The 57,671-nt window shown below is 42.9% G+C and carries 46 protein-coding genes (2 of these 46 running past the window's edge); 20 read left to right on the forward strand and 26 right to left on the reverse strand.

Features of this window, described 5'->3' with window-relative positions:
- From ACR63T_RS02235 to cysM, 4 genes are all read right to left on the reverse strand, one after another.
- Positions 1-270: the start of a RelA/SpoT family protein gene (locus ACR63T_RS02235; RefSeq protein WP_305899551.1), read on the reverse strand. Its footprint begins 2,274 nt before the window's first position; only the first 270 of its 2,544 coding nucleotides appear in the window; it begins with the start codon at positions 268-270; its stop codon lies off the left edge, out of view.
- A gap of 465 nt (positions 271-735) precedes the next feature.
- The gene (gene rlmD / locus ACR63T_RS02240) at positions 736-2,280 is read right to left on the reverse strand and encodes a 23S rRNA (uracil(1939)-C(5))-methyltransferase RlmD (protein WP_201571540.1); all 1,545 of its coding nucleotides are present in this window, start codon (positions 2,278-2,280) and stop codon (positions 736-738) included.
- Positions 2,281-2,433: 153 nt separating this feature from the next.
- The gene (locus tag ACR63T_RS02245; RefSeq protein ID WP_201571542.1) at positions 2,434-3,258 is read right to left on the reverse strand and encodes a 3'-5' exonuclease; all 825 of its coding nucleotides are present in this window, start codon (positions 3,256-3,258) and stop codon (positions 2,434-2,436) included.
- A 57-nt stretch (positions 3,259-3,315) separates the two neighbouring features.
- Positions 3,316-4,266, reverse strand: coding sequence for a cysteine synthase CysM (gene cysM / locus ACR63T_RS02250; RefSeq protein ID WP_472784636.1), 951 nt, complete (start codon positions 4,264-4,266; stop codon positions 3,316-3,318).
- Between the two features lie 291 nt (positions 4,267-4,557).
- Between cysM and ACR63T_RS02255 the strand changes: the two genes are divergently transcribed.
- The 5 genes from ACR63T_RS02255 to tsf all read left to right on the forward strand — a co-directional run bounded on the left by ACR63T_RS02255 (position 4,558) and on the right by tsf (position 12,895).
- A complete protein-coding gene (locus ACR63T_RS02255; RefSeq protein ID WP_472784637.1) occupies positions 4,558-8,220 on the forward strand; it encodes an ATP-binding protein in 3,663 nt (1,220 codons plus the stop codon).
- A 160-nt stretch (positions 8,221-8,380) separates the two neighbouring features.
- Positions 8,381-9,193 carry a crotonase/enoyl-CoA hydratase family protein gene (locus ACR63T_RS02260; protein ID WP_201571548.1) on the forward strand — a complete coding sequence of 271 codons (813 nt, stop codon included), beginning with the start codon at positions 8,381-8,383 and terminating at the stop codon, positions 9,191-9,193.
- A gap of 199 nt (positions 9,194-9,392) precedes the next feature.
- On the forward strand, positions 9,393-10,652 hold the full coding sequence (locus ACR63T_RS02265) for a multidrug effflux MFS transporter (RefSeq protein WP_472784638.1): 1,260 nt from the start codon (positions 9,393-9,395) through the stop codon (positions 10,650-10,652).
- 362 nt (positions 10,653-11,014) lie between these two features.
- Complete coding sequence (rpsB, locus tag ACR63T_RS02270; protein ID WP_201571550.1) at positions 11,015-11,848, forward strand: 30S ribosomal protein S2; 834 nt, start codon at positions 11,015-11,017, stop codon at positions 11,846-11,848.
- A gap of 162 nt (positions 11,849-12,010) precedes the next feature.
- Positions 12,011-12,895, forward strand: coding sequence for a translation elongation factor Ts (gene tsf, locus ACR63T_RS02275; protein ID WP_305899555.1), 885 nt, complete (start codon positions 12,011-12,013; stop codon positions 12,893-12,895).
- Between the two features lie 95 nt (positions 12,896-12,990).
- Here the strand turns inward: tsf and ACR63T_RS02280 are convergent, their stop codons facing one another.
- The 4 genes from ACR63T_RS02280 to hflX all read right to left on the reverse strand — a co-directional run bounded on the left by ACR63T_RS02280 (position 12,991) and on the right by hflX (position 16,839).
- Complete coding sequence (locus ACR63T_RS02280; RefSeq protein ID WP_201571554.1) at positions 12,991-13,806, reverse strand: lytic transglycosylase domain-containing protein; 816 nt, start codon at positions 13,804-13,806, stop codon at positions 12,991-12,993.
- 156 nt (positions 13,807-13,962) lie between these two features.
- A complete protein-coding gene (locus ACR63T_RS02285; RefSeq protein WP_227680336.1) occupies positions 13,963-14,649 on the reverse strand; it encodes an LrgB family protein in 687 nt (228 codons plus the stop codon).
- Positions 14,642-15,049: a CidA/LrgA family protein gene (locus ACR63T_RS02290; protein ID WP_472784639.1), complete on the reverse strand. Its 408-nt coding sequence runs from the start codon at positions 15,047-15,049 to the stop codon at positions 14,642-14,644. Before ACR63T_RS02290 ends, ACR63T_RS02285 begins: the two co-directional genes overlap by 8 nt.
- Positions 15,050-15,387: 338 nt before the next feature.
- On the reverse strand, positions 15,388-16,839 hold the full coding sequence (gene hflX, locus ACR63T_RS02295; RefSeq protein WP_472784640.1) for a ribosome rescue GTPase HflX: 1,452 nt from the start codon (positions 16,837-16,839) through the stop codon (positions 15,388-15,390).
- A gap of 354 nt (positions 16,840-17,193) precedes the next feature.
- On the opposite strand from hflX, the gene ACR63T_RS02300 reads away from it, so the two are divergent.
- Positions 17,194-18,009, forward strand: a complete 816-nt coding sequence (locus ACR63T_RS02300; RefSeq protein WP_472784641.1) for a lysophospholipid acyltransferase family protein — start codon at positions 17,194-17,196, stop codon at positions 18,007-18,009.
- A 109-nt stretch (positions 18,010-18,118) separates the two neighbouring features.
- Here the strand turns inward: ACR63T_RS02300 and ACR63T_RS02305 are convergent, their stop codons facing one another.
- Both ACR63T_RS02305 and ACR63T_RS02310 read right to left on the reverse strand, forming a co-directional pair.
- Positions 18,119-19,159: an aldo/keto reductase gene (locus ACR63T_RS02305; RefSeq protein WP_472784642.1), complete on the reverse strand. Its 1,041-nt coding sequence runs from the start codon at positions 19,157-19,159 to the stop codon at positions 18,119-18,121.
- Between the two features lie 54 nt (positions 19,160-19,213).
- A complete protein-coding gene (locus ACR63T_RS02310; protein ID WP_201571571.1) occupies positions 19,214-19,738 on the reverse strand; it encodes an FKBP-type peptidyl-prolyl cis-trans isomerase in 525 nt (174 codons plus the stop codon).
- A 245-nt stretch (positions 19,739-19,983) separates the two neighbouring features.
- Between ACR63T_RS02310 and ACR63T_RS02315 the strand changes: the two genes are divergently transcribed.
- Together ACR63T_RS02315 and ACR63T_RS02320 are read left to right on the forward strand one after the other, a co-directional pair.
- Entirely contained in the window at positions 19,984-20,301 is a 318-nt protein-coding gene (locus ACR63T_RS02315; RefSeq protein ID WP_201571573.1) for a hypothetical protein, read from the forward strand.
- Positions 20,302-20,439: 138 nt separating this feature from the next.
- Positions 20,440-21,102, forward strand: coding sequence for a DUF1294 domain-containing protein (locus tag ACR63T_RS02320; RefSeq protein WP_472784643.1), 663 nt, complete (start codon positions 20,440-20,442; stop codon positions 21,100-21,102).
- Positions 21,103-21,363: 261 nt separating this feature from the next.
- Here the strand turns inward: ACR63T_RS02320 and lspA are convergent, their stop codons facing one another.
- From lspA to ACR63T_RS02335, 3 genes are all read right to left on the reverse strand, one after another.
- Positions 21,364-21,897, reverse strand: coding sequence for a signal peptidase II (lspA, locus tag ACR63T_RS02325; RefSeq protein ID WP_472785215.1), 534 nt, complete (start codon positions 21,895-21,897; stop codon positions 21,364-21,366).
- 262 nt (positions 21,898-22,159) lie between these two features.
- On the reverse strand, positions 22,160-25,003 hold the full coding sequence (ileS, locus tag ACR63T_RS02330; protein WP_472784644.1) for an isoleucine--tRNA ligase: 2,844 nt from the start codon (positions 25,001-25,003) through the stop codon (positions 22,160-22,162).
- Between the two features lie 296 nt (positions 25,004-25,299).
- A complete protein-coding gene (locus ACR63T_RS02335) occupies positions 25,300-26,016 on the reverse strand; it encodes a GntR family transcriptional regulator (protein ID WP_472784645.1) in 717 nt (238 codons plus the stop codon).
- A gap of 141 nt (positions 26,017-26,157) precedes the next feature.
- On the opposite strand from ACR63T_RS02335, the gene ACR63T_RS02340 reads away from it, so the two are divergent.
- The 3 genes from ACR63T_RS02340 (at position 26,158) to ald (ending at position 29,676) form a co-directional block, all read left to right on the forward strand.
- The gene (locus tag ACR63T_RS02340) at positions 26,158-26,853 is read left to right on the forward strand and encodes an aspartate/glutamate racemase family protein (RefSeq protein WP_305899564.1); all 696 of its coding nucleotides are present in this window, start codon (positions 26,158-26,160) and stop codon (positions 26,851-26,853) included.
- 86 nt (positions 26,854-26,939) lie between these two features.
- Positions 26,940-28,295, forward strand: coding sequence for an NCS1 family transporter (locus ACR63T_RS02345; protein WP_472784646.1), 1,356 nt, complete (start codon positions 26,940-26,942; stop codon positions 28,293-28,295).
- Positions 28,296-28,560: 265 nt separating this feature from the next.
- On the forward strand, positions 28,561-29,676 hold the full coding sequence (gene ald, locus ACR63T_RS02350; RefSeq protein WP_472784647.1) for an alanine dehydrogenase: 1,116 nt from the start codon (positions 28,561-28,563) through the stop codon (positions 29,674-29,676).
- A 76-nt stretch (positions 29,677-29,752) separates the two neighbouring features.
- On the opposite strand, the gene ACR63T_RS02355 is transcribed toward ald, so the two are convergent.
- Positions 29,753-30,301, reverse strand: a complete 549-nt coding sequence (locus ACR63T_RS02355; protein ID WP_472784648.1) for a protein disulfide oxidoreductase — start codon at positions 30,299-30,301, stop codon at positions 29,753-29,755.
- Positions 30,302-30,392: 91 nt separating this feature from the next.
- On the reverse strand, positions 30,393-32,030 hold the full coding sequence (locus ACR63T_RS02360) for a nitrilase-related carbon-nitrogen hydrolase (RefSeq protein WP_472784649.1): 1,638 nt from the start codon (positions 32,028-32,030) through the stop codon (positions 30,393-30,395).
- Positions 32,031-32,492: 462 nt separating this feature from the next.
- Between ACR63T_RS02360 and ACR63T_RS02365 the strand changes: the two genes are divergently transcribed.
- Positions 32,493-33,122 carry a BLUF domain-containing protein gene (locus ACR63T_RS02365; RefSeq protein ID WP_472784650.1) on the forward strand — a complete coding sequence of 210 codons (630 nt, stop codon included), beginning with the start codon at positions 32,493-32,495 and terminating at the stop codon, positions 33,120-33,122.
- A 264-nt stretch (positions 33,123-33,386) separates the two neighbouring features.
- Complete coding sequence (locus tag ACR63T_RS02370) at positions 33,387-34,061, forward strand: BLUF domain-containing protein (RefSeq protein ID WP_472784651.1); 675 nt, start codon at positions 33,387-33,389, stop codon at positions 34,059-34,061.
- Between the two features lie 112 nt (positions 34,062-34,173).
- On the opposite strand, the gene ACR63T_RS02375 is transcribed toward ACR63T_RS02370, so the two are convergent.
- Entirely contained in the window at positions 34,174-35,694 is a 1,521-nt protein-coding gene (locus ACR63T_RS02375; RefSeq protein WP_472784652.1) for an FAD-binding oxidoreductase, read from the reverse strand.
- 297 nt (positions 35,695-35,991) lie between these two features.
- On the opposite strand from ACR63T_RS02375, the gene serA reads away from it, so the two are divergent.
- Together serA and uraH are read left to right on the forward strand one after the other, a co-directional pair.
- Positions 35,992-37,218, forward strand: a complete 1,227-nt coding sequence (gene serA, locus ACR63T_RS02380; RefSeq protein ID WP_472784653.1) for a phosphoglycerate dehydrogenase — start codon at positions 35,992-35,994, stop codon at positions 37,216-37,218.
- Between the two features lie 293 nt (positions 37,219-37,511).
- A complete protein-coding gene (uraH, locus tag ACR63T_RS02385) occupies positions 37,512-37,937 on the forward strand; it encodes a hydroxyisourate hydrolase (RefSeq protein ID WP_472784654.1) in 426 nt (141 codons plus the stop codon).
- Between the two features lie 222 nt (positions 37,938-38,159).
- On the opposite strand, the gene trhO is transcribed toward uraH, so the two are convergent.
- Positions 38,160-39,227 carry an oxygen-dependent tRNA uridine(34) hydroxylase TrhO gene (gene trhO / locus ACR63T_RS02390; protein ID WP_472784655.1) on the reverse strand — a complete coding sequence of 356 codons (1,068 nt, stop codon included), beginning with the start codon at positions 39,225-39,227 and terminating at the stop codon, positions 38,160-38,162.
- A 334-nt stretch (positions 39,228-39,561) separates the two neighbouring features.
- On the opposite strand from trhO, the gene ACR63T_RS02395 reads away from it, so the two are divergent.
- Positions 39,562-40,281 (forward strand): PmeII family type II restriction endonuclease, encoded by a 720-nt coding sequence (locus ACR63T_RS02395; protein ID WP_472784656.1) that lies wholly within the window; start codon positions 39,562-39,564, stop codon positions 40,279-40,281.
- Here the strand turns inward: ACR63T_RS02395 and dcm are convergent.
- The 4 genes from dcm to metX form a co-directional block, all read right to left on the reverse strand.
- On the reverse strand, positions 40,227-41,486 hold the full coding sequence (gene dcm, locus ACR63T_RS02400) for a DNA (cytosine-5-)-methyltransferase (RefSeq protein WP_472784657.1): 1,260 nt from the start codon (positions 41,484-41,486) through the stop codon (positions 40,227-40,229). The two genes, ACR63T_RS02395 and dcm, sit on opposite strands and share 55 nt — an antisense overlap.
- A 173-nt stretch (positions 41,487-41,659) precedes the next feature.
- Positions 41,660-42,241, reverse strand: a complete 582-nt coding sequence (locus tag ACR63T_RS02405) for a tetratricopeptide repeat protein (protein WP_201571633.1) — start codon at positions 42,239-42,241, stop codon at positions 41,660-41,662.
- Positions 42,242-42,593: 352 nt separating this feature from the next.
- On the reverse strand, positions 42,594-43,202 hold the full coding sequence (metW, locus tag ACR63T_RS02410; protein WP_201571635.1) for a methionine biosynthesis protein MetW: 609 nt from the start codon (positions 43,200-43,202) through the stop codon (positions 42,594-42,596).
- Positions 43,199-44,590 (reverse strand): homoserine O-acetyltransferase MetX, encoded by a 1,392-nt coding sequence (gene metX / locus ACR63T_RS02415; protein ID WP_472785216.1) that lies wholly within the window; start codon positions 44,588-44,590, stop codon positions 43,199-43,201. The genes metW and metX overlap by 4 nt, the downstream gene beginning before the upstream one ends.
- A 406-nt stretch (positions 44,591-44,996) precedes the next feature.
- Here metX and hemH point away from each other — a divergent pair, with 406 nt between their 5' ends.
- Positions 44,997-46,016 (forward strand): ferrochelatase, encoded by a 1,020-nt coding sequence (hemH, locus tag ACR63T_RS02420; protein ID WP_472784658.1) that lies wholly within the window; start codon positions 44,997-44,999, stop codon positions 46,014-46,016.
- A 110-nt stretch (positions 46,017-46,126) separates the two neighbouring features.
- Here hemH and ACR63T_RS02425 read toward each other — a convergent pair whose 3' ends face one another.
- From ACR63T_RS02425 to ACR63T_RS02445, 5 genes are all read right to left on the reverse strand, one after another.
- On the reverse strand, positions 46,127-46,468 hold the full coding sequence (locus ACR63T_RS02425; RefSeq protein ID WP_201571639.1) for a hypothetical protein: 342 nt from the start codon (positions 46,466-46,468) through the stop codon (positions 46,127-46,129).
- A gap of 245 nt (positions 46,469-46,713) precedes the next feature.
- Positions 46,714-47,502 carry an SDR family NAD(P)-dependent oxidoreductase gene (locus tag ACR63T_RS02430; RefSeq protein ID WP_305899575.1) on the reverse strand — a complete coding sequence of 263 codons (789 nt, stop codon included), beginning with the start codon at positions 47,500-47,502 and terminating at the stop codon, positions 46,714-46,716.
- A 101-nt stretch (positions 47,503-47,603) separates the two neighbouring features.
- Positions 47,604-48,059 carry a hypothetical protein gene (locus ACR63T_RS02435; RefSeq protein WP_472784659.1) on the reverse strand — a complete coding sequence of 152 codons (456 nt, stop codon included), beginning with the start codon at positions 48,057-48,059 and terminating at the stop codon, positions 47,604-47,606.
- 282 nt (positions 48,060-48,341) lie between these two features.
- Positions 48,342-51,242: a DNA polymerase I gene (polA, locus tag ACR63T_RS02440; protein WP_472785217.1), complete on the reverse strand. Its 2,901-nt coding sequence runs from the start codon at positions 51,240-51,242 to the stop codon at positions 48,342-48,344.
- A gap of 463 nt (positions 51,243-51,705) precedes the next feature.
- A complete protein-coding gene (locus ACR63T_RS02445) occupies positions 51,706-52,119 on the reverse strand; it encodes an Ohr family peroxiredoxin (RefSeq protein ID WP_201571671.1) in 414 nt (137 codons plus the stop codon).
- A 305-nt stretch (positions 52,120-52,424) separates the two neighbouring features.
- On the opposite strand from ACR63T_RS02445, the gene ACR63T_RS02450 reads away from it, so the two are divergent.
- The 3 genes from ACR63T_RS02450 to ACR63T_RS02460 all read left to right on the forward strand — a co-directional run.
- Complete coding sequence (locus ACR63T_RS02450) at positions 52,425-53,315, forward strand: hypothetical protein (protein WP_472784660.1); 891 nt, start codon at positions 52,425-52,427, stop codon at positions 53,313-53,315.
- A gap of 147 nt (positions 53,316-53,462) precedes the next feature.
- Positions 53,463-55,058 carry a peptide chain release factor 3 gene (locus ACR63T_RS02455; RefSeq protein WP_472784661.1) on the forward strand — a complete coding sequence of 532 codons (1,596 nt, stop codon included), beginning with the start codon at positions 53,463-53,465 and terminating at the stop codon, positions 55,056-55,058.
- A gap of 250 nt (positions 55,059-55,308) precedes the next feature.
- A protein-coding gene (locus ACR63T_RS02460) for a beta strand repeat-containing protein (RefSeq protein WP_472784662.1) crosses the window boundary here: on the forward strand, positions 55,309-57,671 show its start. Its footprint extends 6,808 nt past the window's final position; only the first 2,363 of its 9,171 coding nucleotides appear in the window; the start codon lies at positions 55,309-55,311; its stop codon lies off the right edge, out of view.

Here is a 57,671-nt window from a genome sequence, read left to right on the forward strand (position 1 = left end):
AGGCGAGGCTAGGTTATCTAGATTATTATTGACATATTTCTCGTTAAGTTTAGGGTTATGACTATGATAAGCATGACGCTCTGAGCGATCAAAAGTAGTATGCAACTTATGAGTGGTCAGTTGCTTTTTGATATCTAGTGGGATTTGGGCATAACTATTGGCGGACTTGTGAGAACGTTGACTGGCAACCAGCTGCGCTGCTAGTGAGGCGCTATCAGTCTCAGTGGTTTGCCCATCCATTAATGGCAATCCCTCACGGATCTTTACCATAGTTGACTCCTATTAACTATTTATCGCTATATAAACCCAACAACTCGCAAAGTGTTTATCAATATTGTATTTACCAAAACTATTAGTATCAAGATATACAGTTTAATTTAATAATTCTTATCTCTAACATTATGTCATCTCATAATCTCAGTACAAGCAAGGATCTGTAATAATTGGCGTTATAATAGTAACTTCAAAAATATTAATAAACATTAGTCATTTTTTGATGGCGCTCTATTATAATCTTTAACAGTATTTCGAAATCGTCCAACAGCCCTGATAATTCTTAATACCTAACAGCACTAAAACAGCTACACTTTATTACTGTTGTGAGTTTTACAGACAATAGGAATCTATTACCTGTAAAATTCACTTTAATTAGCAAGTAGCTGGCTTTTTATGCTCATGATTAGATTGAAGATATGGCTTAGAACACAGATTATCTATTTTCTGCTATTTTTGAGCTTATACTTTTTCAAAGCGAGCTATAGACTCCACATGGCCCGTATGACAGAACATATCCATAACCCCTGCATGCGTTAAGCGATAGCCTTGCTCAAGTAGAGCTTTAGTATCGCGGGCTAGGGTTGCTGGATTACAAGAGACATAAACAATGCGCTGGGCATTAAATTTTGGTAGATACTGCATAATATCCCAAGCACCAGAGCGCGGCGGATCAATTAATAGCGCATCAAAGCCTTGATTAGCCCATGGCTTATCTGTGCAATCTTGCGTTAAATCTTGGCTATAAAATTCAGTATTGTGAATGCCATTACGGCGGGCATTGTCAGCCGCTCTCAGCGTCATCGCTTCGCTACCTTCAACCCCAATAACTTTTCCTGTTGCGCCAACTAACCGCGCCAATGGCAAACTAAAGTTACCTAGTCCACTGAATAAATCTAGAACTCGCTCACCTGGCTTTAGGTCTAATAAGTCACAAGCCAACTTGGTCATTTGTCGATTTACCGATAAATTGACTTGGGTGAAGTCAGTTGGGATAAATTCAAAGGTTAAGTCGTACTCTGGCAGCTGATAATATAGACGACCAAATTGTTGGCTCATATCGTCATTAGGCTGTAGAGCAATGCGCTCAATACTATCGACACCTTTTGATTGTAGATACAACTGCCAATGACGCGCGGCAAAAAAGACTTTGAGTTTATCTAAGTCAGCATCAGATAAAGGTTCTAAGTTACGCACAATCAATGCCACAGGCTGATCGCCATCGGGCAACTCTGGGATATATTCACCCATCGCCAGCTCAAGTTGAGCGATTTTATCACGAGCATCGAGCGTGCTAATTAATGCTTTTAGGTTTTCAATCTCAAAACCTATGCGCGGATCTAAAATATGACACTCGTTAAGCGCTGCCAAAAAGTTACTTGAACGCTCACGAAAGCCAACTAACGCTGTCTGCTTCTTGGCGACATAACGGACACCCAGTCGAGCCTTAGTGCGATAGCCGAGACGATCACCGACTACAGGAGTAAGCCAAGTCTCAGGTGCGATATTGGCTTGATGTAACAACATCTCAGCGAGCACTGACTGCTTAAAGCTGATTTGCGCCTCTGGTTGCCAATGCTGTAAGTTACAGCCGCCACAAATGCCAAAGTGTGGGCAAGGCGGTGTGGTGCGTTCGGGGTTGGGGTCGGCCATGATTTTTATCGCATCGCCTTCTTCAAAGCTGGCACGGCTATTGGTAATTTTTACTTCGACGCTCTCACCTGGTAGTGCAAAGCTAACAAATACTTTTTTACCGTGTTTGTCCTCAGCATGACCATCATCAATACCAAAGCCGTCACCATAATTTGCCACCCCTCGACCATCATGAGATAGCTTGTCAATTTTGAAGGGTAGTGGCTCAGCATCCTTGAGGCGACGGCGTACTTTAGATGAAGGTTTTGACTTTTTCTTACTAGGTGCTACGGTAATTTGGCTACTATTGGTTTGCGCAATAGCATCAGTCGTTGCGTTAATAGTCACGTTAGAGTCTGAGTCGGTGGGTTGCATAAACCTGCCTATAAAATGAATAATATAAAGGAATTAAAATGAGTGCAATTTTAACATATAAAGCTAGTAACGTATGAGTTGCTATCAACTAAAAAATGGCAACCATAGTAAGCATAGTTGCCATTGAAATGTCGGCTATAGTTTTATCTGCACTTACAGCGCTGGTTTTGATGACCAATCCGCTAAAAAGTCTTGATGACGGACATTACCATCGGCTTGGGTAAAGCTCTTTAGATAATCTATACTTTGCTGTTGCCAATGATCAAACGAAGGTGAGGATAACTTACCAGTCAGACGCAGCCAGCGCAGATAGATCAGCCAAGTATTCATCACATCAGATTCACAATATATCGATAGCGTTTGCCAATCATCATCGGCAACCAAGGCACCGACCATACTACCATCGACATCCGTTTTGCCAGGTAAGCCATAGAGGCTAGCGACGACATCCATCGCCTCACGGCGACTGGCACCGTATTGGCTAAACCTATCCATTAGATCAAGATGACGAGTCTGAAAACGATTGACATAATTATCAAAACGCATGTTTTTTATACGCTCGCCTTCTTCAAATAGCCATGGCGCGGCTAAATCATACTGCATAGCCCGATAAATCAGCACAGGAATATCAAAACCTGAACCGTTCCAGCTGACCAATTGTGGTAGTTTTTCGACATCACTAAAGGCACGGAAAAATTTAGCTAGAATTTCTTTCTCACTAAATTTATCAGCCGTTAAAGAAAACAGCGAAAACTGACCGTCTTTGATGTAGAGTGCTGAGATACAGACGATACGCTGTAGTGGCAAACGCATGAAGTCATGGCCTGCCTCTTGCGTACGAATAGCAGTCAAAGCACTTAACGTATCGGCATCATTGAGCTTGGCCAATTGCGGATAAATACGCCGCGCGCCATCAATATCGGCAATGGTTTCTATATCAAAAACTAAAATAGGATTAGTAGGTAGTGCATGGGGCATAAGTAGCTCTCATTATGATGACTGAAACACTTTTAACTTTTCAACAGACCCTATTGTCTAGCTGACATTGTCGTCATCGATATTATAAAGCCCTGTCGATAGATAACGATCACCACGATCACAGACAATAAAGGCAATAACCGCGTCAGGGTTAGCTTTAGCAATCTCAATAGCTGCCCAAGTCGCTGCGCCTGAGGAGACTCCTGCAAAGATACCTTCAGACTTTGCCAGTTTACGCATATAGACCTCTGCAATAGTTTGATCAATATCCATGGTCTCATCGACTAAATCTGCCTCAAAAATGCCAGGCATATAAGCGGCAGGCCAGCGACGAATGCCCGCGATAGAAGCCTCTTCATCGGGCTGTAGACCAATAATCTGCACCGCTGGGTTTTGCTCTTTAAGATATCGCGAGACCCCAGTGATAGTACCTGTGGTGCCCATAGAGCTGATGAAGTGAGTGATTTTACCGCCCGTTTGTTGCCACAGTTCAGGACCTGTGGTGAGATAATGCGCTTGACTGTTATCAGGGTTATTGAACTGATCGAGCACGATACCTTTGCCGTCCGCCTGCATCTGTAGTGCCATATCGCGCGCCACTTCCATACCTTCATCAACTTCAATCAGAGTTGCACCATAAGCTAGCATGGCATCTTTACGCTCTTGAGTGGAGTTGGTTGGCATCAGCAGTATTATTGGATAGCCACGCATCGCGGCAACCATCGCCAAAGCAATACCCGTATTACCACTAGTCGCTTCAATCAAAGTATCACCAGGGGCGATATCACCGCGCTGCTCGGCCTGATAGATCATATTAAAAGCAGGGCGATCTTTGACTGATCCTGCGGGATTATTGCCTTCAAGCTTAGCTAACAGCTGCGCGCCATTAGTGATGCTTTCCTGCTCAGGTAGACGATGTAGCTTGACTAAAGGTGTCTGACCAATAACGTCGGCAAGGCTTGTAGTTTGGGTGATAAAGTTAGTGTCTGATATAGCCGTAGACGACATAAGGCATCCTTAATTATTATAAAATAGCGAATATTAAAAGATAAGTAGCAAATACGAGCTCAAGGTTATAGAGCTTAAGCTTGTAGAGCCTAAAACATAAAGATTTATTATATCATCTTGTTTTTGGCTGCGCCCAGCTCTACAGCAACGATTCGTAAACGTACTGAGTGACATGTATTGAGATATATAATACTTATTCGACACCCTCCAGCACCAGCTTACTGGTAAAATAACTCCAGCGTCCACTCTCTAACGCCAATAGCATCATTGTGAATAAGGATTCAGCTTAGCATGGCATATAAAAAACGTTTTGATACCAGTAGTGCTTATGGTCAACTGATTATATTGGTGTTTGTGCCGATATGTCTGCTGGCAGCGGTAGGCGGTATCTTGGTATTTTATGAGACTATGCGCGCCAGTAATTCTGAGCAAAAGGCTTTGGCAGAGGCGGTATTGATACGTTATAAGCCGATGGTAATAGAGCTGATACCGACGCTACTTGAGCAAGAAAGTCGTCAGTCAGTCGACAATACTCAAAACGTTCAAAAAATGATCAATGCTATTGAATCAGCAAAAAGAGCGGCGCTTGAGTCTAGTATTACTGTTAATCAACAGCCAAGCCTATTAGCACCTGTTAAGCAAAGTAGCTTTTCTAAGTCTCCTATACTCTCAGAGAAAAATTTAGAGGTAATTGACTCGCCATCGCTACAATCAAGTATTACAAGCGCTGCTTCTGGGAGCGATAATGAGGCAGCGACTCAAGGCGCGATGACTACTTTAGTTACCATTCGCGATAAACTTAGCCGAATGCAGTCTGAGCAGCATATTCAGCGTATCGCGATCATTAATGAAAATAATCAGGTGCTAGCAACGGTCGGTTTTGGCGTTGATGAGAGCTGGCCTATCATAGATACTACGCAAGGGTTTTTATCCAAACAGCCGACGCCTATCGGTAGTGCTTATGGCAGTATATTAGGCGAGTTTGACGGTCAGCGCCTATGGCTGTTGATCGACATGGATAATGAGCCGCTATATATCGCTCGCTACCGTATCGCTATGGCGCTCGCGATTACTGGCTTGTTTACTATTTTGATTTTGTTGCTCAGCCTTAATATATATGCCAAACGCTGGATTGCCCCTATTTATGAGCTGCGCTTGCAGCTACAGCGTACCCATGTTGATAATTTATACAAGCCTATCCCTGTTGAGTCTAATGGTGAGCTGAATCTATTACAACAAGATCTCGTCAAAACCCTTCGCCGCTTGCACTCAAGCTTTCAAGAGCTTCAAAATCACGCTGAGCAGACCGAAGATGACTTGCGCTTAGCTTTTGATGAAATGGAGATGCAGAACATCTCTATTCGTAATGCACGCGATGCCGCAATCTCAACCAGTCAAGCCAAATCAGCATTCTTAGCCAATATCAGTCATGAGCTACGTACACCTTTGAACAGTATCGATGGCTTTATTAATTTGCTGGCGCGTCATGGTGAGCTGAGCTCCGAGCAAGACTTATACGTCCAAACCATCCGTAAATCTTCAGCGCATCTATTAGCGCTCGTCAATGATGTGTTAGATTTTTCCAAAATTGAAGCGGGGAAACTGCTCCTTGATCGTCATGAGTTCGATCTATATGACACTATTTATGATGTGGTCGATATGCTCTCACCAGTTTCTGCCGAGAAGGGTTTGCGTACCGCAGTATTATTTTACAACGATGTGCCCATGCGAATTAATGGTGATGCATTACGTCTCAAACAAATTCTGACCAATATCGTCGGTAACGCAATCAAGTTCACAGATAGTGGTGGCGTGGTGGTAAGAGTAAGCTTAGATGACCATCAGGATAATTACCTGATGATAAGCGTACAAGATAGCGGTAAAGGTATCTCGCTTGCCGATCAAAAAATGCTATTTCAAAGCTTTAGTCAGGGCGACCCTTCGATTACTCGGCAGTATGGCGGTACGGGTCTAGGGTTAGTCATCTCCAAGCAGTTAACCCGATTGATGGGCGGTGACATAGGTTTTTATGATAACGCCCAAGAGAATATCGCTAAGCAGGGCGCGACGTTTTGGTTTCGGATGCCAGCTCATATCGAGGTATCGACTGCAATAACAGGCCAGGCAATTGCGCTACCTATCCTGCAATCCTTAGCGGGCGCAAAAGATGAGTTCCATGTATTGGTTTGGATCAACCATAATGCCTCTAGACAAGTGCTCAAAGCCAGCTTGCAAAATCTGCCTATCAAGCTGACTCAAGCCAATTCATTACCGGGGGTGCTCGAATCACTAAAAGAGCATGGCAACCATTGGGATTGGGTCATCGTCGATAATGATACCCAAGATGACATGATGGCGCTACTCAAACAGATTCGCTTGCATTATCAAGGAAAATTGGCCGTATTTGGCTATCAAGTCGCCGCCGATCAAGCTCTGTTGAACCGCTATCACGCCAATATATTGTACGAGCCACTCGATAAACGCCAGCTTTATGCGATGCTAGATACTCAGAAAAAGACAGTATCTGTCAAAGAGCAGCTGCCTATATGGCAAGGTGTCACAGTGCTAGCGGTGGATGACCACCTGCCGAATCTACTCGTATTAGATGCGCTACTAAGTGAGCTGGGTATCACTGTAATCACTGCCAGTAGTGGTTTTGAAGCGATTGAAATCATCACTCAGCAGCAAAGTAAAAGAGAGAAGAGCGCAAAATCCCAGTCTCAATTACAACCTAAGCCACAAAGCTTATCCAACAAAACGCAAATAGCCAAAGCCGAAACGCGTGCCAAAGTGAATAAAGACAAGCTAAATACGCAAGCAATTGATACAGAAGATAAAGCGCAGATTAAGCTAATATTTATGGATATCCAAATGCCACGTATGTCAGGTCGCGCAGCAGCCGAGCAAATCCGCAAAATAGAGCATGCTGATGACCATGTTCCTATCATCGCTTTGACAGCGCACGGGCTCGCTGATGAACGTGACAAGCTCCTTGCCAGTGGTATTGATGATTACGTAGGCAAGCCTATTAGTCAGCCGCAGTTGCTACAAGTGCTGCAAAAGTGGCTGGGTCGTGCTGATAATACACCTTCGACAATAATAAGTGCTGCTGATATCGCACCACCTGCTCAAGCACTTGAGCACAGCTTAGCTATAGATAGTGATACTAATAGTGATTCTAGGGATGACGATACTTATGCCAATAGGAGTGGGCTCAGTAGAAGGATTGTCGATAAAAAAAGTAGCGATACCAGCATGGCAACGAGTGCCAAGGATACGGTGATACAGGCTAATAAAAGAATGGTGCGGCCACTATCATTAAAAAAAATACGTGATGACTATTTAAAAAGCAACTTAAAAGACAATCATCTAAAAGATAGCCAGTCTAACAATAGTCAGTTGTATGACAATCAAGACCATTCGTTAGACATGCAAATAGTGGAAAATCAGGAACCACTATTACAAAATATTGATTCAATAGATGGGCTAGAAGATGAAGTAATAGCTAATACCTTAGATAGTACAGAAGCAGGACTAGAGAACCAATTAGATATTTTGAATTGGGATGATGCATTAATCCGTGCCGCCAATAAACCTGATCTTGCGGCTAAACTGATTATTATGATGCTTGATACTATCGCTGATGAAAAAGAGGCTTTATCGCAAGCATGGCAGATGCGTGATCGTCAGGAGCTGGCACAAATTGCGCATCGTATTTTAGGTGCTAGTCGTTATACAGGTGTGCCACAGCTACGTCAGACCAGCCAAGACTTAGAGGATAAGTGCTTGCTTAATTTACAACATACGACACCCGCTCAGTTTGCCATGCTAAAACCCTATTATGAAGCGTTACTACAAGCGCTGATAACTCTGCAAACCTTAGATTTATCTTCTTATGAACAGCTGAATTATCACCGATTAAATGAGAATGATATGAATTGGAAAATGATTTAGTGTCTATAATTGATAACTGGTACCAAAATCATTTTTGGAAGTTGAATGCAGGGTCAGTTATTGCTAGGACTGATGAGCCGACTGCCTGTTATGATTGACGACAGTTTTTGTAGCACTTTGAAAGTGTTGTTAATCATTTATTATAAAGCTAAGGATTACTATGCACGCAGTCGCCTCTTATGAATATCGGACTCTACAAGTCGCTGTAAGCGCAAACATCTTGACGGTTACCCTAAATCGTCCGCACAAAAAAAACGCTATGAGCTTTGAAGTCGTCAAAGAGCTTATCGCGGTAGCTGGACATATCAGCAAAGATAAAACCTTACGCGCCGTTATCCTCAATGGCGTTGGAGGCACTTTTTGTGCAGGAATAGATTTGGGTGATTTGAATAATCCATCGAACCAAGCTTACGCGTTATGGGAGCTTATAAAACCTTGGCAAAGCTCGTTTCAGCGCGTGTGCCTAGTCTGGCGTGAGCTACCCATTCCTGTCATTGCCGTACTAGAAGGGCATTGTATTGGCGCAGGGATGCAGCTGGCGCTGGCTTGTGATATCCGTATCAGTCATCCTGATTGTCAGCTGTCTATTATGGAGGCTAAGTGGGGACTGGTGCCCGATATGGGGTTGACTCAATCGGCATTGGGCGTCGTACCTGCCGATGTATTAAAAGAATTGGCAATGACGGCACGTATGCTTGATGGGGAGCAAGCTTGTGCGTTAGGATTAGTCAGCCATTGTCATGATACGCCACTGATTCAAGCGCAAGCCTTAGCGCAAGAATTAGTGCAGCGCTCACCTGATGCGGTATTAGCTAGTAAACGTATCGTCAACGCTATGTACCAGCAGTCAGCACTGACGCTCTATAGAGAGAAGGTATGGCAGATGAAGCTGATGCTAGGGCGCAATCGCAAGCTGGCGCTTAAAAAAGCCAAAATCGCTACAACTGAATTTACTAAGCGTCAATTTCGCTAATTGAAAATGCTGTCACAAGCTCTTAAAACAGATTCTTAAAATAGGTTTTAGAACTTATCATTGTTGAGTCATTGTTTCTTTAATATCTCAAGCCTATTGAAATAACGATAGACAGTACGATATAACAGAGTCTAGTTGTTTATGCGCAAAACTTACTGGTTTGCGCCCAAATAATATTCTTATATTAAACGGTTCTGTTATGTCTGCTCCAAAATCTAATCTATCTTCCCAAACGGCTACACCAACCAGAGTACGTTCAGCAGAGCTGCCTGTTGCTTGGATTATGATGCTCGGGCTAATTGTCGCCGTTGGACCCTTATCCATTGATATGTACTTACCTGCACTTCCTGCAATGGCGGATAGCTTTGGGGTTTCAACCGCTTTTATGGCGAACTCAGTGCCTGCCTACTTTATCGGCCTTGTATTTGGTCAGCTGTTTTATGGCCCGTTTAGTGATCGCGTAGGCCGCGTTAAGCCGTTATATTTTGGCATGACTTTATATATCATCGCCTCGATAGTATGCGCCACTACCAATAACGAATATGTGCTATTTGCAGGGCGTACATTGCAAGCATTAGGAGCTTGTGTTGGTGCGGTCGTGACTCGAGCAGCGATTCGCGATCGTCTAACCGCTCGGCAAACCGCTAAAGCCTTTTCTATTATGATTTTGGTAATGGGTTTAGCGCCGATACTTGCGCCCTCGCTTGGCGCGCTGTTTTTACGTTTCTTTGATTGGCATTCTATCTTTTGGTTCTTAGCCGCTTTTGGCGCCCTTAATCTATTACTGACTAAGTTTTTTTTCTTTGAAACCTTAACAGAAGAAAATCGCAATATTCGCCCTGCCAAAGAAGTATTGAGCCAATACTGGGATCTACTTAAAGACCCAACCTTTAATTATCCTGCGATCGGTGGCGGTTTATTGATGGGTGCGATGTTCGTTTATATTAGCGCCGCCTCTGAGCTGATCATGGATACCTATGGCATATCAGCGACCCATTTTGGCTGGATATTTGGTCTAAATGCGGCGGGATTTGTTGGTTTGACTCAACTTAATCAATGGCTGACCAACCGTTTTCGCATTCTTAGTATTTTGCGTTTTGGTGCAATGATGCAGGTTATCTCTGCTGGGGCACTTTTTACCATTGGGCTTATCTTTGGGGTAGATGCTTGGCTACCCGTAGTATTAGCCTGTATTTTCTTCTGTATTGCAGGTCTTGGCCTTACTCAGCCGAATGCATCGGCTATTGCACTAGCTTTTCAAAAGCGTCGAGCGGGTATGGCAAGCGCCTTGCAAGGCTCACTGATGTTCTCAGTAGGTATATTTGGTGGGCTGTTGTTGAATATATTCCCAGTGAATCCCGTACTCAAGATTGGCACTGCGATGTTTGTCTTAATGAGCCTTGGCTGCTATCTGATCTGGCAGATTGATCGTAACTTAAATTTGGATGATGCTGAATAACTCAAATGATAATGAGTAAAATTAGCGCAAAAATGAATACTAAGCACAAAAGCTCAGCATCGAATAGCGGCTTACAAGCATGGTAATAAGGCTAGTAGTGCAAGCATGTTTTATGATAAAATACAGCGCAGCTAATTTTTAGCGCTATTACTTTGAGTTATTAGCATAAATAATGACTCATTTTTATAAACCAACCAATGACACACACATCATGGCAAAAAATTGCTGGGTGTTTGGCGACTTGATTAATTTGCAGCGGTACAGTCTGGCATAATTTATGCTCACACTGTCAGCAAATGCGTGTTGCTAGATAGGCAGTTTTTGTGATGTGGAGGCATAACCCAACCACTAGGATATTTATCATGGCTACAGAAAACCCAACCAAAATGCCAATGCGCGACTTATTACAAGCTGGCGCTCACTTTGGTCACCAAACTCGCTTTTGGAACCCAAAAATGGGTCCTTACATCTTTGGTGCGCGTAACAAAATTCACATCATTAACTTAGAGCACACTGTAAAAGCTTTTAACGAAGCGCTCAACTATGTAAACGGCTTAGCCGCTAAGAAAAACAAAGTATTATTTGTTGGTACTAAGCGCGCGGCAAGTGGCGTCATTCGTGAGCAAGCAGCTCGTGCTGGCATGCCATATGTTGACCATCGCTGGTTAGGTGGTATGTTGACTAACTGGAAAACACTACGCCAGTCGATCACTCGTCTAAAAGAGCTTGAAAAACAAGCAGAAGACGGCACCTTTGCTAAGCTTACCAAACGTGAAGCGCTAGAGCGTACTCGCGATATGGAAAAACTTGAACGCTCATTAGGCGGCATCAAGGATATGGGCGGTTTACCAGACGCAATCTTTGTTGTTGACGTTGATCACGAAGCTATCGCTATTAAAGAAGCCAAAAACCTTGGTATTCCAGTTATCGGTATCGTTGATACTAACTCAAACCCTGATAACGTTGATTATGTTATCCCAGCAAACGATGATGCTATCCGCGCAGTGACTTTATACGTAACGGCTATGGCTGATGCTATCATTGCAGGTAAAGAGTACGCACAGACTCAAGCTGGTAATAAAGCAGATCAAGCAGCTGAGCAAGAAGCACCTGCTACTGAAGAAGCACCAGCTCAAGTTGACACCTCAGCGGTAGAAACGCCAGTTGTAGCAGCACCAGAAGCAAAAGCTGAATAATATTTAGCGCCATAAAGGGATGCTTTGATAATTATTCACTGTCATCCCTATATTATTAATGATAAGTATAAAAGGCATGATGTAGTTTTACTCGTCATGCCTTGTTGCTGCTAAGCTTAAAAGAATTTGTAGTACCTCACACCAACTAATAAGGTATCTCTTATGACAGAAGTAAAAGTATCCGCCAAAATGGTAAAAGAATTGCGTGACCGTACTGGTCTTGGCATGATGGAATGTAAAAAAGCTTTGGAAGAGTCAAATGGCGATGTCGAAACGGCCATTGATAATCTACGTAAATCAGGTCAAGCGAAAGCCGCTAAAAAAGCAGGTAATATCGCAGCTGATGGCGCTATCATTATCGCTCAAGGCGACAAAAAAGCATTCTTAGTAGAAATTAATTGCCAAACTGACTTTGTAGCCAAAGACGATAGCTTTACCGCTTTTGCTGAGAAAGTAGCTAACATAGCGCTAGAGAATAACACTACTGATGTTGCGGCTATCTCTGCATTGGCTTATGGCGATGGTCAAAGCGTTGAAGAAGCTCGTGTATCTTTGGTACAAAAAATCGGTGAAAACATTCAGATCCGCCGTGTTGAAACTCTAGAAGGTGACAACATTGCTGCATACCGTCATGGTTTACGTATCGGTGTAGTCGTATCTTTTGAAGGCGGCAGTGCAGATACTGGCAAAAACCTTGCCATGCATATCGCAGCGTTCAACCCTGTAGCGGTAGATGATGAAGATGTCGCCGCTGACGTATTAGCGCGTGAAAAAGACATCATCGAAGCGAAAGCAAAAGAGTCTGGCAAGCCTGATAATATCGTTGAAAAAATGATCGAAGGTGGCTTGCGCAAATATCTAGACGAAGTGACTTTATTACGTCAGCCATACGTTATGGACAATGACAAAAAAGTCGGCGACGTACTAAAAGCTGAAGGCGTAAAAGTGCTTGGCTTTAAACGTTTAGAAGTTGGCGAAGGCATTGAGAAAAAGCAAGAAGATTTTGCTGCTGAAGTTGCTGCAACGCAAGCGTTAGCTAATAAGTAAGTTCGAATTTTGCATTAATTTTAGTCAATGAAAAGCCCGTTAGTTAATTAACGGGCTTTTTTTGTCTGTAAGATTTATTTCAAGTTAAAAGCGTTCTAGCGTAGCGCGTCGTAAGCTGAATTGATATAGCTGGCACTATTGCTATTATTACTAGTACCATAACTGATGTTTTGCATGCTGGCATTGTTGAAGCTGTTATTTGAGCTGGTATTGCTCGCGAATAGTCCAGAATCATTTTTATAGAGACTGTGGTAACGACTCATGACACTTTTGACGTAGTTGCGTGTTTCTTTAAAGGGAGGGATACCGTTGTATTTATCAACGTTACCTTCACCCGCATTGTAACCTGCAATAGCAAACTCAACATTATTATTAAAGCGTTTCATAAGCCAGGCGATGTATTTTGCAGAGCCTTCGATGTTTTCTGCTGGATTCCAAGCATTACTGACTTTAAATCGTCTAGCCGTAGCTGGCATAAGCTGCATTAATCCTTGGGCGCCAACGGGCGAACGGGCATTGGGATTGAACGCGGATTCAGTGTGCATCATCGCTTTCATAAGGGCAGGATCAACACCGTGACGTGCTGCTGAGGCAGTAATATAGCTATCATAGGCGTTGCGAGTACCACTCTTACTAGCAGCGCTACTACCGTAGTTATTGCTGCCATAGTTGCTGTTGCTATTAGTATCGTAGTCGTTGCTGCTTTTATAATAAGTCGTTTTAACTTTTTTATTAAACTGCTCAAAGCTGCCGCTCGGCTTACTAACGTTGGTGAGCAGCGCTTGTCCCGTTTTGCTTTTATAGATATACATCTCGCCTGCATGAGCGCTAGCACTCAAAGCAACTATTGCTATGCTGGCAGTTAATATTGATAACAAAGAGCGGCTAAATGAACGCTTAATTTTTGTCATAAAAAGTCACTTTTAATAAAATTATAAATATTGAACGTACGTGGACAATAGTTACTATAACATAAATTTACTTTTAGCTACATTCGATTACAGACTTATCCTTATGATTTATAACCATTTGTCACAAACCATAATCAACTATTTAATAACTGCTGGTTATGAAATAGTGAGCGCACTGATAAACAGGGGTACCCAAACAGCAGTCACTAAACCATTTACTGCTAGGCCAAAAGCAGCATAGCGTCCTGCGGTATGACTAATCTGCCAAGCTTCTACTGTACCAAAAGCGTGTGCTGCCAGTCCTAAAGCTAGGCCTTTAGCGCGATCATCTTCGATACCGCGAAATAAGAAGCGCGCCATAGTGGCACCCATAATACCTGAAACCACAATGATTAAGTTCACCATAATTGGTGGCGCTTTGATTAAGTCGGCAACGCTCAAGCCAATTGGCGTAGTCACTGAGCGGGTGGCAAAAGCAAGTAGCGTATCATGGCTAAGAGAGAATAGATAAGCTAAGCCCATAGGCAGTAGGGCACCAATTACGCTGGCCATCAGTACGATAAGGGTGAGCTTTTTGACAGGCAAGCCCTTAAAGCTCATCGCGGCAAGCGGTATGGCGAGGAGTACCGTGACATAACCTAGTAGATGGTCGAACACAGGTTTTGCAACGTCATAGTAATCATTATAATCCCAGCGCACGATATAGAGAAATATAATGACCAATCCCATGGCAGTGACGACCATCGGTATCCATGCTAGTTTTCTGGCGAGTATGCGCGAGCTAGCATGAGCTATCAAAGTCAATAAAATAGCGGCAACCGTTGCTACAACAATATTATCCATGCTTATTGCTGCCTTTTTTTGCATTATTGAGCCAGCGATTGGCGAGTATGGCAAGTCCCCATAAGGGAATCAAAGTACTTATTGCCATCGTTAGCATGACGCCCCACAGCTCATCACCAAGCCCAAATAATAAAATGCCAGCCCCTGCTGATACAGGCAAAAAGGCAAAGCCACTATCGACTAATAGCACGTTGCTGGCACGGGTCAACCATTTAGGTAAGCCTTTTGTCATTCTCCAAATAACTAGTATCAAGAACATCGCCACCATAGCCACGACATTAGCCGCCTGCTCAATACCGAACGAGCGACAGATGATAACGGCCGATTCGCGCACAGCAACGACCATGATTAATGTCACTAATATCGCTAACCATGGAGGTAGCTTAAAGGAGGAAGGCATAATAAATCCTTGCGATAGCAAGAGTTATATAGTCGGAGCACTTTTAAACCGCTACAGTGTTGCCCACCCTAAATGTACTTGTTGTACTATCTGCGGTCGGTCGTCTTGTAGCAATTTTAAAATTCCTTGACCATAGAAGGTGAGATGGCGTGCAATCAGTTGGCGTTATCCGCCAATAATAATCGACTGGTTTTGCAATTTTAACGCGGTTGATTATATACCCAAAAGGATTATTAATAAATGCCGCTACATTTTTGCTTACTTTTTGAGCTATCAAAAATGGGTATATTGAATCAATCAATATACCCTATGCGCTATTAATATTGCTATAAGCTAAGCTACTGACTTTTAAGGTCAGCATCGACATTAACACTACTATTTGAGTCATAGTCACTCTCAAATATTTGCTCATAAGTCAGATCTTCACCGATATCTAGCTCGACGTCATCCTCGTTATCCTCTATCTCAAAGGGTTCGAGCACGGGCATCAGTAAAGTGGCTTGCGCAAGAGGCAATATATCTTTAGGTAATATATTAGCCTGACCTAGCAGCTGAGTTAGGCGCTCGCTTGGCAAGCGTACCGTCAAGCATTCATGACCGCTATCGTCATAGCTCTCCTCCAGAATAACACCAAGCTCATACAGGGTGTTTTTGAAATGACCTGCATCATAAGGCAAAGTTAAGTCAAAAGTTGTCAGGGTACCTATCATCAGCTGTTGTACAGCTAGCGATAACTCTTCCATGCCTAAGTTGTTTTTGGATGAGACATAAACGCGGTTTGGCTCGTCCTCATTCGCATAGCCGATATGTGCAGACTCACCCGTTAGGTCGATCTTGTTATAAACATTGAGCACAGGTACATCATTATCAATCTCAGCCAATACCGCTTTGACTGCTTGAATTTGCTCATGCATATCTTCGCTAGAAGAGTCAATCACATGCAATAGTAAATCAGCCTCTAACGTTTCTTCTAAAGTGGCATGGAAAGATTCAACCAACTCATGTGGCAGATGGCGTACAAAACCGACGGTATCGACCAATACGACGCGACCAACTCCTTGCCAATCTAAGCGGCGTAGCGTGGGATCAAGCGTGGCAAACAGCTTATCAGCGGCATAAATATTCTCATCGACCAAACGATTGAACAGCGTTGACTTGCCCGCATTGGTATAACCCACCAGTGAAATAGTAGGGACATCAGATTTTTGTCGACGCGCACGCCCTTGTGCCCGAGTTTGACGGACCTTATCGAGCTTGGTTTTGAGCTGAGTCACTCGCGTTTGCAATAGACGACGATCGGTCTCAAGCTGAGTTTCACCTGGTCCACGTAGACCGATACCGCCTTTTTGACGCTCCAAATGCGTCCAACCTCGTACTAAGCGCGTCGATAGATGATTCAGCTGCGCCAGCTCAACTTGTAGCTTACCTTCGTAAGTACGCGCGCGCTGGGCAAAGATATCGAGAATCAAGCCTGTACGATCGAGCACTCGGCACTTAGCGATCGCCTCAAGGTTACGCTCTTGTGAAGGCGAAAGACTATGATTAAATATAACGATGTCAGCATCGTGTTGGCTAACCAATTCTGCAATTTCTTGTGCTTTACCTGAGCCCACAAAGTATTTGGCGTCGGGACGTTGGCGTGTACCCGTTACTAGCTCTACGCGCTGTGCACCAGCGGAATCTACGAGCAGCTCAAACTCACCCAAGTCATCAGGATCTTGAATTTGACGGATGTCTAAATGAACTAAAATGGCACGCTCGCCACCTTCATATCTTCCAAAATATTCCAAAAAATATCACCTATATGATTAACTTAAAATGAGTCGCTGTTATTATTGTAAATTTTTATAATAAAAAGATTCACGACAACTAGCGTTTTGATATCCTACTATATAGGGTCTTATCAATTGATATTAAAGGTTATAGGGTTAATTATCTAGCATTTTGTTACCGCTATTCTAACCCTAGACCGCTGATAAAAACCGTTAAACAGCGGTATGTATTTGAGTGAACAAATCGTCACTGACTGATAAAAGTTTGTTATACTAATTTCGGTTTTCGCAGTGCTTTAGATCAGTAGCATCTAAATTGCTGCTATCGAATGATCTATATAGAATAAAATCATCTAATAATGAGAGGCACAGATGGGTCAATCTAAGTCAAAGTTTTCGCTCAGAAAACAGTTGGGTCGTGGTAAGCAAATAGCGGGCATGACGACGACGATCGCTGGTGGTTTGCGCACAGCACAGCGTATTGGTGCCTTTCGAGAGCCACCACGCGAGACTCTGCCACGTTATATTCAAGTATTCTGTCGTAAGATGGCAAGCTCTTTTGGCGTCAAGATTGTCCAAGTTGAGCCAGTACCACAGCATCATGGATTGTGGGTATCCAACCACGTGTCTTGGATGGATATTCCCGTAGTTGGTAGCGTGAGTCCAGCGTTCTTTTTATCCAAAGCTGAGATTGGCGAATGGCCCGTATTCGGCAAACTTGCACAAGCGGCGGGTACGGTCTTTATTGAGCGTGGTTCTGGTGATGTTGGCTCAGTCGCCACACAAATGGCTAGCTTTTTGAGCAAAGGGTATTCGGTTATTTTTTTCCCAGAGGCAACCACCACCGATGGTACTAAAGTCAAACGTATCCATGGCACACTTTTGCAGGCGGCCATAGATTCTGATGTACCTGTGCAGCCTATAGTGATCGCTTATGTCGATAAAGACGGGGCGCTAAGCAAAGAGCTACCGTACTATGGCAAGCTGACGATGAAAGATAGCATAAAAAAAGTGCTTGATAGTAGGCAGGTTACCGCTTACGTGCTGCCGCTTGAGCCTATAGATCCAAATGGCCATAATAAGAGCCAATTGACCAATCTATTGCAGCAGCGTATGAATGAAGGTCTAAAAGAGCTACATGCGCGAGTATTGACGGATGCTAATAATACTGCTGCATCTGTGCTTTAAAGTAAAAAAGTACAAAATTTCAGCTAACTTAGAAGTTATTAAAAAAGCGCAAATCATTATAGATAATGATTTGCGCTTTTTACTATGATTTAGCTTTTATATAAGCGAATTAAGGTGACGGATTAGGCTGGCGAGCATGTACCGCTTCGATAGCTGCTAATACCTCATCGCTTAAATGCACATCGACGCTATCGATATTAGACTTGAGCTGCTCTATACTAGTCGCGCCAATGATATTGCTAGTCACAAACGAGCGGCTATTGACAAAGGCTAAGGCCATCTGCGCCATGTCCAAACCTGCGTCGCTTGCGATTTTGGCATACTGCTCCGTTGCCGATATCGCCTGCTCGTTAGTATAACGCTCAAAGCGATCATACTTAGTCAGCCTCGCACCAGCAGGGCGTTGGCCATTGAGATACTTGCCTGATAATACGCCAAAGCCAAGGGGCGAGTAGGCCAATAAGCCGACGTTTTCACGATGGGCAATCTCTGCCATATTGACCTCATAAAGACGGTTTAATAGACTATACGGATTTTGCACAGTAATAGGCGCAATCAAGCCGTTTTTATCCGCTTCCCATAAATAACGCATCAGTCCCCAAGCGGTGTCGTTGGACAGTCCATAAGCGCGAATACGACCTTTTTTAATCTCATCATTTAGCGCTTGAATCGTTTCCAGAAATGGCGTTAAATCCTCCAACGACTGCGCTGCCATCTCCTCAGAGTAACCGCGCTGACCAAAAAAGTTGGCTTGACGCTCAGGCCAATGCAGCTGATAGACATCGATATAATCCGTTTGCAGACGCTCAAGATTGCCATCGATGGCGCTACTAATATGCTGCGCCCTAAAGCGCGTTTCACCATCACGTAAAAAGCTCATTGGGGATATTTTACTGGCGAGTATGACTTTGTCACGCTGTCCCGTTTTGGCAAACCAAGTGCCCATGTGACGTTCAGTATCGCCTTGCTTATCTTTATCAGGCGGAGAAGGGTACATCTCAGCGGTATCCCAAAAATTCACCCCTTCGCTCAAGGCAAAATCCATCTGTTCATGTGCTTGGCGCTCATCATTCTGTTGACCCCAAGTCATCGTGCCAAGACAGATCTTAGAGACCTTTTCATCGATTTGCGGCAATATTTCGTACTGCATAAACATTCCTTTTATCTTTTAATATAGAAATTGTTGTAGATTTTTGAATAGTGATTACATTAGTTTAATACCAGTGACCCCAGCTGGAGTGACTTTAAAGACTTTAACTTTGAACAGTACCGCTTGACCCGCTAATGGGTGATTGAAATCAACCTCAATTTCGTCCTCATTCATGGCGCTAATGGTGCCGGGCAAAGTATTTTTACCTTTATCCTCAAACTCAATCATCATGCCAATCTCTGGGTTGTCAGCGACTAGAGCGAACTGAGTACGGCTAAAGGTTTGTATATTATCAGGATTCCACTCACCAAAAGCTTGTTCAGGATCGAGGTGAGCGCTACGAGTATCGCCCGCCCGCAAGTTCATAAGTACTTGCTCAAAGCCAGGTAACAGACTCTCATCACCGATAGTCAAAGTTACAGGCGCATCACGGCTAAAGGTCGAGTCAATCATTGTGCCATTTTCAAGTGACACTTCAAAATGCAGCTTAACTAAGCTGCCATAAGCGATACGAGTGTCTTCATTAGGGTTAATAAACTGTGGCGAGTTCTCAAAGTCGGGTTTGGTTTCTTTAGTCATAATTAGGATGCCGTTAGCTGGTGGAATGAATAGTCTCAAATATTTTAGCACACTATACCCATTACACTATGTTGAGTAATATTTGCTGCTCATTAGATTATGAATTAGATAAATGTAAATATTTTTTTATGCAATAAGTAAATTTAAGTTGACTTATGTTTCATAAATCTATATAAATGTTATCGAATTGTTAAGCACTCAATTTATTATTTAGTTGTTAAACTTAAATTACTTTTGGAATGATTATGAAGAAAGCTCTTGTAGTGGTTGGCGTATTGGCATTGTTAGTACAAGGTTGTGCGACACCACATGTGGTACAAACTAAAAAGGTAAGCGATGTTAATTTATCTTGCCAACAAATCTTAAGCGAGATAGAAGAAGCTGAAAGATTTGAGAGTGAAGCACGCGCTGAGCGTAAAGCTACTGGTAAAAACGTAGCAGCAGCATTACTATTCTGGCCTGCACTAATTGGCACTTACTCTAATACAGAAGAAGCTATTAATGCTGCAAAAGAACGTCGTACTAATCTAACTAATTTGTACGGACAGAAAAAATGCAGCTAATCTTAATAAGATAGCGACATATAGTTAATGTGTTAACGTACAAAAAAGCTAAGAGATGACTCTTAGCTTTTTTTATGAGCTACTGAAAAGTATATAATGACCGTCAGAATTAAAGGTTGATGAGATAAGTGAGTAAGTATGGCGGACAGACAACAGCAAAGGCATCAAGGCCAAGTTGAAAAATGGCAAGAGGACAAAGGTTTTGGTTTTATTAAAACCGAAGCGGGCGAGTCGGTGTTTTTTCACATTAGTGAGTTCAAAGCGCCACGCAGACCTAGCATCGGCGATGAGGTGATATTTACGGTTGGACAAGACAATCAAGGACGTCTGCAAGCTAGACACGTTCAAGAGCTTGAGTTTGTACAGCAAAAGATGGCGCAAAAGAACCAGCAAATTCGCAAGCGTAATTCACAAAAAAGCCAGCAAGCAGAGTTTGCAGATGGGCAGAAAAAACGTGCCTTTCTTGGCATTGGCTTTTATGGGGTGCTGATATTACTCGCGTTCACAGGGGAGCTTAGCTGGCTGGTGGTTGGCTGGTATGTCGCGATAGGAATTATCACTTATGTAATGTATGCCAAAGACAAAGCCGCTGCGCAAAATAACGAATGGCGTACCCCTGAGATGACTTTGCATATCCTAAGTGCGCTTGGCGGTTGGGTCGGGGCACTGGTGGCGCAGACTTACTTAAGACATAAGTCGCAAAAGCCAGAATTTCGTATGGCTTATTATCTGACTGTGGTAATTAATTTGGCAGGGCTGTTATTTATTATGACGGGTGGTGATTGGGATAAATTACCGTAAATCTTTTGTTCTTGTATTTAGATCATTTCTTCATCTAAAACTAGATTGGTTATAGTGTATTGCAAAAGGTTAATTCATTTTAATTTGTTCAAACTCCTCATTGAATATAACAGGTGTACCCGTATGGTTACTCTATATAAATATACTCATCCAAGTCGAGCAGAGACTGTGCTGGGCTAAAAGCATCAGCCTACAGAAAAACAAACCCTGCTATAGCAAACTATAACAGGGTTTATTTAAAATAATATTTATCAGTTCAAATTAGCTTTGACGCTTTTTTTCCAAAAATATCATATCAATCACAATCATCGCCACACCGATCATAATAGCCATATCCGCGATATTAAAGATAGGATAATGCCAAACATCGGCGTAATGCACATGAATAAAATCAACGACTTTACCAAGGCGTAAGCGGTCTATTAAATTCCCAACGGCACCGCCAAGCACTAGAGCCAACCCTAATGATAATAGCTTAGCCTGTCGTGGCGCTCGAGTTAAATAGACTGTCAAAAATATCGCCATCACTAGCGCTAATCCTGAAAAAAACCATTTTTGCCAGCCGCCAGCATCCGCCAGGAAACTAAACGCAGCACCATAGTTATAAGCTAGTGTCCAGTTAAGGAACGGCTCAATGACCGGTACAGGCTCATTAAAGGTTAAATTGGTTTCGGCAAGCCACTTAGTAAATTGATCAAGTGCGAGCACCAATAGCGATAGCGCATACCAAGCAAAAGCACGACTGCCATTGGCAATCATCTTTGGGGTTTTGGTTAGCCGACTGATAGGCGTCATCGAATTGCCCGTAGTCACATGCGCCGCTTTGGGTGCATGACCTACGGATGCAATCGCGGGTTCAGTGGTAGCGATAGGCCGTTCGTCATTAGTAACGCGATCAGCCGTATCATCACTGAGATGACTTGTACTAAACGCTGACGTGTCATCCGATGGCGTGCTATCAAGCTCAACACTATCACTGTCACTGTCAATGTCACTGTCTAGTTTGACACTATCTAGATCATCGTTAGTCCTATCGTGCTCAGATGAGTTAGGCTTATTATGCATAGTGACGCACCTCGCCTGAGCCTGCTACGTTGGTGACGCAGCGCGCGCATAGCTCAGGATGTGCGCTATCGACGCCGATATCATCACGGATGTGCCAGCAGCGTACGCATTTGGTGCCCTTAGCGGCAGTGATAACGACTCTTAAATCAGCAGAAGCTTCGTTGCTGTCATCAGCGCTTAACGTACTAATATCAGCAGGTGCTTTATCTATTGGTTGCAAGTCCGCACTACTGGTAATCAATACAAAGCGTAGCTCCGCGCCAAGCTTGGCTAAGCTGTCATACATCGCGCCATCAGCGTAGAGAGTAGCGTCAGCTGATAAGTTAGCATTGATAATCTTATTGCCACGCGCAGTTTCGATGTTCTTGTTGACCATATCTTTGGCGCGCATAATGTTGTGCCAATCATCTGTGCTGATAGCGCTTAACTCAAGCGCTGGGAACTCATACCAAGCTTGAGTGAACACATAGCTATCTGAGCTTTCTGCATTGACAGCTGTACCGTTTAGTACTTCCCATGCTTCTTGTGCGGTAAACGACAAGATAGGGGTAATCCAACGGATTAAGGCTTGGGCGATATGATAAATCGCCGTCTGTGCTGATCTGCGCGGTTGACCATCGGTTTGGGTGGTGTACTGACGATCCTTGATAATATCAAGATAAAAGCTGCCCAAATCCTGCGAGCAAAATGCAGTGATATGCTGAGTGACTTGGTGAAAGTCCATCGCATCATAAGCGCTGATAATCTGCGTCTGTACCGTTTGAGTGCGCTCAATCATAAACTTATCAAGACTGACTAATTCATTCACATCCACCCTGTTAGTAGCAAGATCAAAGTCATCAGTATTGGCAAGTAAGAAGCGCAGGGTGTTACGGATGCGACGATACATGTCGATTGCGCCTTTAAATGAGGCTTTACCCGCAGACATCTCATAACGATAGTCGCTAGAGGCAATCCACAGCCGTAACATATCCGCGCCCGTTTTGTTGATCTCTTCTTGCGGGGTGATGATATTGCCCAATGATTTACTCATCTTGCGGCCATTTTCGTCGACCACAAAGCCATGGGTTAATACTTGTTTGAATGGCGGGCGCTGATACATGGCTTCTGATGTAAGCAGTGAGGTCTGAAACCAGCCGCGATGCTGATCTGAGCCTTCTAAATACATGTCTGCAGGATTGGTTAGTTCATCGCGCTGCTCAAGGACAGCAAAATGGGTGGTTCCTGAGTCAAACCAAACGTCTAAAGTATCAGTCGCTTTATCATAATCCTTAGCTTCCGCGCCTAAGAAGTCTTCACAGCTGGCATCGAACCATGCTTCGACGCCACCAGCAGCAATTTTTTGCGCCGCAACTTCCATGAGCTCTAGCGTATTAGGATGCAGCTCACCCGTCTCTTTATGAGTAAAAAAAGCAATCGGCACGCCCCACGTACGCTGGCGTGAGATACACCAGTCTGGACGACCATTCATCATCGACTCAATGCGATTCTGACCCCAAGCTGGGGTCCAATTTACCGTTGGAATATCAGCAAGCGCTTGCTCACGCAAACCTTTAGCTTCCATGCTTATAAACCACTGCGGTGTTGCGCGAAAGATAATCGGCGACTTATGACGCCAGCAATGCGGATAGCTGTGCTCAATCTTAGTATGGCTAACCAAATGACCGTTTTCTTGTAAAGTGGCGATAATCTTTGGATTGGCTTTATAGATATGCTCGCCGGCAAATACCGCTGCGCTCTCTAAATAGACACCATTACCACCGACGGGGTTTTCGACGGGCAGACCATATTTTAGACCGACATTATAATCGTCAAGACCATGACCGGGCGCAGTATGCACTAGACCCGTACCACTATCGACGGTCACATGATCCCCTAAGATAACTGGCACTTGACGATCTTTGATAAGCGGATGTTGGGCGAGCAAGCCTTCAAGCTCACGACCAGCAACGGTAGCAAGCAAACCTTGATTGGTCAATTTCAGCGCTTCCATCGCGGTGTCGATAAGCTCGGTGGCTAATAGCAGATTACCCTTTTGGGTAGCCACGACACTATAGTCATGCTCAGGATGTACCGAGATAGCTTGGTTAGCAGGCAACGTCCAAGGTGTAGTCGTCCAAATAACCGCTTCAATAGTGTCTTCAATATCAGCAAACGCAGCAACCTTGTCCGTCCCCAATACATCAAAACTGACATAAATAGCATCAGAGGCTTTATCTTGATATTCCACTTCTGCTTCAGCCAATGCAGAGGTACAGTCCAAGCACCAATTAACTGGCTTCATACCGCGCGTCACATGGCCATTTTCATGAATCTTAGCCAATGCACGGACGATATTAGCCTCTTGCGTAAAGTTCATGGTGAGATAAGGATTGTCCCAATCACCAAAGATACCTAGGCGCTTAAAATCTATCTTTTGCAGCTCAATCTGGGTAGTCGCATACTCACGGCACAGACCACGAAACTCAGTCGCTGATACCTTTTTGCCGACTTTACCTACTTTTGCCTCGACTTTTTGTTCGATAGGTAAACCATGACAATCCCAGCCTGGCACATAAGGCGCATCGAATCCTGAAAGCGTCTTTGACTTAACAATAATGTCTTTGAGTACTTTATTGACCGCGTGACCTAAGTGAATCTGACCGTTCGCGTAAGGAGGGCCATCATGCAAAATATACTTAGGTGCGCCTATACGCGCTTGACGAATTTTACCGTAGACATCGTCGGCCTCCCACGCAGCCAACCAATCAGGCTCGCGTTTAGCCAAATTCGCGCGCATAGCAAAGGGTGTGTCCGCTAGGTTTAAAGTGTCTTTATAGTCGATAGATTCAGTCATAGTCTTAGTGTTTATCTCTATTCATATAGTGGAGGGGTGGCAATTTGGGGCTGATAATTTAGAGCAGTGCAGCTAATAGCTTAACAGATCATTCACAGGTAAACAGTTATGATCAGCAAAAGTAAAGCCACCTATTATAGGATAAATAAGTGACTAAAAATAGGGGAGATAAAACTCTGATAAGCCTGCCAATGTTGCGAATTAATATATAAGGAAAGGGTTTAAAAAAAGAAGTGGCACAGATTATATAGACAAAGAAAGTAGTGGCTGATCAGAAGCTTTATTATAGGCGCGTTTTAATTTGGAGAAATAACAAGCTGCTCCGCTAAGTCGAATAATGATTTTGTCGTGCTTTTAAAATTAAGCCCAGACTCCAGATGCTGCAAATGCTCATCAATCAAGGTTATAAGAAGCGTCTCATCTTTGGCTTCGATAGCCTGTACGATGCCCAAATGCTCATCTTCAGCACAGTTAGAGGAGCCAGCTTCATTATATAGCCCTATGATCAGTGTCGTACGTAACGTCAGCTCATTCAAAAAGTGTTCAAGCACTCGGTTATCAGCGATAGTCGCTAGATGCATGTGAAACTCGCGCGACAACCGTAGTTCGGCCGGCTTATTACCTTGCGCCCGTGCTTCAGCTTCCGCTTTGATAATCGCTCGCATGTCGACCATATCTTGTACAGTAGCATTATTTATTACTTGACACGCTAGCGTACGTTCTATGATACGACGAGCTGAAAAAACATCTTCGGCTTCTTTTGGCGATGGTGTCGAAATAAAAGCCCCTCGATTGGGCTGTAATTGTACGACATGCATAGTAGCAAGAGTTGAGAGCGCACGTCTTACATTAGCTCTATTGCACTGAAATAAGTCACTCAATACCTGCTCACCTAGCTTGGTACCAGCAGGTAACCGTTGTTCTGAAACAGCGGCTACTATTGAGTTGATGATGATTTGCTCTGGGATGGCTTCATCTTCAAGGATCTGTTTTTTGATTTTTGGTTTAGTCATAGCAGCGATTATAGTGCGCTGTATCTACGCATACAACAAAAATAAAAAAATAGTTGTATTGTTAACAATAATAGTTAACAATGATTGTTAACAAAGTATAGTTTTTTTAAAGTTAATGATGATACAAGACAGGGAATCTGTATGAAAATTTTAGTCATGAATCCAAATTCGACTGTTTCGATGACCGATAAAATTGTAGAGAGCGCCCGTCAAAGAGCCAGTGCAGGAACCCAAATTATTGGCGCATCAGGCATAGACGCTCCTGCATCTATACAAGGTCATTATGACGAAGCAATGTCAGTACCAGGCTTACTGGCGCGCTTAAAACAAGCGGAAGCTGATGGCGTTGATGGCGTGGTTGTCGCCTGCTTCGATGATCCAGGTATCGGTGCATGTCGTGAAGTATTTTCAGGACCAGTGCTAGGTATTTGTGAAGCGGCGGTTAAAGCGGCTAGCATGATTTCGACTTCTTTTAGTGTCGTCACAACCTTGCCACGTTCAGTGCCTGTGATTGAAGAGCTCATTCATGGCTATGGCTTATCGCATCGCTGTCGTCGTGTGCGCTCAGCTGAAATACCGGTATTAGCGTTAGAGGAAGAAGGGTCAGGCGCTCGGGAAAAGGTACGTGATGAGATATTGCGCGCTGTAAAAGAAGATAATTGCGAAGCCGTAGTACTAGGCTGTGCTGGCATGGCAGATTTGACTGAATGGTTGACCGAGGAGACGGGCGTTCCCGTTATTGATGGGGTTACAGTCGCAACACGTATGGTCGAAGCCTTAGTCGGTTGCGGATTAAAAACCAGCAAAATAGGCGCTTATGCGGCACCTATTAAATAAGAAGTCATCCAAAGATATTTAGGGTGTTTGATGACTAAATACAGTCACTGACGGACCCTAGTACTTTCTCAAGGAAGGAGAGCAAAATGGAAAATTCAAAAGCTGCCACCACAGCAGGGGTAGAGATAGTTGATCATAAAACTATCGGAGAGGAGAGTCTAGCTCCACAAACCACACGCATCATGGATCCTTGGTCGTATCTTTTCGCATGGCTCGGTGGCTGTGTCTCTATCGCAACCTTCACTGTGGGCTCTGGTTTGGTCGGGACTCTAAATCTACTACAGGTTGTACTGGCGATTGCCATTGGTTGTAGTGTCATCGGCGCAGCCCTGATGATTAATGGTCGTGCAGGCCATAAGTATGGTATTCCATTTATGGTGCAGTGCCGATCGTCATTCGGCTTTACAGGTAACCGTATTCCAGCGTTAGTGCGTTCGATACCGGCAATCGTCTGGTACGGTTTCCAAAGTTGGATTGGCGCTGGCGCGCTGAACTTGGTCTCTGATGCCTTATTCGATTATAACAATATCGTTGTTTTCTTTATTGGCTTTCAGTTTTTGCAGATTGCACTATCCGTATTAGGCTTTCACGGTATCAAATGGCTGGAAAATATTGGTTCAGTATTTATTATCGGTTCACTGATCTACATGTTTATTAGTGTTATTAATAAGTATGGAGATGCGATATCGACCAACCTAGTCAATGTTGAGGGGACATGGGGTGCGCCGTTTTGGGGTGCGACCATGTTATTCCTAGGTGTCTATAGCACCATGATGCTCAACGTTTCAGACTACTCGCGTGAATTAAAAAAAGAGGTCGGGCTGTTTCGTCAAGTCGCCATCTATGCCAACTCAATCCTACCAGCAACTTTATTTATGGGTTTGATCGGTCTGATGGTCACGAGTGCTACTGGAGAAGTCGATCCTATCAAAGTGTTCTCAAGCGCCGTTGACAATAAGCCTCTGTTGATTATCACCATGCTGTTCATTGCCTTCGCACAGGTCACAACCAACATTCTAAATAACGTGGTACCACCTGCTTATGCGTTAATGGATATCTTCAAGATTAAGTTCAAGACTGCGGCCATATTAGTTGGTTTGCTTGCATTTTGTACCTTCCCATGGGAACTAGTCAAAGATGAGTCAGCGGCAGGTTTGAACTTATTTATTCAGACCTACTCAGCGTTCTTAGGGCCTATCTTTGCTATTTTAGTAGTCGATTACTACATCATTCGCAAGCAAAAACTCGATATTGATAAGTTATATGACGAGAATGGCCCCTATAAAGGCGTCAATATGGCAGCGATTATCGCCATGGTTGTCGGTATCGTGGTTGCCTTAATTTTCTCGAGCATCTCTTGGTATGCTAGCTTAGTTCCAGCCGGTGCTATCTACTGGATACTGATGAAAAAGATGCCAGCAGCACAGCGCTTTATGCCATAGGTTTTTGACTCAATAAACGCTAAGTAGTAAAAAGTCCTTATGATAGCCCATGCTATTGTGAGGATTTTTTTGTTTGGAGTGTGCTGCATTTCAGTAGTATCACACTACTTCTAGAGTGCTTCGATTCTACAGTAGTAATAGCAGAGCTTAAGCATATTTTAGACAAACAATAAGAAAAGCATTCGCAAGTTAAAATAAGTGTTACGATTAAGATAAATGAATTGATACACAAATAACTCTCAAAACAATACTGCAAGGAGCAACCATGAAGATAGGAATTCCAAGAGAAGTCAAAAACAATGAGAACCGTGTCGGCCTACCACCGAATGGCGTTAGTGCCTTAGTTGATAATGGTCATGATGTCTATGTTGAGACCAATGCGGGAATGGGCTCGCAGTTTACAGATGAAGATTATAAGAATGTCGGTGCTACTATCGTTGATAGTGCGGCAGAAGCTTGGCAGGCTGAACTGGTTATTAAGGTTAAAGAGCCACAGTCATCAGAGTACCAGTATTTTAGAGAAGATTTAACGCTTTTTACTTATCTACATCTAGCAGCAGAATCTGAGCTGACTAAAGCATTGGTCGATAAAAAAGTTACGGGTATTGCCTATGAAACTGTACAGTTAGCGGATAATTCACTGCCGCTGCTTACGCCTATGAGTGAGATCGCAGGGCGTATGAGTACGCAGATCGGCGCACAATTTTTGCAGTCGTTTTATGGCGGCAAGGGCATATTGCTCGGCGGCGTTCCAGGTGTACAAAAAGGTAAGGTGGCGATCATTGGTGGCGGCGTCTCAGGTACTGAAGCGGCCAAAATGGCGATCGGTCTTGGCGCTGATGTGACGATCTTAGATCTTGATCCGAAACGTCTCAAACAGCTATCTGAGCTGTTCGGCAATGACGTGCAGACATTGATGTCAACTAAGCTGAACATTGCTAAGGCTGTCAAAAATAGCGATTTAGTTATCGGAGCCGTACTGATACCAGGGGCAGCAGCACCTAAGCTCGTCAGTGAAGAGATGATTGAATCGATGAATGATGGCGGTGTCGTTGTCGATATCGCTATTGACCAAGGCGGATTGTTTGCGACTACCGATCGGATTACGACTCATGATAATCCGACTTACACCAAGCACGGCATCATTCATTATGCGGTGGCTAATATGCCAGGTGCAGTGCCGCGCACCTCAACCTTAGCGCTATCCAATGTGACATTGCCGTATATACTAGCACTGGCTAAAAAAGGCGTGAAGCAAGCTTGTCTCGACAATCCAGCGTTTGCTAAAGGGGTGAATACACTGCAAGGTTATGTGACTTACGAAGCGGTGGCTGAAGCGTTAGATTACGAGTATAAAGCGTTGGATGAGTTGCTTGGTTAATAGCTAATAACTTATGCCATCACAATATCGACAATAAAGACCTGCTAATTTATTAAATTGGTAGGTCTTTTATCTTTTAAAATGAGCTCAACCACAGCCGCAGTTTAAGCGACCATAACGGCTGAATACCCGTCAATCCTTGTGTCATTTTGCCATCTTTTAAGATCACATAAGAGGGCGTCACCTGTCCTTGCCAATCATCAAATATTTCACCTTCTGCATCGTTGATAGTCGTAAAGCTATAGTTATGCTCATTTAGGTAAGCTTGCAGATCTCGATCACTACCAGATTGTATGGCCACTGTCACTACGGGATAGTTATCTGCTATAGCCAGCTTATTGATAGTTGGGGAAGTTACACTACAGATCGAACACCAAGTTCCCCAAAAGTATATCAGTGTTGGTTTGTCGGCACTTAGACTTGCCAAATCGACAGCTTGGCCTTGATAGTCCGTCAACTGCAATTGTGGATCAGCTGGCATGATAGGCTGGCGCCACCAGTTAACAGCAGTATAAATAAACAAAAATATAAAGCCATATAAGAGCACGTTTTTGACTATTGACCATGCCTTTTGCTTTGGGCTTTTAACAGGCGTTGGATTAGATTCTATAGTGTCGGTAGACATAACAGTACCCTTTTAAATGAGGCATCAAGTAGATAAAAACAAACGGCTGAATCGTCAGCCGTTTGTTTAAAGTTCAAATATATTCAAGACGCTAAAATTTTTGTGCACGACCTTGCAGTGGGTCACCTAACAGTACGCTACCTGAGTTCTCACGACGTTCCTCATCGCTCAATTTGCTGGCAGAAACCGCTACTTTACGTTTCCACTTTAGGCTAAATAAATCATCACGGCGATCCAGCAAGTTATGGACTGAGCCCTCATTACGGACATGAATGAGCTTGTCCAAATTGACATCGGAGAAGAATACCATTTCAGTATTAGGTGTAGTCTCGGCCATAATAGCATCATGGGTAAAGGCAAAGTCCGATGGCGAAAAGATAGACGACTGCGCATACTGAATATCGAGACTCTCAACCTGCGGTAAGTTACCTACTGAGCCACAGATCATCACATAGCACTCGTTTTCGACCGCACGAGCTTGAGCACAGATACGCACACGCAAATAGCCGTTTTTGGTGTCGGTCCAAAAAGGCACAAACAAGATGTCCATATCATCAAGCGCCATCAAACGCGCCAGCTCTGGGAACTCAACATCGTAGCAAACTAAAATACCAATGCGACCAGAATCTGTGTCGAACACTTGGACTTTATCGCCACCTTCGATCACCCATGCACTACGCTCATGCGGAGTAATATGGATCTTGCGTTGTTCCTCAACCGTTCCATCGCGGCGACACAGATAGCTGACGTTATACAGCACATCGTTTTCATCGAGTAGCGGCATTGACCCGCAAATAACGTTGACGTTATAGCTGACCGCTAGATGCGATATTTCATTCTTAAACCATTCGGTATATCCTGCTAAGAACCGTATCGCGACATTTTGATCGGTCGATTCACACAGTCCCATCAGCGGCGCATTAAAGAACTCAGGCAGACAGGCAAAGTCAGAGTTATAGTCGGCCATAATATCGACAAAGAACTCAACTTGTTGTAGCAATTCTTCAGGTGACTCAACCTCACGCATCTGCCATTGAATGCCGCCGATACGCACCTCAGACTTGCGAGTATTAGGCTTATAGTCTCGCGGCTCATAATAAATATTTGCCCACTCAAGCAAGGTCGCAAAGCCTTTTGACTGCTTATCATCAGGCAAATAGCCGGTCAAAATACGCTTAACAATAAAGCCATTGGATAGCTGAAACGATAGCGCTGAGTCATGAATCTCACGTGACTCGACGGCATCTATATATTCGCCTGGGGTCAAATCTTGATGATTGTGATAATTAGGAATACGGCCCCCTGCGAGAATAGAGCGCAGATTGAGCTGACGACATAGCTCTTTACGGGCATCATAGAGCCTGCGACCTAAGCGATAGCCCCGATAGTCAGGGTCGATAAGCGCGTCCAAACCATAAATAGCATCGCCAGCAGGATCGTCTTTGATAATCTCTTTGAGACCGATCAAGTCCTCATAAGTATGCGGGTTTGAAAATCTAGCGTAGTCAACCCTTACTGATAAAACAATACCGATCAGTTGATCATGATCGAATAAAGCAATTTGACCCTCAGGAAAAGCATCAATCAAGCTATTAATCGTAGTCTTTGACCAAGAGCCACCTAAATTGGCATAGACTCGATCCATTAGGGCTTTTAGTTGCGAATAATCTTTCTTTTTAATCTCAGCAATGGTTAAGTGCAGATCGTCTAACTTTTCTATTTTACTCATAATGTTCCTTTCGTTGCTCTTGTTGTCGCTTTTGTTGTCATTGGGGCCGTCATATTTGTCTTTGTTTTTGATTATGCTCAAAAGACTGTGCTCAAAGTTTCTTGTAACCGTATAGATAAAAACATACCAATAAATAGTTAGAATCGTTACAATAAATTATCCATGCAATTACAATGAGTTATAAGATTTAACTCAAGCCGCCGCTCATTACTAACTCACTGCTACATTAGTCATTGCTGTGCTGTAAAGATAACATAAGCACTCAAGGTTTTTATTTTACAACGGCTATTCGTCATTGCTTTTCGTCAAGCTGCTATCATAACAAGTCTAAAAATATAGGATAGTTTAACGTAGTAATCATTTGCTGCCTTCTTGTGAGTCTATGACTTGTAGTCGTTGTTAGTACATTTGCTGGCTTTTATTTATCGCTCAATGGATAGGGCGAATTTTGGAATTATTTTTATGTCTTTGGATAACAATAGCAAGCTGAATACTTTGGATCATATAGCAGATTCAGCGTTGATTCAGTTGGTCTATGTCAGTAGTCTGACGCTAAGCTCACGACTAAAAGCCTCAATATTTGATGAAGTAGAAGCGCATGCTCGTAATTATAATGAGCAACAAGGTATCACTGGTACTTTATGTTATGGCAACGGACACTTTTTACAATGTTTAGAAGGCGAAAAGACCAAGGTATTGGCATTGCAGCAACGTATATTCTCTGACAAGCGGCATAAAGATATAGAGATATTGCTAGTACAAGCCATCGATCAGCGTATCTTCATTGATTGGCGTATGCGTTTGCTGTTTTTAGAGCGTTGGTTATGGTCACCTGCCACCAAAAGACAGGCTGTACAATTAGCACCTTTTTTGCCTTTTGCTCCGTATAGCTGGACATCTATACATACAGAGCAGTTTTTACAAATTATAAGAACGTTTGAAAAACCACCACATATCAATGCTGCTGGTATAACTTATAATGCCTTGGGTAATATGGTTCGTCATATAGCAGCGCCTCATCAGGCTTTTTTGGTCGTTCAAGGGTTTTTAACCTTGCTGCTTATGATAGGCATATTTATTCTATTTCTATAAAATGCATAATAAACCCCAAGGTTAAAAGCGTCTTTTAAATAAACCTTACTTTTAGTTCAGAGAATTTATCAAGCGTTTAACATGTATATTATGGACGGCTCATCTATTGTAATTGCTTTGTATTAGCTATATTATTTATTATAGCTAATTGTTAAGATTTATAATCTACCCTCATTATGAATTCTAATTTGCTTAACGGTAATCGCAGGTAATAGTCATAAGCTTATTATCTCTATTAAAAAGCTAATTTTGGGATTATTCATCATGAATTTAGATAGCAGTGACTTAGACAACAGTAACTTAGACAAGAATGATTCAGATAAGAATAATATAGAAAAAACACTACAAAAATTATCAGATACGGCGCTAGTTCGTCTAGTCTACGTGAGTAGTGCTACTCTAAAAACTCGTCTAGATAGGTATATAGCGGAACATATAGAAAGCCACGCCGTTGTTTATAATAAGCAGCACGGTATTACTGGTATTTTATGTTATGGCAATGGCCAGTTTTTGCAATGTATAGAAGGCAGTAAAGTTGAGATAGTAGCGCTGATGCAAAAGATTCGTGCTGACAAACGCCACGACGGTATCGAAATACCTCTATTACAGCCTATAGATCAGCGTATGTTCGATGACTGGCGAATGCGCTTATTGTTTCTAGAGCGCTGGTCATGGTCGGCAAGTACTAAGAGTCAAGCCAACAGGTTATCACCCTATTTACCATTCACACCTCACAATTGGTCAGCTGAGCGTCATGAGCAGTTTTTAGAAACGATTAAAACTTTTGCGGCTTCACCAAGTATCCATGCTGCAGGTATTACTTATAATGCTTTAGTCAATATGTTCCGCCATATTGCTAGCCCACATCAAGCCTTTTTAGTGGTCCAAGGGTTTTTGGCCATACTACTCATTCTAGCTTTATATCTAATAAACTTTTGATTTAGCGTAGTCATCTTCTCCTCTGAACGACTCGTTGCAAGATAGAATATTTAAGCCATAAAAAAGACGCTAGCCTTCAGGGTTTAGCGTCTTTTTTGTGGCTTAATACGAACTACATATCAAAAATCTTACCACGGTTCATAATATTATTAGGGTCGAATACTTTTTTGACTTCTCTTAAATATTCAATCTCTGTTGCGCTACGACTGTATTGTAGATAAGGCTTTTTGGTCATGCCGACACCATGCTCCGCAGACACTGAGCCGCCATATTTTTGTACCGTCTCAAAGACGTATTTATTGACGATTTGACATTCCTCAAAGAATTCATTTTTACTCATAGCGTCGGGCTTGAGAATATTTAGATGCAGATTACCATCGCCAATATGACCGAACCAGCAGACTTCGAAGTCAGGATAATTACTACTGACGATATGATCGATATCGGCAATAAAGTTGGGCACATGGCTAATAAGTACGGAGACATCATTCTTGTAAGGGGTAAATACTGAGATAGTCTCAGAGATATATTCACGCAACTTCCACAGCTCCTCAGCTTGCGCCATACTCTGACTCATCACGCCATCAACGACCCAGCCTTGCTCCATACAGTGCTCAAATATCGCCATAGCCTTATCCATAATTGGCTCATAAGGCGCTTCAAACTCAAGCAAAGTATAAAACTTAGTCCGCGACTCAAACGGCTCTTGGACTTGCCCATGCGCCATCAGCTTATCGATAGCCGTATCATCAAAGAACTCAAAAGCAGTCAGATCAATTTTGGCTTGAAAAGCGGAGAGCACATTCATCACGTCAGTAAAGTTATCCATGCCGAGCACCATGACGCTCAAGTCTTGTGGCAAGCGCTCAAGCTTAATCTGCGCATGAGTGACCAAGCCTAGCGTGCCTTCACTACCGATAAACAATTGGCGCAAATCGTAACCTGTAGCGTTTTTGACCATACCGCGATTCAACTCTAAGATATCGCCTTTACCTGTGACTACGGTCAGACCCATAATCCACTGACGGGTCATACCATAACGAATCACCTTGATGCCGCCGGCATTGGTGCCGATATTACCGCCCATTTGGCTCGAACCTGCGGAGGCAAAATCAACAGGGTAGTATAAGTCCTTTGACTCCGCAAACTGTTGCAATTGCTGAGTGACTACGCCTGCTTCGATCTCAACCAAGCGATCGGCGGCATAAAACTGACCGATACGATTCATCTTATCCATGCTGACGACAATCTCACCATCAGCTGCAACTGCGCCTGCAGATAGCCCCGTGCGACCGCCACTTGGCGTCAATACGACTTTATGCTCATTAGCCAATAAAACGATAGCCTGCACTTGCTCGGTCGACTTTGGAAACACAATTGCAGCGGCCGCTGGCGCGAAATGCTTGGTCCAGTCTTTACCCCAATGCTCTAAACTCTCGCTATCGGTTTTGATCTGACTCTCATCAAATTGATGGTTATCAACGAGCGTATCTAGGATAGCCTGTACCGCAATAGTATTCGCAGCAGACGTACTGATTATCGTCTCATTGCTATTGTCTTGATTATCAGCTTGATCTGCGGCATGAGTACATTCGTGAGCAGGGCGGTTGTGCATGGTCGGTGATACAGTCATAAGGGTCTCAATGTATAGTTACCAAGTTTGAGCTAGCATTATTTTGTATATTATAGAGCGTGTTGTAGTTTACCGTGAATAATAACAGACCGCTAGCCTATATAGAGAGAACACAAAAGCTCATTAACTTGATTGGATAGATTTACGCATAAATTCAGGAAAAAACTTAAGTAAAAAATAGTAACTATTTATTTAAGCTTGTCCCTAACATCATGGGGTTAATTTGTGTAAGATGATTGCATCATTTTTCTTTGCATTCGTGCAACTCACCTTAGTTAATTATAGGACAGTTTTCATATGGCGCTATCACTACAAAAAGACAAGATCCGTTTTTTATTACTCGAAGGCCTGCACGAGAACGCCTTAAAGGTATTAGAAGGAGCTGGTTATAGCAATATCGAATATCTAAGCCATGCGCTTGATCAAGATGAGCTGATCGAAAAAATAAAAGACGCCCATTTTGTTGGTATTCGTTCGCGTACTCAGTTAACTCGTGAAGTACTTGAGCATGCCGAAAAGCTTATCGGTATTGGTTGCTTTTGTATCGGTACGAACCAAGTTGACTTGGAAGCGGCTCGCGAGCTAGGTATTCCTGTCTTTAACGCGCCATACTCTAACACCCGCTCAGTTGCAGAATTGGTATTAGCTGAAGCTATTATGCTCTATCGTGGCATCCCTGAAAAGAATGCGACCGTCCATCGCGGCGGCTGGGGTAAGTCAGCTACTAATTCGCATGAAGTGCGCGGCAAAACTATCGGTATCGTCGGTTATGGTTCTATCGGCTCGCAGCTGTCTGTACTGGCAGAGAGCTTCGGCATGAAAGTTATCTACCAAGATGTGGTGACCAAATTACCCCTTGGTAACGCTGAGCAAGTAGCTAGCTTGGAGGAATTATTAGGCAAGGCGGATATCGTTACCTTGCATGTGCCTGATCTACCAAGCACACGCTATATGATGGGCGCTAAGCAATTTGCGCAGATGAAAGAGGGCAGCTACTTTATTAATGCTGCTCGCGGTACTTGTGTTGAGATTGATGATTTGGCAGCGGCATTAGAATCTGGCAAGATATTGGGCGCGGCAATCGATGTGTTCCCAAAAGAGCCAAAGTCTGCGGATCAAGAGTTTGAATCGCCACTGCGTAAGTTCGATAACGTGATCTTGACGCCGCATATCGGTGGCTCAACGCAAGAAGCACAGGCGAATATCGGCTTTGAAGTCGCTGAGAAGTTTGTCAGCTATTCAGACAAAGGTGATACGGTAACGGCAGTGAACTTCCCAGAGGTTTCTATTCCGTTCAAAGAAGGCACCCATCGTCTATTACATATCCACAAAAACGTCCCAGGTGTGCTATCACAAATCAACCGCCTGTTCGCTGAAGCGCATATCAATATCTTAGCGCAAAGCCTCATGACGGAGGGTGATGTCGGTTATCTGATCATGGATGTCGACTATCAAGACTCTGATGCCGCGCTTGATCAATTAAAAGACGTTGAAGAAACTATTCGCGTACGTATCTTGTTCTAAAGTTAAGGCACTTTTAACCAATGGCAGATAATCCTTGAGATTGTCTGCCATTTTTTATGCTATAGCTTATGTTTCTCAGAGATTAAGATTAGCTTACTCATTATTATATTAATTAACATTTTCTTGACGATGAATTAATTTTGACAACTTATACTACACAACTGATGAGCTCTAGTGTTTACTATTTTTATGAGCTTCACAAAGTTAATTTCAAAAAAAATTAGTATCAGAAATTAGCGTTAGAACAATAAGTGATCAATAATAAAATAATTTGAACGATTAATAGGATTTTTATGACAATGAATATATTAAAAGCTGCTGCTTTGGGTGGCGTATTAGCTATGACTGCAACTGCCAGCCAAGCCGCTAGTCAAGACGATTATCAGTTATCAAGCCACATTTTAGACATAAGCACGGGTATGCCTGCGCCAGATGTTAATGTAAAATTGATGATGCAAGAAAACGGTGAGTGGAAACTGCTTAACGAGCAAAAAACGGATAGTAACGGCCGTATCGGTACTTTTTTATCGAATGCAGATAATGCCGACCACGATGGTACTTATAAATTAATTTTTGAGACTTCACCGTACTTTCGAAATAAAGGTTTAGAGTCTTTTTATCCTTATGTCGAAGTGAACTTCAACATCGATGACGACAATCATTATCATGTACCTATTACTTTATCTGCTTATGGATTTAGCACTTACCGTGGTAGCTAAATCTTGAGCGGACTAGATTCATAGTCCTCATAGAAGAGATATAAAAAAAGAGAGGCGCTATTATTTATAGCGCCTCTCTTTTTTATGGAAAATTTAACGACTTAATTAAAATGATGTTTTGTCGTAGGGTGCTTTTTAAGCACCATTAATGAAGTTGTAAATCATAGATGGTGCGATGGAGAGCACCCTACGCGACTCTTTTACCTATGTTTTAAGCGAAAACTATTTGGCTTTATTCGCCGCGTCAGCTTTACGGCGAGCTTCAATCTTAGCTGCCTTGCGCTTTTCTATAACGTCAATTACATCGCTACCGATATGGACTTCTCCGCGCTTTAATGCCAATTGCATCTGATGTTCACGCTCACGAAAGCGTACTTTTTGCTCGTCAGTAGCCTTATCGATACAATGCGGGCAAGATTCGCCTTTGATATAAGCGCTAGATTGCATATCAGCTGCGGTGATCGGCATACGGCAAGCAAAACACTGCTCATAATCGCCCTTTTCAAGATTATGATTGACCGAGACGCGGTTATCAAACACAAAGCAGTCGCCTTGCCACATCGACTGATCTTGCGGCACTTCTTCCAGATATTTTAAGATACCGCCTTCTAAGTGATAGACCTCATCAAAGCCTTGTTGACGCATATAAGCCGTCGATTTCTCACAGCGAATACCGCCCGTGCAGAACATCGCGACTTTTTTATGTTTAGCAGGATCCATCTCTTTAGCGACGTATTCTGGGAAATCACGAAAGGTTTCCGTATTAGGGTTGACCGCGTTTTGGAAGGTACCGATTTGCACTTCGTAATCATTACGCGTATCGATCAAGATCACATCAGGATCAGATATTAATGCGTTCCAATCCTTGGGTTTGACATAGCGGCCGACGGATTGCAATGGATCGATATCTTCCACACCCATGGTAACGATTTCTTTTTTGAGTTTGACCTTGGTGCGATAAAACGGCTGCTCACTGGTATAGGACTCTTTAAAAGTAAAACTACCAATCGCTTCTATGCTACGTAAATATTCCAAAACATTGTCGATGCCTTGACGACTACCTGATATCGTTCCATTAATGCCTTCGCTGGCGATTAGCAAGGTACCTTTGACATCGTTAATCAGCATTATGTCTAAAATAGGCTGGCGATAATTCTCGAAGTCAGTAAAGCGAGTGAACTTATAAAGGGCAGCGACGACGACATTATTTACTTCGCTATCGTAAACAGTGGCATGGTTTGAGGGTTTATTATCTGTTTGATTACTGCTAATTTGATCGGTGCTGCTCATGTGTTTCTCCTGCTGGCTAAGTCGTAAACCTAGTGCAATGATGGATTAAATTTTTATTAAAAAGAGTAATAACATCTATCAGATTGTGGAATTGATAAATGCGGGCGTAGTGTAGCAAATTTTGACTAGGTTTTGGGGATGTCTTTAAGCGTTTTATTCTGCTGATTTATTTGCTGTAGGCTAGGTTTTTAACCCAGCGTCTATACTCTACAAAGTCTTAAATGGAGATTAAAAATTAAGCATATATTTGCTACTATTTACTGTCAAAAACTTAGCACTCCACAATGTTATGTGTATAATCAAAACTTAAGCCAACAGAGAGCTCTAAAAAATTATGAATAGTAAAAATGAACAGGAGCTATTAGAAATTATAGCCACGTATTTTCAAGAAAAAATATTTGATAATCATAGATTGACCGTATTAAAAACACATTCAAAGTTGAAATCATACAAAATAAATCCAATTCTTGTGAAATATTTATCCAAAGTTTTAGAAGATGATTTTACACCTTTAGGTATTGCTAAAGCTCTATATTATCCACGAGTTCTAGGAACTTCAATCAATACATCTTTTGGAACACGTATTCAGAATATGTTTGTAGAATTAGACTTAGCTCAAGGTTCGCTAATAAAAGGTATGGATATTGAGTTTGAGGATAAAACTGATGGACGTAAAAAATGGTGTCAGTTAAAGTCAGGGCCGAATACTATAAATTCTGAGGATGTCAATCCACTTCTAGCTAAATTTACAACAGTAACAAATTTAGCTAGAACTAACGCCATCAATTTAAATAATTCGGATCTGATTTTAGGAGTCTTATACGGTGATGAAAGCCAATTGAGCCAGCATTACAGAGCCATTGATAAACAATTTCCTGTTATTGTTGGGCATGAATTTTGGCATAGACTGACAGGTTATCCTAACTTTTATGAAAAATTGGTATCTAAGTTAGACTACCTGATTTTAAATATGGATTCGCATGACTTTTTTAAACAAGGCTACATAGCATTGGCGAAGGAAATCGAAGAGTCTTCGTTATTTGACTTCTCGTAATAAGCATTCAGTAATTTAATTAAAGAATAGCCCATCTCTTTGCCTAGGTTACAAGGAACAGCATTACCGATTTGCTTATATTGTTGAGACGTTGAACCCATAAACTCCCAGTCGTCAGAAAAAGTTTGTATTCTTGCGTACTCTCTAACGGTAAAGGGACGGGTCTCATCGGGATGACAGCGTTCGGTTTGTTTTTGAGCAGGACTACAAGTCAAGGTTAAACTAGGCTCATCCCAACCTATTCGTCTTGCCATACCAGTTTTTCCACCACCTAAATAGAAGCTCTTACCCATATACTCTTTTTGAATATCAATTGGTAAATCTCGCCAGTAGCCCTTAGGTGGAACTAGGTCAAGAACTTTTTTCTTATGTTCAGGATATTTTGCCCCATCTGAATGTGGAACATCTGTTTCATACAACGACCCTTTTTTGAGAGCGTCACTTAAATGATAAATTTTATTTGATGGTCTTGGATATTGATAACTTATATCAACATCTTTACGTACACCAACGATAAATATGCGTTCTCGCTTTTGAGGTACATTATAATAAATGGCTTTTAATACTTGCACGGGAACCACCCGATAACCAATTTCATCAAGAACTGAAATCATCCCTTCAAGGGTTTTTCCTTTTTCGTGAGAAAGTAAACCTCTAACATTTTCACCAACACATATCAGAGGCTTTACTTGAGTAACTGCCCGAGCAAAATCATAGAATAATGTACCTCTGGTATCTTCTAATCCCAATTTTCTGCCTGCATAACTAAAAGCCTGACAAGGAAAACCACCTGTCACAATATCTACTTGATCTCTATATTCAGAAAAATCAAATGACTTAATATCACCTTCTAATATATTCCAATTGGGGCGATTATGACGTAGAGTCTGACAAGCCCATTTATCTATTTCATTAAGGGCTACGCATTTGATACCAGCTTGCTCAAGACCAGATGCTAGACCACCTGCGCCAGCAAACAGTTCTAGAACAGTATATTCTTTATCAGGTTTGACAAAGTTGACTATTGGATCGGTTAATAACGTAGGCTGTAAAATAGCGTTGATATCCTTTTTTCTATAGACTCGATAGTTGCTCATAGGTTCACGAAAAGCAGGTAATTTGCCTTCATTGTCCCATCGACGTAGCGTTTGTTTGCATCTTCCAAGAATGATAGAAGCTTCTGCAATTGTATAAAAATTATCCATTCAAACATTATACATGGTTGTACAAAGGTTATAAAATAATTTTATAAACTATACGACCTAACCGATGATGAGATTGCCATTATCAAAGCCAGTTAATGTAAAGTTATTAATATTCCAAACAAAAAATCCAGCGCAAAGGCTGGATTTTTATTATCTGCTAACTTAATACAGATTTATTTACTTTGAAACCAAGTATCGGCTTTGCTGCGAGCACTAGCGATATCTGAGCTTGAAAGGTTCAAAGCTAATTGACCGATTTTGCCACGGGCTTTAGTACGTACCTTCTCATCAAGCATTCCATCACGAGCCGCTAAATCATACCATTTATAGGCATCAACTAAATTCTTTTGCTTCTCATCGAGTAAGGCTAGCGTATAGCTGGCACGGTTATCGCCACGCATAGCGGCCTTTTCTAACCATACTTTGGCTTGTTGTAGATTAGGCTGTACCCCTTCACCGCGTAGATACATAATCGCTAGATTAAGCTGAGCAGGAGCAACACCTTGTTCGGCCGCGCGCGTATACCATTGAATCGCTTGCTGAGTATTCTGCGCTATGCCTTCACCTTTTTGTAGACGCTTGGCTAAATAAAACTGCGCATGATCGTTACCTTGTGCGGCACGAGCAGAGAGATCGGCCATGCTCATCAGCTCAAAACGTGAAGTATCAAGCGGTACGTTTGAGATCAGTTCAGCATTAGCAAGACCTGCACAAGAGAATAGGGCAGTGAACAAGGCGGCTTTTAATAGCTTCATAGCGGCTCCGAGAGTGAGTCATAAATTAAAATCAAAAAAAAATAAAGTTATACCATAAATAGATATGGTGATAACTGATTACCTTTATATGATTTGAACTTATAGTTTTATGAATGGACTAGTAATAGTCGCTAAAAAACGAACTAGTCGTAAAAAATAAGTAGCAGTCAATATGAGGCTATTGACAATATTTAACTAGCTTAACACCCAAAGTTACCAAACTCAAATACTAATTACGTACATCAAGCTCGTTTTAGAGCATTAGTACTTAATAAAATCAATTGGTTACAAAATATTAAGGCTATAGCCATAAAATAAACAAGGTGTTTCAGTATATAAACAAAACTTTATATCAGCGTTTAGTGACTCTATAGATAGCCACATCAGCCAGTAAGTTCGGTGCTTGACGAATAAGTGCACTCATAAGTGGCGAATGACCCTTATCCGAATCACTCACCGCAAAGCGATTGATAATATGGATATCATGCTGAGCGCACAGCTGCTCAAAGTCCTTGAATGTACAAAGATGAATGTTAGGGGTGTCATACCACTCATAGGGCAGCGCCTCTGAGACAGGCATCATGCCCTTGAGTCCCAAATGGATACGGTTTTGCCAATGAGCAAAGTTAGGAAAGGTGATAATGGCTTCGCGCCCAACCCGTAGCATATCGAGCAATAAGGTATCAGGCGCTTTGACCGCTTGTAGGGCTCGTGCCATAACCACGGTATCAAAGCTATTGTCAGCGAAGCGCGCTAAGCCGTCATTAAGATCTTGCTCAACGATAGATAGGCCTTTGGCGATCGCTTCGTTGATTTTTTCTTCGTCAATCTCAAGACCATAACCGCTAACGCTCAGCTTATGTTGTAAGTGTGCGAGTAGCTCGCCATTACCGCAGCCCAAGTCTAATACATGCGAGCGCGGTGCAATCCAGCGCTCAGCTAATTGATGATCCATTCTCATGTACGCGCTCCTATAGTGGCTGTATTTTGCGCATCGTATTCATTGCTATTAGCATCAGTGTTAGACGGTGTCGTAATAAAAGGCGCTGTCAAAAATCCTTTAACAGCATCCATATAGCGCGGAATATCAAAAAGGAATGAATCGTGACCGTGTGGCGCGTCGATATCGACATAACTGACGGGTTTACCTGTCGCCATCAGCGCATTGACGATCTCCTGCGAGCGCTCAGGAGCAAAGCGCCAATCACTAGTGAACGACACAACGAGATACTGGCATTGGGTATGGGCAAGGGCAACTTTTAGATCATCGTGCTCATGCTGATGTTCTTGATAAACGTCAGCGCTATCGAGCGTGTCCTCTTCTATAGTCGTTTTCAGCGACGGCTCTGCTACTGGCGCTGTGGCTCTTCTGACCCGTCCACGAGTCGGGTCAAAATAATCGAGCGCTTTGGTCATCAATAGGTAGGTATTGGCATCGAAGTTTTCGCTAAAGCGCTCGCCTTGATAACGCAGATAGCTCTCTACCTGAAACTCGACATCATAGCCGTAAGTGAATTTGCCCGCTTTGAGGTCACGACCGAATTTAGCTTTCATCGCGTCTTCAGTCAGATAAGTGATATGTCCAACCATGCGCGCCAAGATAAGTCCGCGCCGCGGGTAAGTACCCGCTTGTAGATAGTGGCCGTCTTTAAAGTCAGGGTCTGAGAGGATCGACTGGCGAGCGACCTCATTAAATCCGATATTCTGTGCCGATAGCTTAGGCGTACTGGCAATCACCACGCAGCGCTTGAGACGTTCAGGGTAGTCGACCGACCACTGTAGCGCTTGCATGCCACCCATAGATCCGCCAACGATGGCATGCCAGCAGTCGATTTGCAAGCGATCCGAGAGCATCGCTTGGGTCTTGACCCAGTCCTTTATGGTGATCAGTGGGAAGTCGGGGCCATAGACCTGAGCATTATTCTTATTATTATTGACGTCATTGTTATTAGTACTAGCACTATTATCATCAGCGCTATCGCCATTAACATTAACATTATTAGCGTTAACACTGTCAGGGTTGATCGAGGTTGGACCTGTTGAGCCAAAGCAACTACCGATATTATTGACACATAGCACAAAAAACTTGTCAGTATCGATAGCTTTGCCAGGGCCAATCATATTGTCCCACCAGCCGCTTTTTTTATCATCAGGGCTATGCACTCCTGCCGCATGATGATTGCTAGATAGGGCATGACATATCAAAACTGCGTTGGACTTATCCTCATTGAGGACGCCATAGGTTTCATAGACCAAGTCAAAATAAGGCAAGGTGCGATTGCACTCTAAGGTGAGTGGCTCAGCGAAGTGTAGGGTCTGCGGAGTCACGATACCGACTGAGCCTTGCATACCTGCAAAAAACTCAGGATAGTCAGTAGAGTGATCATTGGGCTTGGACTCATTAACAAGATTAGGACGGGCTATCAAAGCTACCTCGCAGACGACAGTTAATAGTGATGTGGTGCTATTTGATAATATGGCAGTGCGGCAATGCAATTGCGATCAAAAGAGCAAGTATAGCTATTGTAGGGCGATGCGGTTATGAGTACAACCATGCTAGCGGCTGATTCTCAAAGATTAGACCGCTATTGCGTATCGAATTGTATAGTCGCTATTATTTGGCGTTTATCCGTGCCATAAAATGCTAAACTATCCGCTATGACTTGCAGCTATTTTACCATGCTATAGGGAATACCTTTTTGTTATTATTATCGGGTCTGTTTTACTCTTATATTCTATTACAAGATATACCGCTATGAAACCTGAACTACCCCCGCGTATTGCTGTGTTATTGATCAATCTAGGGACGCCTGATGAGCCGACTGCTCCTGCGGTTAGACGCTACTTAAAGCAGTTTTTGTCAGACCCTAGAGTCATCGAAATTCCTAAGTTTTTGTGGGCGATTATCCTAAACTTATTTGTATTGCCGAGCCGACCAAAGCGCGTGGCCGAAGCTTATGCCAGTATTTGGGATGGGGACTCACCGATGCGTAATATTTTGAATACGCAAGTAGAGAAGCTCGAATCGCGTTTGGTCGATACTGCTAGGCCTTTTCGAGTGACTACTCATGCAGCGATGAGCTACGGTAATCCAGGCCTGCCTGATGTTATGGATAAATTACGTGCTGAGGGTGTCGATCATTTTGTGATGTTGCCCGTATTTCCGCAGTATTCAGCGACCTCAACAGGTGCGGTCTACGATGCGATCACCAAATGGTCACTCAAACAGCGTAACTTGCCTAATATCACTATTGTAAAAGACTACTTTGCCCATCCGCTGTATATCAAAGCTTTAGCCGATAGTATTCGCCGTTTTCAAGCGGTGCATGGCAAGCCTGAAAAGCTGATGTTTAGCTTCCATGGTATTCCGCAGCCGTATATGGATAAAGGCGATCCTTATCCACGCCGTTGCAAATGTACTGCCGCGCAGGTTGCTCATGAGCTAGGACTCTCTGATGATGAATGGATTATCAGTTTCCAATCACGCTTTGGTAAGCAAGAATGGGTCAAGCCCTATACTGATGTCGTGCTAGATGAATGGGCGAAGTCTGGGGTAAAATCTGTACAAATCCTTAGCCCAGCATTCTCAGCGGATTGTCTTGAGACTCTAGAAGAGTTAGCGATTGAGAACCGTGAGCGCTTTTTAGAGGCGGGCGGTGAGGAGTATCATTATATTCCTGCCCTTAACTTCGATGAGGCGCATATCGATCTATTAGAGGCGATGAGTGCGCCCCTAGTAAAAGGCTGGGCGGGCACGTTGGATGGCTGGGTATAACGGCTTTAGGTAAATCATAAAAAGTAATAGGTTATAAATCACAAAAAGCACGCTCAATAAAGTTGGGCGTGCTTTTTATTTAAAATAACGGCTTTAAGTTAAAAACTTATCTATAGATCATTATCATTATTGCTATGTTCAGCGGCTTCTCTATCGGCAATATCGACAATATCAGGATAGTCGCTATCATCTAGATTATCTTGTACCAAGACATTGTCGATAGTCGATTCGTCTATATTTTGACGGTGCATTGGTGTGAGACCTTGAGTAGCGCCGCTGCCTGCTTGTGAGTTGTCAAACCCTGCGCTGTTATCAATCACCTCGTCATCATTGATAGTGTGCAGCATGTCATTATCAAGATCTACCAGCTGATCATCGCGATCCATATCGGTGCTCTTGTGACTAGCAATTTCATTCATCTCATCAGGTAGTGGCTGTTTTGAATTATCCATAATTTATTCCTTAGTTCTTATTTGATATTAGTAATTATCCGTTTACTAGTGTGCAAGGATATGCCGCTTACCGCTAGTAGTAAGCTGTGAAAAGATGTGCAAAAAATGTAAGGCAGCTATTATTTTTAATGACAAATTTAACGATGCTTTTAAGAAGTAAACCTAAAAAGCAAAACGGCTACCAATATTTGATAGCCGTTTTGTTTGTTCAAAATTATGATCATTAATAGTTACTGCTAGATAATCTACTTAGTACCGATTCTACTATTTACAAAGCGCATGATTGGATCGGGTGCTACTTGTGAGGCCTTTTGCAATACTTTCGCTGGCAAGCCAATAGGGTAGTGAGTAGCAGTCAGTTTACGGTTAGGGCAAGTGCTCAGCTTAGCGAGTTTTTTGGCGACATCATCAACGGTTAGATTGATGCCTAAACGGTCAATACTAGTGACGGTGATGTCTTTGGTCATATCAGACTTGACCCATAACGGCATGACATCGATAACCTTAACGCCCATCTCGCTATATTCGATGTTTAGCCCTTCGGTCAGACCACGTACAAAGAACTTACTGGCCGCATAAGGCGCAACTTCTGACTGCCCATAAATAGCAGAAGCAGAAGATAGATTAATGATTTTACCTTCTTTACTCTCTGCTAAATGCGGCGCTAGCTTATGACAGCCGATCAACACGCCTTTACAGTTAATATCGATTAATGATAGTTGCTTGTCCAAATCAGTCGTCGGCAATACGCCACTGACCAGTACGCCTGCATTATTAATAAGCGTGTCGATACCACCGAAGTTATCGGTCATTTGCTCAATCGCTTTATCCCAATCCTCAGGCTTAGTCACATCTAGATTACCTGTGATAATACGCTGTTTTTTATTGGCTTTTTTAAAGGCTTTGTCGGTAACGACGCGTTTTAGCTCAGCAGTATCGATATCGAATAGGCCGACGCTATGGCCTTTGGCAGCTAGACGTTTGGCAGTTGCTAGACCGATACCGCGTGATGCACCTGTGATTAGAATGTTCATAGTAGTTTACTCAATAGTAATTAATAAAAAGTTAGTTGTCTTCAACCATTACTTTAGTATAGCAAACTGCCACTGAATATAACTAAGCAAACGACTAGCTATCATTGATTTGCCACCTCAAAGCGCAGTTTACTCGTTGACTGTCCTTCAAAGCCAAGTAATTTGAGATGCCACAAATAAACTAGAGCAATACTGTAGATAATCAACTCAGACAGCTCCTCAACTATCATGCCAAAAGTAGTAGGGAAGACAATGGCATGCTCTCCCATATATTGAAACAGTGCTAATACGGCTACTGCTATATATAACGCTACAGCGGTGTGCTTTAAAAGTGCCCAGCAATAACGCCATGAATAAATTAACAGGCCAATAGTAATGATATAAATAATAGTAAGGACTAAGTCTTCCCACCAGTCGTAAACATATCCTAATAAGGAAAAGTCTGGCGCAATAAGTAAGTCGGGTAGATAGTTCAATTCACGCCGAATAACAGTAAAGAACACCAATACTGAGGCAAGCCAAAAATGATGGCCGCGTTTGATACTGCTCTTTACCATATATTGCGCACAACGTAGCAAACAGGCTAGTAAGATAAAGATGCTAATAATTTCAACGATGCCACTTTCAATAAAGATAGTTAGCTCCTAAAGTATGAGAAATAAAGCTATAAAACAAAAAAGTGAACCCGAAGGCTCACTTTAAAGGTCAAAATATCCTATGCAAAAAGGATGTTTTGATAATGATATATTATAGTACTAGATTTAATCGTTGGCTAGCATAGAAACTTGTAGATTGAACGATTTTTTCTACTGACGCGTCTATTTTTAATACGACTGTTTTTAATGCGCCTCATCCCAATTAGCGCCACTATCGGTCTCAACCAATAACGGCACGACAAAGTCTACCTCCCAGCCCATATCTTTTGCGGTCTCTGACAATACATTCTGCATCGCGTCTTTGATCAACTGACTGATCTCAGCCACTTTGTCGCTATCAACTTCGAACACTAGCTCATCATGGACTTGCAGTAGCATTTTGGCTTGATTTTTAGGCAATACTTTATCGACCGCAACCATAGCCAGCTTGATTAGATCAGCCGCTGAGCCTTGCAGTGGGGCGTTGATAGCCGCGCGTTCAGCGCCTCGGCGTACCATCTGATTGCTATGAGCGATATCAGGGGTATAAAGCTTACGCCCTAATATAGTTTCGATATAGCCACGCTCATGAGCGCTGGCGCGAGTATCTATCATGTATTGCTTGACGCTTGGGTAGCGCTCAAAATACATATCGATATAGTCTTGTGCCTCACCGCGACTCATCTGTAACTGCTTAGCCAGTCCAAAAGCGCTCATACCGTAGAGCAGACCAAAGTTAATGGCTTTTGCATTACGGCGCTCGGTTGCACTGACCTCAGTTACCGCTTTGCCTAATACTTCAGCAGCGGTTGCGCTATGAATATCTAGTCCTTCATTAAAGGCACGGGTTAAGTTGGCATCCCCTGAAAAATGCGCCATCAGTCGTAGCTCAATTTGTGAATAATCCGCTGCTAATAGCACACGGCCTTCTGGCGCGATAAAAGCTTGACGAATCAGACGACCCGTGGCGGTCCGGATAGGAATGTTTTGCAAGTTAGGATCAGTGGATGACAAGCGACCTGTACTTGTTAAGGCTTGATGATAGCTAGTATGTACGCGATCCGTTTCACTATCGGCAACCGCATCGAGCGCATCGGTATAAGTGCTCTTAAGCTTAGATAAGCTACGATACTCCAGCACGATATCAACCAGCGGATGATCAACCTTTGATAATACAGCTTCACCTGTTGAATACTGCCCCGACTTAGTCTTTTTGCCACCAGGGACACCGAGCTTATCAAAGAGCATCTCGCCTAATTGTTTGGGCGAACCGAGATTAAATTCTTCGCCAGCGACTTCATAAGCTTGCGCTTCAAGTGCAATAATCTCTTCATCAAAACGCTTGGATAGCTCGTTTAAGAAGGGGCGCTTAATTAAAATGCCGTGTGCCTCCATCTGGCAGAGGATTTGGGCGACTGGAATCTCTAACTCGTGTAGCAATTTAACGTTATTAGCGTCATCAATGAGCTTTTCATTAAAGACGTCAAATAGCTGATAAGTAATATCGGCATCCTCACAAGCGTAGTCGCTGGCGATATCAATGGCGACTTTATCGAAGCTGACTTGTTTCGCGCCTTTGCCAGCGACGTCTTCATAGCTGATGGTTTGGGTTTGCAGATAGTGCCGCGCTAGATCATCCATACCGTGGCGGGTAATAGCTGCATTGATGACATAGCTGGCGAGCATAGTATCCATCGCCCAGTTATTTTTTGAATGCTCGGCATTGCTATGAATGCTACCAATCAGATCAATATCATAATGACTTAAGATATGTGCGTCATACTTTAGATGTTGACCGATTTTGCCGATATCGGCATTTTCCAAAATCGGCTTTAATCGCGCAAGTACCGTATCACGATCCAGCTGCTTAGCTATTAATTCATCACCTTCTAAGCTATGGGTCAGCGGAATGTAATAAGCTTCGTGTGCTTGTAGAGCAAAAGATAAGCCGACGATTTCAGCTTGACGCCAATAGATGCTCGTAGTCTCAGTGTCGATAACAAAATGCGGCGCGGCCTCTAATTGTGCCACTAAGCTATCAAAAGCTGGCATGTCCAATACGGTGTGCCAAGCTTTAACCTGAGATTTGCTACTTTTAATATTTTCAATCTTAGTCGATTGCATCGCTTTGGCGACTTGCGCTTGCGATTCAGTGCTGGCTTGGCTATTGGCAACACTACCCGCACCATTATTGGCGGGGTGGTTGGGATGATCTAACGAGGCCAGCTCGTTTTTGAACTCAAGCTCAGTGTACAAAGCGCGTAATTCGTCGATATGAGCGCTCGGGTCGGTATTGATACGCAGGTCTTCCCAGTCCTGCCCAATATCCAAGTCCGTCACGATAGTCGCCAGCTGCGCGTTAAGGGGAATCTCATCAGCGTGCTCAATCAATCCTTTCGCACCGCGCCCTTTTATATAGCCGATATTTTTGAGCATGTTATCGATATCGCCATACTCATTGAGCAAGTCTTTAGCGGTCTTTTTGCCGATACCAGGCACGCCTTTGATACCATCAGAGGAGTCACCCATCAGGGTTAGATAGTCGATCATTTGCTTAGGTTCGATACCCAGCTTATCTATCACCCCTTGAGTATCGGTGATCTTACCCGTAAAGCTATCCTCAAGTATCACCGCGTCATTGACCAGCTGCATCATGTCTTTATCACCTGTCGAGATGACAACGTGATGGCCCTCGAACACCGCGCGATGGGCGAGAGTACCGATAATATCATCGGCCTCAGCGCCTTCAATACGGAGTAGCGGAATACCTAAAGCCGTCACTAAGCGATGAATAAACGGAATCTGCTGCACCAGCTCGATATCCATCGGCGGACGCGCTGCCTTATAATCTGTCGATAACTGATGACGAAAAGTAGGAGACTTAGTATCAAAAGTCACTGCCATATGAGTCGGGTGATAGCGGCGCATCAGCTTGAGCAAAGCGTTTAGAGTACCGCGAATAGCATTGGTATGCTGGCCTTGGGTGGTAGTCATTTCAGGCAGCGCGTGAAAGGTACGAAATAGATAATAAGAGCCGTCGACTAAGATAAATGGCGGCTTATCTTTATCCACTTGACTGGTATCCATAGTCGCCACATTGGGCATCGTCGCAAAGCTTGGCAAAGTATTCGGATCAACAGGTGAGTGTGAGTTATGGTCACTGTCTTTAATAGGGTCACTCATAAAAGGTCACTTATAGTTTAGGCAAAAATCTGGTTTATGTAAGAGCAATATGGGCAAAAATTACTTCTATTATAACGATAAAATCAGTGCTTGCCGAACGGCTTGTGCGTTACGATGTGTACGCGTCGTTAATTCGATATGATAGTCAATACTAAACAAGATTTTTATAGTTAGAACGTGAGACTGATATAGTTTTTACTTGCTTGCTTGCTTGCTTGCTGTGCCTGCGCAGCTCGATGCTACGCAAAATTTATACCAGTCTCACTATATAGTTTATATTGAATAGACTAGCTAAATGATGCAGACATAAAAAAAGAACCCAGTGCTGACTGGATTCTCATAATTATAATAGCAATTGTGACACTATAATTGTAGAACTGTCTTGTTACTTGACCTCAGAAGTCACTTCGATGTCGATATTGCCTTTAGTGGCTTTTGAATAAGGACAGACATCGTTAGCTTTTTCGACTAGCTTTTGGAAGTCATCGCTTGAGATATCAGTACTGTCGGCAGTCACATGGATTTTTACTGCTAGTTTGTACTCATGATCGCCGCCTTGCATTAAGTCAACGGTAGTCTCTGTGGTTGAACCAAAACTAGCGCTTTCCATCTTTTTGACCACACCTAAGGCACTGTCAAAACAAGCGGCATAACCCATCGCTAATAATTGCTCGGGATTGTTACCCTCTACATTACCGCCTGGAGGTGCCATTTTTACTGTTAAGTCACTGTCGCTTAGTGAAGCATTACCTGTACGACCGCCAGTAACGGTAGCTTTGGTTGAATATAATGATTTCATAAAATGTCCTTTTTTGAATGAACGTAAATATATTAATTAATGAATAATTAAATGACTCAGCCAGCATAACAAACCTTGATGCTGACTTTATATAAGCGGAGTAAATCTATGCTAGTGATTTGTAAGTGTCGCATGGGCTTTAAATCAATTAAGACGGAAGATATCATGAGTACAAGCTGTCTATATAAACCTTAGACCTAGTAAGGTAAAATCAGTATCTATATCAGTATCTATATCAGTATCTATATCAGTATCTATATCAGTATCTATAAAAGAATAAGATATTTTAAATAGGATTTTTTGTGATGAATAATAAATTATTGATACCCTTTGTGTTGACTGCGCTAGCAACGGCTTTGATCGGCTGCGGCGAAGGTGAGGATGCTATTTTTGGTTCTAGTAATAATGAGCTTGAAATCAATAGTTTTGAGCGCGTAAATAATAATATTGCGCGTATTGAAACTGAGTACAGCAATGGCGAGCGCGATATTGATGTGACTAGCATTACAGGCAGTTTTGATCTTGCAAGTATCAATAACTTAGCTGTCTCAACGGTGTTAGCCAATAACTTCGAAGGTACGCTCGAAGATCGCTACATTGAGGTCAATAATCGGACAGTCACGCGACCTATTTATGCTAAAAATAGCAATGAGCGTTTTGACTATCAGGTTACTTATCGAACGCTCGATTTATCAAACAAAGATGCAAGTAGTTATCAAAAGGGTAATCGTCCTATTGATGATCGCGGTATCAAAACGGACCTAAATAACTATAGCAATATTCCTAGTAATATTAGCTTTCCTAGTGGCTCGGTGTGCTATGTCCCTGTGACTGACAGTGATCTCTCGTTTTTTGTCTTTAACGATAAAAATAAAACAGGCTATTCAACCCTTAATGATTGGATTGAGGCGAATGAAAAGCGCTTTGGCAGCAATCAATCATCGCGTACAGACATAGTAAATATTGGTGTAAATAATAACGATCGCGCTGCACAAGTGAAGTTTTTTACTACTAATCAGCGCATCGAATACAACTACTATGGGACTGAGTTTGAGCGGAATATATTTGATGCCGATTTTGTAGCCAAAGATAAAACGAGTCCTAATGAAGATAGTTTTCGTGGTGTAATTGATTGCACTTTAGTTAACGATACAGCAGCTGACTTTTTAGAAAGAGAAATCAGAACAGCCTATTAATAGTAAAAACCATGAACACTTTCTATTTTTAATAGGGAGTGTTTTTTTGCGTGAGTTCTGCACCTTGCAGCGAAATCAGCTACAATACGCGCACTATCCTTCTTATAAAAAGAATATCCTAACTCCCTTTTATTGAAGCCAAAAACTATGAGCGTAGATTCAAAAACTCTAAATAAAGAAGTCGCCAAACGCCGCACCTTTGCCATTATCTCGCATCCTGATGCGGGTAAAACCACGATGACCGAAAAGCTATTATTGTGGGGTCAAGCCATTCAAAAAGCAGGTGAGGTCAAAGGCCGTAAAACCGATCGCCATGCCACCTCCGACTGGATGAGCATGGAGCAAGAGCGCGGTATCTCTATCACCACCTCGGTCATGCAATTCCCTTATAGCGACAGCATCGTCAATCTGCTCGACACCCCAGGTCATGCTGATTTCAGTGAAGATACCTATCGTACTCTCACCGCTGTCGACAGTGCGCTAATGATGGTCGATGGCGCAAAAGGCGTCGAAGAGCGTACCATCAAGCTGATGGAAGTGTGTCGGATGCGTGATACGCCGATTATCTCTTTTGTCAATAAGCTCGATCGGCAGATTCGTGAGCCATTAGAATTGCTCAGTGAAATCGAAGCGGTACTTAAGATCAAATGCATTCCGCTGACTTGGCCTATCGGTATGGGGCAGGATTTCGTTGGGGTATATCATTTGACCGAAAACAAAACCTATCTTTATCAAAAAGGTCACGGTACCGAAATTGTAGCGATCGAAACTCGTGACGGTTATGACTATCCTGACATCCGTGAGCGCTTAGGTGCACTGATGTTTGCCTCGTTTGAGGAGTCGCTAGAGCTAGTACAGATGGCGCTTGAGGACTTTACAGTAGAAGAGTTCTTGGCAGGTGAGATGACGCCTGTGTTATTCGGTACAGCGCTAGGTAACTTTGGCGTCAACATGGTGCTCGATACGCTAGTCAAGTACGCCCCGCCGCCCAAAGCGCATCCAACAGAAGAACGTGAAGTTGCGGCGACTGAGACTAGTTTCAGTGGCTTTGTGTTTAAGATTCAGGCCAATATGGATCCGCGCCATCGTGACCGTATTGCCTTTATGCGTGTTTGCTCTGGCAAATACGAAAAGGGTATGAAAATGAAGCATGTGCGTCTGGGTAAAGACGTGCGTATTGCTGATGCGCTAACCTTTTTAGCGGGTGATCGTGAAGCGTTAGAAGAAGCTTATCCGGGTGATATTATCGGTCTACATAATCACGGTACGATTTCCATTGGTGATAGCTTTACCGAAGGCGAGATGCTCAATTTTACGGGTATTCCACATTTTGCTCCTGAATTATTTCGTCGAGTGGTACTGCGTGATCCTCTTAAATCTAAAGCACTGCAAAAAGGTCTACAGCAGCTAAGTGAAGAGGGCGCAACACAGGTCTTTATGCCGCAGATTAATAATGATTTAGTGCTAGGCGCGGTTGGGGTGCTTCAGTTTGAAGTAGTTGCCCATCGCTTAAAAGAAGAATATAAAGTTCAGTGTACCTTTGAGCCTGTATCGATTGCCACCGTGCGCTGGATTCATTGTGATGATGAAGTAGCCTTAGCAAAATTTAAGAAAAAAGCCCATGACCAGTTATCGCTTGATGGCGGTGGTTATTTGACTTATCTAGCACCGTCTAGAGTCAATCTACAGTTGATGCAAGAGCGCTATCCTGAGGTTACTTTTAGTAATACGCGTGAGCATTAACAGCTAATTGCTTATTTTGCTGTAACTAGAAAAGACACGCTTGGCGTGTCTTTTTTATTGAGTTAATTATTTATTATAATTTCTATTAAAAAATATAATGTTAGTATTTAAGGAAAAAATAAACAAAAAAATAGTTTTGTTTCACTATCAAATTAAACTAATGTAAATTAATATAGCATCAGTATTGTTAGCCAATGTTACCTAAACAAAACAAAAACTCTTCCGTAAGAAAGCTTAACAAGGATGTCTAATGACGCAAACAATTAAACTGGCCGTGCAAAAAGATAATGTCAACTTGACTAATCAAGTATTAAATAGCAATCAACCTACTAAAATAGCTGCTGAAGAAGGCATGCAGATTGCTTTAGTAGACGCTAAAACAGGTCAACCAGCTAAAAAGCTAAAAGCTAAAAAAGTAGTCGATGACTTACTAATTGCAGATGAAAATGGTGAAACGTTACTGACTATTGAGGATTATTATTTAACCAATGATATTCAGCTTGGTACAGTTAGTGATTCAGGTTTTGTTGAGTTTGAGTATGTGAGTTCTGAGACAGGTGTAACATCACAAATAGCTTCTGAATCTTCTTATACAACACTTGTGTCAGGTATGTTAAGTGATACTTCAATAGTTAGTGGTATCAGCAATGGTGTTTTATTGGGCTCACTTGGCGCGGCAGCATTAGGGATTGCGGCTCTAAGTAGTGGTTCGAGTGATGACTCACCAAAGACACCTGCTAATAATCTACCCGTCTCAAAAGACTATATCATCGCAGCGACAGAGGACACTGTTGCTAAAGGCATGCTAGCCAAAGCTACTGACGCTGATGGCGACAGCTTAACCTACGCCATCGCCACTAATGCCGCTAATGGCAAAGTAGTCATCGGTAAAGATGGCAGCTACACCTACACGCCAAATGCCAACTTCAATGGCAAAGACACTTTCACCTATACCATTAATGACGGCAAAGGTGGTGTCATCACCCAAACCGCTACTATCAGTGTCGCAGCAGTGAATGATGCACCGGTATCAGAGAACAGCACGATTGCGGCAACAGAAGACACCGTTGCTAAAGGAATACTCGCTAAAGCCACTGACGTTGATGGCGATGCACTGACGTATGTTATCGCTTCAGCTGCTAAAAACGGTACGGCGGTTGTCAATAAAGATGGTAGCTACAGCTATACGCCAAATGCCAACTTTAATGGTAAAGATAGCTTCACCTATACCGTCACTGATGGGACAGAAACGATAATTAAAACGGCCAATGTTACTGTGGCTTCAGTGAATGATCTACCCATCTCAAAGAACAGCACTATTGCAGCGACTGAAGACACCGTTGTTAGTGGCAAGCTAGAAGCGGCGACTGACGCTGATGGTGATACCTTAACCTATGCCATCGCAACCAATGCTGCTAATGGTAAAGTAGTCATCGGTAAGGACGGCAGCTACACCTACACGCCTAATGCAGATTTCAATGGCAAAGACACTTTCACCTATACCATCAATGACGGCAAAGGTGGTGTCATCACCCAGACCGCGACTGTAAACGTTGCAGCAGTGAATGATGCACCAGTATCAGAGAACAGCACGATTGCAGCGACAGAAGACACTGTTGCTAAAGGCATGCTGACTAAAGCCACTGACGTTGATGGCGATACCTTAACGTATACGCTAGCCACTGCTGCCGCTAACGGCAAAGTGATCATCGGTAAAGATGGTAGCTACAGCTATACGCCAAATGCCAACTTTAATGGTAAAGATAGCTTCACCTATACCGTCACTGATGGTACAGAAATCATTACTAAAACGGCCAACATTACTGTGGCTTCAGTGAATGATCTACCGATCTCAAGCAATACTGCGATCACAGCGACTGAAGATACGGTAGCAACAGGCAAATTGGCCGCAGCGACAGACGCTGATGGCGATACCTTAAGCTATGCGTTAAAAGACACAGCCGCTAATGGCATCGTGGTGATTAGCAAAGACGGCAATTATACCTATACGCCAAATGCTGACTTCAATGGTAGCGACAGCTTCACCTATACGATTAGTGATGGACAAGGCGGGGTTATTACGCAAACGGCGAGTATTACCGTGGCCTCTGTCAATGATTTGCCAGTCTCAAGCAATACTGCGATCACAGCGACTGAAGATACGGTAGCAACAGGCAAATTGGCCGCAGCGACAGACGCTGATGGCGATACCTTAAGCTATGCGTTAAAAGACACAGCGGCTAACGGCAAAGTAGTCATCGGTAAAGATGGCAGCTACACCTATACGCCAAACGCTGATTTCAATGGCAAAGACACTTTCACCTATACCATTAATGACGGTAAAGGTGGTGTCATCACCCAGACTGCTACGGTTAATATGGCAGCAGTGAATGATGCACCCGTATCAGAGAACAGCACGATTGCTGCGACAGAGGACACTGTTGCTAAAGGCATGCTAGCCAAAGCTACTGACGCTGATGGCGACAGCTTAACCTACGCCATCGCCACTAATGCCGCTAATGGCAAAGTAGTCATCGGTAAAGATGGCAGCTACACCTACACGCCAAATGCCAACTTCAATGGCAAAGACACTTTCACCTATACCATTAATGA

This window comes from Psychrobacter sp. M17(2026), from assembly GCF_055699815.1.

What these genes read in the sequence shown, in the direction of transcription:
- ACR63T_RS02360 (WP_472784649.1), bottom strand. Translation starts at nt 32,030, where the DNA reads ATGAGTAAAATAGAAAAGTTAGACGATCTGCACTTAACCATTGCTGAG.
- ACR63T_RS02375 (WP_472784652.1), bottom strand. Translation starts at nt 35,694, where the DNA reads ATGACTGTATCACCGACCATGCACAACCGCCCTGCTCACGAATGTACT.
- ACR63T_RS02290 (WP_472784639.1), bottom strand. Translation starts at nt 15,049, where the DNA reads ATGCCTTCCTCCTTTAAGCTACCTCCATGGTTAGCGATATTAGTGACA.
- ACR63T_RS02305 (WP_472784642.1), bottom strand. Translation starts at nt 19,159, where the DNA reads ATGCAGTACGAAATATTGCCGCAAATCGATGAAAAGGTCTCTAAGATC.
- ACR63T_RS02300 (WP_472784641.1), top strand. Translation starts at nt 17,194, where the DNA reads ATGGGTCAATCTAAGTCAAAGTTTTCGCTCAGAAAACAGTTGGGTCGT.
- rpsB (WP_201571550.1), top strand. Translation starts at nt 11,015, where the DNA reads ATGGCTACAGAAAACCCAACCAAAATGCCAATGCGCGACTTATTACAA.
- ACR63T_RS02335 (WP_472784645.1), bottom strand. Translation starts at nt 26,016, where the DNA reads ATGACTAAACCAAAAATCAAAAAACAGATCCTTGAAGATGAAGCCATC.
- ACR63T_RS02245 (WP_201571542.1), bottom strand. Translation starts at nt 3,258, where the DNA reads ATGCCCCATGCACTACCTACTAATCCTATTTTAGTTTTTGATATAGAA.
- lspA (WP_472785215.1), bottom strand. Translation starts at nt 21,897, where the DNA reads ATGACGCCTATCAGTCGGCTAACCAAAACCCCAAAGATGATTGCCAAT.
- ACR63T_RS02405 (WP_201571633.1), bottom strand. Translation starts at nt 42,241, where the DNA reads ATGAAGCTATTAAAAGCCGCCTTGTTCACTGCCCTATTCTCTTGTGCA.
- uraH (WP_472784654.1), top strand. Translation starts at nt 37,512, where the DNA reads ATGACAATGAATATATTAAAAGCTGCTGCTTTGGGTGGCGTATTAGCT.
- ald (WP_472784647.1), top strand. Translation starts at nt 28,561, where the DNA reads ATGAAGATAGGAATTCCAAGAGAAGTCAAAAACAATGAGAACCGTGTC.
- ACR63T_RS02370 (WP_472784651.1), top strand. Translation starts at nt 33,387, where the DNA reads ATGAATTTAGATAGCAGTGACTTAGACAACAGTAACTTAGACAAGAAT.
- ACR63T_RS02395 (WP_472784656.1), top strand. Translation starts at nt 39,562, where the DNA reads ATGAATAGTAAAAATGAACAGGAGCTATTAGAAATTATAGCCACGTAT.
- cysM (WP_472784636.1), bottom strand. Translation starts at nt 4,266, where the DNA reads ATGTCGTCTACGGCTATATCAGACACTAACTTTATCACCCAAACTACA.
- dcm (WP_472784657.1), bottom strand. Translation starts at nt 41,486, where the DNA reads ATGGATAATTTTTATACAATTGCAGAAGCTTCTATCATTCTTGGAAGA.
- ACR63T_RS02260 (WP_201571548.1), top strand. Translation starts at nt 8,381, where the DNA reads ATGCACGCAGTCGCCTCTTATGAATATCGGACTCTACAAGTCGCTGTA.
- metX (WP_472785216.1), bottom strand. Translation starts at nt 44,590, where the DNA reads ATGCAAGGCTCAGTCGGTATCGTGACTCCGCAGACCCTACACTTCGCT.
- ACR63T_RS02340 (WP_305899564.1), top strand. Translation starts at nt 26,158, where the DNA reads ATGAAAATTTTAGTCATGAATCCAAATTCGACTGTTTCGATGACCGAT.
- ACR63T_RS02355 (WP_472784648.1), bottom strand. Translation starts at nt 30,301, where the DNA reads ATGTCTACCGACACTATAGAATCTAATCCAACGCCTGTTAAAAGCCCA.
- ACR63T_RS02320 (WP_472784643.1), top strand. Translation starts at nt 20,440, where the DNA reads ATGGCGGACAGACAACAGCAAAGGCATCAAGGCCAAGTTGAAAAATGG.
- ACR63T_RS02315 (WP_201571573.1), top strand. Translation starts at nt 19,984, where the DNA reads ATGAAGAAAGCTCTTGTAGTGGTTGGCGTATTGGCATTGTTAGTACAA.
- tsf (WP_305899555.1), top strand. Translation starts at nt 12,011, where the DNA reads ATGACAGAAGTAAAAGTATCCGCCAAAATGGTAAAAGAATTGCGTGAC.
- ACR63T_RS02430 (WP_305899575.1), bottom strand. Translation starts at nt 47,502, where the DNA reads ATGAACATTCTAATCACAGGTGCATCACGCGGTATCGGTCTAGCAACT.
- ACR63T_RS02310 (WP_201571571.1), bottom strand. Translation starts at nt 19,738, where the DNA reads ATGACTAAAGAAACCAAACCCGACTTTGAGAACTCGCCACAGTTTATT.
- polA (WP_472785217.1), bottom strand. Translation starts at nt 51,242, where the DNA reads ATGCCCAATGTGGCGACTATGGATACCAGTCAAGTGGATAAAGATAAG.
- ACR63T_RS02445 (WP_201571671.1), bottom strand. Translation starts at nt 52,119, where the DNA reads ATGAAATCATTATATTCAACCAAAGCTACCGTTACTGGCGGTCGTACA.
- ACR63T_RS02280 (WP_201571554.1), bottom strand. Translation starts at nt 13,806, where the DNA reads ATGACAAAAATTAAGCGTTCATTTAGCCGCTCTTTGTTATCAATATTA.
- ACR63T_RS02425 (WP_201571639.1), bottom strand. Translation starts at nt 46,468, where the DNA reads ATGGATAATTCAAAACAGCCACTACCTGATGAGATGAATGAAATTGCT.
- serA (WP_472784653.1), top strand. Translation starts at nt 35,992, where the DNA reads ATGGCGCTATCACTACAAAAAGACAAGATCCGTTTTTTATTACTCGAA.
- ACR63T_RS02450 (WP_472784660.1), top strand. Translation starts at nt 52,425, where the DNA reads ATGAATAATAAATTATTGATACCCTTTGTGTTGACTGCGCTAGCAACG.
- rlmD (WP_201571540.1), bottom strand. Translation starts at nt 2,280, where the DNA reads ATGCAACCCACCGACTCAGACTCTAACGTGACTATTAACGCAACGACT.
- ACR63T_RS02255 (WP_472784637.1), top strand. Translation starts at nt 4,558, where the DNA reads ATGGCATATAAAAAACGTTTTGATACCAGTAGTGCTTATGGTCAACTG.
- ACR63T_RS02365 (WP_472784650.1), top strand. Translation starts at nt 32,493, where the DNA reads ATGTCTTTGGATAACAATAGCAAGCTGAATACTTTGGATCATATAGCA.
- ACR63T_RS02345 (WP_472784646.1), top strand. Translation starts at nt 26,940, where the DNA reads ATGGAAAATTCAAAAGCTGCCACCACAGCAGGGGTAGAGATAGTTGAT.
- ACR63T_RS02455 (WP_472784661.1), top strand. Translation starts at nt 53,463, where the DNA reads ATGAGCGTAGATTCAAAAACTCTAAATAAAGAAGTCGCCAAACGCCGC.
- ileS (WP_472784644.1), bottom strand. Translation starts at nt 25,003, where the DNA reads ATGACTGAATCTATCGACTATAAAGACACTTTAAACCTAGCGGACACA.
- hemH (WP_472784658.1), top strand. Translation starts at nt 44,997, where the DNA reads ATGAAACCTGAACTACCCCCGCGTATTGCTGTGTTATTGATCAATCTA.
- ACR63T_RS02435 (WP_472784659.1), bottom strand. Translation starts at nt 48,059, where the DNA reads ATGGTAAAGAGCAGTATCAAACGCGGCCATCATTTTTGGCTTGCCTCA.
- ACR63T_RS02265 (WP_472784638.1), top strand. Translation starts at nt 9,393, where the DNA reads ATGTCTGCTCCAAAATCTAATCTATCTTCCCAAACGGCTACACCAACC.
- ACR63T_RS02285 (WP_227680336.1), bottom strand. Translation starts at nt 14,649, where the DNA reads ATGGATAATATTGTTGTAGCAACGGTTGCCGCTATTTTATTGACTTTG.
- trhO (WP_472784655.1), bottom strand. Translation starts at nt 39,227, where the DNA reads ATGAGCAGCACCGATCAAATTAGCAGTAATCAAACAGATAATAAACCC.
- metW (WP_201571635.1), bottom strand. Translation starts at nt 43,202, where the DNA reads ATGAGAATGGATCATCAATTAGCTGAGCGCTGGATTGCACCGCGCTCG.